Consider the following 49,960-nt stretch of genomic DNA (forward strand, 5'->3'; position numbering starts at 1 on the left):
CACCCGGGACGACGACCGGTCGCCTGGGACCCCCGACGGAGCGGACCCGAACGTCGCCTCCGAACGGCGGTCGCCGCGTCGCCGGTCCGTGGTGCTCGCGGTGGGGGCGGTCCTGGTCGTCGGGGCGGCGGTGCTCGTCCCGATGCTCACCTCGGACTCCGACCCGGACCCGACGCCGACGACGGCGCTGCCGACCACCCAGCCGGTGCCGCAGCCGCCGCCGGAGGCCGGCCCCTCGCCGACGTCGACGTCGACGTCGGATCCGACCGCCGCACCGTCGCCCCGCCCCACCGACACCGCCGAACCCGACGCCACCGAGGCGCCGCCGACCGCGTCCCCGCCACCGTCGCCGCCGTCGGCCACCCGCCAGCCCACCTCGTCGCCGCCGGGCCGGTCCCCCGCGCCCCAGCCGGTCGACCCGGCCGCCCGGGTCGACCAGCTCATCGACGAGGGCGTGGCAGCCGGACAGATTCGCGGTGACGTCGGCACCGACCTGCGCAACCTGTTGCGGAACCTGAGCGCCGGCGACCAGGAGTCGCTGGCCGGGTCGGTAGCCGAGGCCCGGGGGAAGGTCGCCGAACGGCGACGGGAGGGCAGCATCACCTCGCGGTACGCCAACCAACTCGACGCCGCCTTCGCCGACCTGGCCACCGCACCCCGCTGACCGGCCCCGCCCCGGCCCGGGTCGGGGACGGGCCGGTGGTCAGGACGTCGGTGGTCGGGGACGGGCCGGTGGTCAGGACGTCGGTGGTCAGGGACGGGTCAGCGGAAGCGGTTCCCGGGCCGGGGCCGCCCCAGCCCCGATGAACTCCCGGTACACGGCCTCGTAGCCGAGCGCCATCCGTTCGGTGGAGAAGTTCTCCGCCACGTGCGCCACACAGGCCGCCGGATCCATCCGCGTCACCTCCTGCAACGCCGTGGGCAACTCGACAGGGTCGGCGCAGACCACCCCGGTCAGCCCGGGCCGGATCAGCTCCGCCACGGCACCCCGGTCGAGGGCCACCACCGGCGTACCGGTGGCCATCGCCTCCACCATGACCATGCCGAACGGCTCCGCCCACTGGATCGGCATGATCAGGCAACGCGCCTCGACCAGCAGCCCCAGCGCCGTCGCCCGGTCGGCGTTCAACACCACTGTCACGTCGGAGTCGAGCATCGGCTCGATCACCTGCTCGTAGTACCGCCGCTCGGCCGGCTCGTTGCACTTGCCGGCGAGGACCAGCGGCAGACCGGCCGCCCGCGCGGCCCGGATCGCCAGCTCCGGGCCCTTGTCCGGACTGAACCGGGCCAGCCACAGCACCGCCCCGGTACTCGGCCGGGACTTGTGCGGTATCTCCGCGATGTCGAGGGCGTTGTGCACCGTACCGACCCACGGGAGTGCGGGGTTGGAGCGGCGTTGGGCGTGTGAGATCGCGACGAGTCCGACTCCGTGGTCGGTGTCGCTGAGCACCGTGCCGTACTCGCCGACCGGGTTGCCGTGCACTGTCGCCACGGTGGGCACCGACCGTCGGCCGGCGACCAGCGGCCCGATCGTGGTGTGGTCGTGCACCACGTCGAAGTCGGCCGGGTCGACGAGCTGGTTGACCCGGGCCAGGTGGGCCAGCTCGGGCAGTGACTCACCGAGCCTGTCGAACTGGAGCTGCGCCTCGGTGGAGACGAACGCCGCCGGGGTGCCGTGCTCCACCCCGGCCCCGAAGAGGGTCACCGCGTGCCCGTGTCCGGTCAGGGCGCTCACCAGCGCGGCGACCACCTGCTCCAGGCCGCCGTACCCGGGCGGTGGCACCGACAACCACGGCGGCACCACCATCGCGATCCGCAGCGGTCGCCCCGGCGACGCACCGGACTGACGATGGTGTGCGGTCACGAGTCCTCCCCGTTGGTCCCCTGAACGCGTGACCGGCCGCTTTCCCGGGTTCGGCTGCGGTAAACGCCACCCGGTGCGGCGGCGGGACGACGAGGTGCCGACGAGAAGGCGGCGGGCGACGGGGGTGCCGGCAAGAAGGCGGCGGGTGACAGGCCGACCCCCTCGGCCTGTCACCCGCCGCCCGGTCAGGGGACGGTCCGCGTCGAACTACGACTCGGTGAGCGTCACGGTCACCGAGTTCTCGGCGCCGTCGCGCTGGTACCGCACCTCGACCCGGTCACCGACCTTGCGCGCCTGGACCGCGCCGACCAGGTCGCTGGAGTCGTTGACCGTCGTGTCCCCGAAACGGGTGATCACGTCACCCTGCCGCAGGCCGGCCTGCTCGGCGGCGCTGCCCGGCAGCACCGAGGAGACCAACGCGCCACCGTTCTGGGCCCCGGCCACGCTCACCCCGAGGCTGGGGTGGCTGATCTTCTCGCCGCGCTGGAGCTTCTCCGCGACGTCCTTGGCCTTGTTGCTGGGGATGGCGAAGCCGACGCCGATGTTGCCGCTGCTCTGTCCGGCGGTGGCGATCGCGGTGTTGATGCCGATCACCTCGCCCCTGGTGTTGACCAGGGCCCCACCGGAGTTGCCCGGGTTGATCGGCGCGTCGGTCTGGAGCAACCCGGCGATGGAGGACGCGCCCTGCTGCGGGTCCTGCTGGCTGCCGGCCCGGATGGTGCGGTCCCGGGCGCTGACGATGCCGGAGGTCACCGAACCCTGCAGACCCAGCGGGCTGCCCAGGGCGAGCACCTGGTCGCCGACCTGCATCGCGTCGCTGTCGCCGAAGGTCGCCGCCTTGAGATCGCTGACCCCGTCGGCCTTGACCACCGCCAGGTCCGTCTTCGGGTCGGTGCCGACCACGTTGGCCTGGGCCGTCTTGCCGTCGGCGAAGGTGACAGTCACGGTCCGGGCGGAGGCGACGACGTGGTTGTTGGTCAGGACGTATCCGTCGCCGGTCAGGATCACCCCGGATCCCTCCCCGCTGTCGGTGGCGATGGAGACCACACTGTCCTGGACCGCAGCGGCGATCTTGGGCAGGTCGGCACTGTTGATCACGGGAGCGGCGGAGAAGGTACGGCTGCCACCCGACCCGTCGCTGAGGCCGAGCGCGAGCGCGCCGCCGGTCACGCCGGAGCCGAACATCAGACCCATCACCACGACCCCGGCGACGACGTACCGGGCCGCCCGGTTGGGCCGCCGCTGCGCGGGCCCGTGGTTCTGTGCCCAGGGCGGGACGGGCTGACCCGTCGGGCCGTAGCCGGGGTGGCCCGGCTGCGGGTGCTGGCCGCCGGGCTGCCACGGACCCGGGTACGCCCCGGAGGTCGGGTACGGCGGAGTCGACGTCTGCTGACCCCCCGGCCGGTACGCGTCGTCGGCGGACGGCCTGCCCCCGCCGACCGGCCCCGACCCCGCGTACGGCCCGGACTGCCCCGGACCGAAGTGGCCCGACCCGGCGTACGGCCCCGACTGCCCAGCCCCGGGCTGACCCGAACCGGCGTACGGACCGGACTGGCCAGGGCCGGGCTGACCCGAACCGGCGTACGGACCGGACGGGCCAGGGCCGGGCTGACCCGACCCCGCGTACGGGCCGGACTGGCCCGAACCGGTGTACGGGCCGGGCCGACCGTCGCCGGGCTCGGTGCGGATGGGAGTGGTGTCCGCTCCGGCGTCACCGGAGGGACCGTAGGACGGAGACGGGGCACCGGCGGCCGGAGCGCCGGGGGCGGACCCGGCGGAGGCCGGGTCGGAGTGCCCGGGTGCGACCCGGGGCAGCTCGGCATCGTGGTGCGACGGCTCGGCGTCGGTTGCCGGCCGCCGCTGCGGGTCGGACTCGTACTCGGTCATGACTACACCTTTCCCCGCCGCACTGCGATCCGCCTGGAATCGACCTGGATGTTTCCTGAAAGTCAGTCCACCTCGTCGGCCCCGGTCGGGGCCAGCGGCAGCCGGACCCGGAACGTGGCACCGCCTCCAGGAGTCTCCCCCGCCTCGACGGTTCCCTGGTGTACGGCGACCAGAGCGGCCACGATGGCCAGCCCCAGACCGGTGCCGGTGACCCCGCCGGCTCGTCGGGTCCGGGCCGCGTCGGCCCGGTAGAAACGCTCGAAGACCCGGTCGGACTGCTCCGGGGAGAGTCCCGGGCCGGTGTCGACCACCTCGATGACCGCCTGGTCCCCCGGCTCGGCCCGCAGCCGCAGGGTGACCAGGGCCTCGGCCGGGGTGTGGGTGAGGGCGTTGGTCATCAGGTTGCCGATCACCTGGCGGAGCCGGGCGTCGTCACCGAGGACCACCAACGGCCCGGATCCGGGGGCGATCTCCAGGTCGATCCGTCGGTCCGGGGCGACCGCGCGGGCGGCCTGCACCGCGTCACCGGCCAGGACCGGCAGCTCCACCGGGGCCAGGGAGAGCGGGCGTTCCCGGTCCAGCCGGGCCAACAGCAGGAGGTCCTCCACGAGCAGCCCCATCCGGGCCGCCTCGTCCTCGATCCGGCGCAACAGGCCGGCGGTCTCCTCGGGGGTGCGGGCCGCGCCCTGCCGGTACAGCTCGGCGAAGCCCCGGATCGTGGTCAGCGGGGTACGCAGTTCGTGGGAGGCGTCAGCAACGAACTGCCGCATCCGCTCCTCGGACCGGCGGGCCCGGGCCTCGGAGGCCTGGGCGGCCAGGGCCGCATCCCGGGCACCGACCTCTGCCGACCGGGCGGCGATCTCCGAGGCGGCCCGGGCGGTGAAGGCGGCTTCGATCTGGGCGAGCATCACGTTCAGCGCCCGGGAGAGCCGTCCCAGCTCGCTGGTGGCGTACACCTGCCCCTCCTCCGGGTCGGGCACCCGGCGGCTGAGGTCACCCCCGGCGATGGCGGCGGCGGTCTGTTCGATCTCCATCAGGGGTTTGAGGCTGGTCCGGACGATCGCCGCCCCGATCGAGGCGAGCATGACCAGGACCGCCCCGCCGACCAGGAGGTCGATCCAGATCAGCCGGGTGACGGCCCGGTCGGCGTCGGTGAGGTGTTGGCCGATGGCCACCCACTGCCCGTTGGGCAGCTCGGTGTAGAGCATCCGCCAGGACACCTCGCTGCCCTGCGCCTTGACAGTGAACGGCTCTCCGGCCAGTCGCTCGAACCCGGCGGTGTCACCCGGCCAGGGCGGCAGGTCCGCCTCGGTGAACCGTTGCTCGTCGTAGCCCCAACTGTCGGTCAGGCCGGTGGCCGGGTCGGTGACCACCACGAGGTAGTCGGTGGGGAACTTGAACCGGCTGACCTGCTGGGCGGCGACCGCGATCTCGACGTTGCGGGCGGAGGAGTGCAGCTCGGCGTCGACCTGGTCGACGAGGTAGGTGCGGAGGAAGAACGTGGTCAGCGAACTGATCACCAACAGGGCGGCGGCCACCAGGAGGAGTACCGCCGCGATCAGCTTGACGCGGAGCGGGACCCCCCGCAGCCGCACCATGCTCTGCTGGTAGGGGTTCACGCTGCCGGCTTGCGCAGCACGTACCCGACCCCCCGGAGCGTGTGGATCAGGCGGGGCTGGGTGGTGTCCACCTTGCGCCGCAGATACGAGATGTACGACTCGACGATGTTGTCGTCGCCCCGGAAGTCGTAGTTCCACACGTGGTCGAGGATCTGCGCCTTGGAGAGCACCCGGTTGGCGTTGAGCATCAGGTACCGCAGCAGCTTGAACTCGGTCGGGGAGAGCTGCACCCGCTGACCGGCCCGGTGCACCTCGTGGGTCTCCTCGTCCAACTCCAGGTCGGCGAAGGTGAGCCGGGAGGGAGCGTGCTCGCCGGTGGTGGTCCGGCGCAGCACCGCCCGGATCCGGGCGGTCAACTCCTCCAGGCTGAACGGCTTGGTGACGTAGTCGTCGCCGCCGAGGGTGAGCCCCCGGATCTTGTCGTCGGTGGCGTCCCGGGCGGTCAGGAACACCACAGGGGTCCGGGTGCCGCCCTCGCGCATCATCCGGATGACCTCGAAGCCGTCCAGGTCCGGGAGCATGACGTCGAGGACCACCAGGTCGGGCCGATGGTCCTGCGCCGCCGTCAGCGCGGCGCTGCCGCTTGTCGCGGTGGCGACGTCGAAGCCGGCGAAGCGCAGGCTCGCGGAGAGCAGTTCGAGGATGTTCGGGTCGTCCTCCACGACGAGAAGTCGCGCCTCGGTCTGGGTTGCGGCCATGCGGTCATCATGCGGGACGCGCCTGCGGCGATGCTGAGGGGTTCCTGAAAACACCCTGAGACCCGGCCCGGTGGTTCCGGACGGGCACCGGGTGGGTCGACGGGGCCGACCGCCCGCCGTCTCGGCGATCCGGCGGACCCGCACCGGTCGTCGTCGACGAGAACCGGTACCAGCGACGACGTGGCAGGCTGCCAGGGCGGACCGGCGACCGGCCGGGCGACTGCGGAGGTGACGATGATCATAGAGCGGCGGTACGTCGGTCCCCCGGGTTCGGGCAACGGCGGATGGAGTGCCGGGGTCTTCGCCCGGGTGGCCGGGGACGGGCCGGTCGAGGTGACACTGCGCCGACCGCCACCGCTGGAGACCCCGTTGACCGCCGTGGCGGGGGCCGCCGGAGCGACGGAGATCCACGATCCGGAGGGGCTGGTCGTCGCCGAGGTCCGTCAGGTGGCCACGTTCGCTGCGGCGGTGGGTCCGGTCGACGGCGTACGGGCGCGGGCCGCCGCCTCGGCGTACCCGGGGCTGGTGGACCACCCCTTTCCGGGCTGTTACGTCTGCGGCCCGGCCCACCCGGGAGGGTTGCGGATCTTCCCGGGGCGGCTGCCGGACGGGCGGACCGCCGCGCCGTGGCACGTGCCGACGGGGGTCACCGACGCCACGGTCTGGGCGGCGCTGGACTGTCCGGGCGGCTGGGCGGTGATCGGCCCCGGTCGGCCGTACGTGCTCGGCCGGATCGCCACGGTGCTGACCGGGCTCCCCGCAACCGGCGACGAGTGCGTGGTGACCGGCCTGGTCGAGGCGGTCTCCGGGCGTAAGGCGCAGGTCAGCTCGGCCCTGTACGCCCCGGACGGCACCCTTCTCGGTCACGCCCGGGCCACCTGGATCGCCCTGCCCGCCGGGTGATCTTCCTCTCGTGCTCCTCCTTCCTGGGGAGGACCGTCCCCGGTGCCGTCCTGCCGAAGGTGGAGTCGGATCTCCCGACCGCGTCTGATTGATTTCCCTCCCGACCAGGGCAGGCTTGGTACGACGTTGAGACCTGCGGTCACACTGACCTGAAAGATTCCTGTGTTCCACCCCGGGCGGAACCGGCACCGAGCCGTTGCGTCCCGCAGGAGAGGAGAGAGATGCCTGACGGGCAGCGAAGCCCCACCACCGGTAGCGGTCAGATCGTGGTGTCCGGCCTGACGAAGCAGTACAAGAACGTCAGGGCGGTCAACGACCTGTCGTTCACCGTGGAACCGGGGCGGGTGACCGGCTTCCTCGGCCCCAACGGTGCCGGCAAGACCACGACCCTGCGGATGCTGTTGAACCTGGTCACCCCGACCTCCGGTTCGGCGACCATCGGCGGTCAGCGGTACGCGGACCTGACCCACCCGTTGAGCCACGTCGGCGCGGTGCTGGAGGCGTCGAGCGCGCACAAGGGGCGGACCGGCGTCAACCACCTTCGGGTGATCGCCGCCGCCGGCGGCCTGCCGAAGCACCGGGCCGACGAGGTGTTGGAGCTGGTGGGTCTGACCCCGGCGGCGAAGCGCAAGTTCAAGGGCTACTCCCTGGGCATGAAGCAGCGGCTGGGCATCGCCGCGGCGATGCTCGGTGACCCTCGGGTCCTGGTGCTCGACGAGCCGGCCAACGGCCTCGACCCGGAGGGCATCCGGTGGATGCGCGGGTTCCTGAAGACCCTCGCCACCGAGGGGCGGACCGTCCTGGTCTCCAGCCACCTGCTCTCCGAGATGCAGCTGCTCGCCGACGACGTGGTGATCATCGCCGCCGGCCAGCTGGTCCGGCAGGGACCGGTCCAGCAGGTCCTCGGCGCGATGACCCAGGGTGCCCGGATCCGGGTGCGTACCCCGCAGGCCGAGCAGTTGGCCAAGACCCTGCGCGAGCAGGGGGCCACGGTCGACGTCGACGAGCAGGGTGTCCTCCTGGTCTCCGGTCTGGAGCCTCCGGTCGTCGGCCAGGCTGCCCTCGCCGTGCAGGCGGAACTACACGAACTGACCCCGGAACGCCCCGACCTGGAGCGGGTCTTCCTGGAGCTGACGGCCGGAAAGGCGGGCATCCGATGAACCTCGTCCGATCCGAGCTGCTCAAGATCCGTACGACCGCCGCCTGGTTGTGGCTGGCGCTGGGTGCCCTGGTGGCGACCGCGCTGGCCCTGGTGGTCAACTCCTGGCTGGCGCACCTCACCCTCACCGGTGACGGCACCGAACTGGCGGCGTTGCCGCCGGAGGAGGCGGCGGCCCAGCAGGACGTCGTCGGTCAGGCCGCCAACATCTACACCTCGGGTCAGTACTTCGGTCTGCTCTTCGTGATGCTGATCGGTGTGCTGATGGTCACCAACGAGTTCTTCCACCAGACCGCCACCACCACGTTCCTGTCCACGCCCAAGCGGACCAGTGTGATCTTCAGCAAGCTGGCCGCCGCGAGCCTGATCGGGTTCGGGTTCTGGCTGGTGACCACGATCATCGTCCTGGTCGCCGGGGCCGCCTTCCTGAGCTTCAACGACTTCGGCACCCAGCTCGGGGAGTGGGAGGTACAGCGGGCGATCCTGTTCAACCTGCTCGCGTACGCCATCTGGACGGTCCTGGGCATCGGGGTCGGGACGCTGATCACCAACCAGATCGGCGCGGTGGTCACCTCGGCGGTGGTCTACCTGATCGGCACCCAGGTCGCGGGGCTGTTCTTCTTCCTGCTCTCCACCTGGCTGGAGAGCGACGCGGTGATGAAGTGGCAGGTCGTCATGCCGTCCGTCGCCTCCAGTGTGATGGTCAACAGCATCGAGTCACCGATGCTGCCTGCCTGGTGGGTGGGTGCGTTGGTGCTTGTCGGCTACGCCCTGGTCACCGGCGCGGCCGGCATCCTGATCACCCGTAAGCGGGACATCTCCTAACGGGTCCACGCAGGACGCCGACGTCGGCCGGGCCCGTGGGGCCCGGCCGACGTCGCTTATCAGCAAACGACCGAACACGCAGGGTTTGGTGAACTTCTGGCATCTTCTGTGAAACCGGCCACGGCTCGGAGGCGGAAATGCCAGGCGGTCTTGTACGGCGTAGCCTGGGACACGTCCCGTGCCTGTCGAATCGGGTGCAACGGACACCGCGTGACACACAAACCCGCGTGAAAGAGGCGATTACCGGCCGTGTCGACCCAGCAAACGTCGCAGGAGAACCCACTGGCGGGTTTCGGCCCGAACGAGTGGATCGTCGAGGAGATGTACCAGCGCTACCTCACCGATCCCAACAGCGTCGACCCGGCCTGGCACGACTTCTTCGCCGACTACCGGCCGGGTGCCGACGGCCAGAAGAAGTCGGCCGGAGCGCCGAAGTCGGAGGGCCAACCGCAGTCCGAGAGCCGGCAGCAGCCCCCTGCCCCGGCGAAGAAGGCCGAGCCGACCGCTGCCGCGTCGGAGACGACCCCGGCCTCCGGCACCGCCGAGAAGGCCGCCCCGGCGAAGAGCGCACCGGCCAAGACCGCCCCCGCGAAGAGCGCGCCGGTGAAGGCCGCTCCGAAGGCTGACGCCGCCAAGTCCCAGAACGGCAGGGCCACCCCGGCGAAGCCGACGAGCGGCGAACCGCAGACCGTCCCGTTGCGCGGGGTGGCCGCCAAGATCGTCCAGAACATGGACGCCTCGCTGAGCGTGCCGACCGCGACGAGCGTCCGGGCCGTCCCGGCCAAGCTCCTCGTCGACAACCGGATCGTGATCAACAACCACCTCGCCCGGGGGCGGGGCGGCAAGGTCAGCTTCACCCACCTGATCGGGTACGCGATGATCCGGGCGCTCGTCGAGCACCCGGAGATGAACAACTCCTTCGCGCAGACCGACGGCAAGCCGACGATGGTCCGCCCGGCCCACGTCAACCTGGGCATCGCCATCGACCTGGCCCGTCCGGACGGCAGCCGCACCCTCGTGGTGCCGTCCATCAAGGGCTGCGAACAGATGGACTTCCGCCAGTTCTGGCAGGCGTACGAGGACGTGGTCCGGCGGGCTCGCAAGAACGAGCTGACCATGGACGACTACTCGGGCACCACGATCTCGCTGACCAACCCGGGCGGCATCGGCACCGTCCACTCGATCCCCCGCCTGATGCAGGGGCAGAGCGCCATCATCGGCGTCGGCGCGATGGAGTACCCGGCGCCGTACCAGGGCATGAGCGAGGAGACCCTGGCGGAGCTGGCGGTCAGCAAGATCATCACGCTGACCAGCACGTACGACCACCGGATCGTCCAGGGTGCGCAGTCCGGCGAGTTCCTCAAGGTGATGCACGAACTGATCCTGGGCGAGCACGGGTTCTACGACCAGATCTTCACCTCGCTGCGCATCCCGTACGAGCCGGTGCGCTGGATGCGGGACGTGGCCGTCAACTCCGAGGGTCAGATCAACAAGACCGCCCGGGTGCACGAGCTGATCCACGCGTACCGGGTGCGCGGCCACCTGATGGCCGACACCGACCCGCTGGAGTTCACGATCCGCAAGCACCCGGATCTGGACGTCCTCCAGCACGGGCTGACCCTGTGGGACCTGGACCGCAGCTTCCCGGTCAACGGTTTCGCCGGCAAGAAGCGGATGAAGCTCCGGTCGATCCTCGGGGTCCTGCGCGACTCGTACTGCCGCCGGGTCGGCGTGGAGTACATGCACATCCAGGACCCGGAGGAGCGCCGCTGGATCCAGGAGCGGATCGAGCACGGGTACGAGAAGCCCCCGGCCGACGAGCAGAAGCACGTGCTCAACCGGCTCAACGCCGCCGAGGCCTTCGAGACCTTCCTCCAGACCAAGTACGTCGGCCAGAAGCGGTTCTCGCTGGAGGGCGGCGAGTCCCTGATCCCGCTGCTCGGTGAGGTCCTGGAGGCGTCCGCCGAGGGCGGGCTGGACGAGGTCGTCATCGGCATGGCCCACCGGGGTCGGCTCAACGTGCTGGCCAACATCGTCGGCAAGCCGTACGAGAAGATCTTCTCCGAGTTCGAGGGGCACCTGGACCCGCGTTCCACGCAGGGCTCCGGTGACGTGAAGTACCACCTCGGGCAGAACGGCAAGTTCACCACTCCGGACGGCGACAGCTCGGTCAAGGTCTCCGTGGTGGCGAACCCGTCGCACCTGGAGGCCGTGGACCCGGTGCTCGAGGGCATCGTCCGGGCCAAGCAGGACCGGATCGACCTGAAGCTGGAGGGCTACACCGTGCTGCCGCTGGCGGTGCACGGTGACGCCGCCTTCGCCGGGCAGGGAGTGGTCGCCGAGACCCTCAACCTGTCCCAGCTGCGCGGCTACCGCACCGGCGGCACCGTCCACGTGGTGGTCAACAACCAGGTCGGCTTCACCACCGCCCCGGAGTACAGCCGGTCCAGCCTCTACAGCACCGACGTGGCCCGGATGATCCAGGCGCCGATCTTCCACGTCAACGGCGACGACCCCGAGGCAGTGGTCCGGGTCGCCCGGCTCGCCTTCCAGTACCGCCAGGCGTTCAACAAGGACGTCGTGATCGACCTGGTCTGCTACCGGCGGCGCGGGCACAACGAGGGTGACGACCCCTCGATGTCGAACCCGCAGATGTACAAGATCATCGACTCGAAGCGGTCCGTCCGCAAGCTCTACACCGAGGAGCTGATCGGCCGGGGCGACATCACCGTGGAGGACGCCGAGGAGCTGCTGCGGGACTACCAGTCCCAGCTGGAGCGGGTCTTCAAGGCCACCCGGGACGCTGCCTCGGTGCCCAAGCAGCCGGCCCGCCAGCGCCCCGAGGTACAGCCGGAGCCGGAGGTGGAGACCGCCACCAGCAGCGAGGTGGTCAAGGCCATCGGCGAGGCGCACGTCAACCTGCCGGAGGGCTTCACCCCGCACAAGCGGATCCAGCAGCTGCTCGACCGGCGGGCCAAGATGTCCCTCGACGGCAACATCGACTGGGGCTTCGGCGAGATCATCGCCTTCGGCGCGCTGCTCAACGACGGGGTCACCGTCCGGCTCGCCGGGCAGGACTCCCGCCGGGGCACCTTCGTCCAGCGGCACGCGTCGGTGGTGGACGCCGAGACCGGCGACGACTACCTGCCGTTGAAGTCGCTGACCGCCGACGGGGAACGGTCCCGGTTCTTCGTGCACGACTCGCTGCTCAGCGAGTACGCGGCGATGGGCTTCGAGTACGGCTACTCGGTGGAGAACATCAACGCCCTGGTCTGCTGGGAGGCGCAGTTCGGCGACTTCGTCAACGGCGCCCAGTCGGTCATCGACGAGTTCATCTCCTCCGGGGAGGTGAAGTGGGGCCAGCGCTCCGCCGTCACCCTCCTGCTGCCGCACGGCCACGAGGGCCAGGGGCCGGACCACACCTCCGGTCGGCCGGAGCGGTTCCTCCAGATGTGCGCCGAGGACAACATGCGGGTGGCCGTTCCGAGCACCCCGGCGAACTACTTCCACCTGCTGCGTCGCCAGGCCCTGTCGCCCAAGCGCAAGCCGCTGGTGGTGTTCACGCCGAAGTCGTTGCTGCGGCACCGGCTCTGCGTCTCGTCGGTGCAGGACTTCACCACCGGCACCTTCGCCCCGGTGCTGGCCGACACCGCCGCTCCCCCGGCCGAGCAGGTCAAGCGGGTCCTGCTCTGCTCGGGCAAGGTCTACTACGACCTGTTCCAGGCCCGTCAGGAGCGGGGCGTCACCGACACCGCGATCATCCGGATCGAGCAGCTCTACCCGCTGCCGGTCGAGGAGATCCGGGCCGCCCTGGGCGCGTACCCGAACGCCGAGGACTTCGCCTGGGTCCAGGAGGAGCCGGCCAACCAGGGTGCCTGGTCGTTCGTGGCGCTCAACCTCCTGGAGCACCTCAGCGAGGTACGACTGCGCCGCATCTCCCGCCCTGCCGCCGCCGCCCCGGCGGTCGGTTCGGCGAAGATGCACGAGGTCGAGCAGGCCACCCTGCTCGACGCCGCCCTTCCCCGGCCCTGACGGCCGTTTACCGACGCTGGGGCGGGTCGCCGGAGACGGTGACCCGCCCCAGCGGCCTGTTCGAGGAGAGATCCCATGTACTTCACCGACCGTGGCATCGAGGAGCTGGTCCAGCGCCGGGGCGGCGAGGAGGTCACCCTGGAGTGGATCGGCGAGCGGCTGCGTGACTTCGTCGACCTCAACCCCGAGTTCGAGACCCCGATCGAACGCTTCGCCACCTGGCTCGCCCGCTCCGACGAGGACGACGACGAGTAGGGATCAGGGGAGTTCGGCCGGCCAGGGGCCGGCGGTGGCCATGGTGATGGTGGCGGTGAGCCCGCCGGGGTGACTGGCGAAGGTGGCGGAGTCGGCGAGGTGGTCGGCGAGCCACAGTCCCCGACCGCCGACCGCCGTCGGCCTGGGCACGTGGTCGGGTGGGGTGAGGTGGGCGGTGCCACCCTGGTCGGTGACCCGGCAGATCAGGTTCACACCGACGCGGTCGAGGTGCAGGTGGCCGCGTCCGCCGCCGTGCGCGACGGCGTTGATGACGAGTTCGTTGACGGCGATGACGAAGTCGTCGAGCCGGTCGTCGTGGAGTCCGGCGGCCAACGCCAGCCGGGTGACCTCGTGTCGCAGCGTGGTGACGGTGCTGGTGTCGAAGGCCAACGAGAGCAGGGCCGTCTGGTCGGAGAGCGTGTCTTCGCCGTCGGTCATGGCAGTCCCTCGGTGTCGGTGTCACCGGGGCAGCGGGATCGCCTGGTCGGTGTGGTGCCGTTCGTGGTCACTCCGGCACCCGGAGGGCCAGCAGGGCGATGTCGTCCTCGTGGTCTGGGGCGGGGACCGTGGCCAGCACGGTGTCGACCAGTTCGTCGACGGTGGCGGTGGCGTGGGCGGACAGCACGGCGTGCAGCTGGGCGTTCACCACATCGTGGTCCAGGTCGCGACGTTCGAGGAGTCCGTCGGTGTGCAGCAGGAGCGTCGCGCCGGGGCGCAGGGTGGTCTGCCGGGTGGTCCGGTGGGCGCGGAGCGTGGCACCGAGCAGGACGTCCCGGCCGTGGAGGGTCGCGACGGTCCCGTCGGGCTGGATGACGAGCGGGGGCGGGTGCCCGGCGTTGGACCAGCTCAGTTCGACGACGTCGTCGTGGGTCCGGGTGACGTGCGCGACGACGGCGGTGGCGATGCTGCGTACGTCCAGCGCCATGTTTGCCGCGTCGAGGCGGCGCAGCAGCGCCGAGGGGGGCTCGTGCCGGTCTACCAGGTAGCCGCGCAGCATCGACCGCAGCTGTCCCATCTGAGCGGCAGCGTGCAGGTCGTGGCCGGTGACGTCCCCGATGACCAGGCTCAGCGACCGGTCTCCGGTGGCCACCGCGTCGTACCAGTCACCACCGACCTGGTCCAGGCTGTGTGCGGGTTGGTACCGGGCGGTGACGTGCAGGTGTTCGACGGTGGCCAACGGCGTGAGCATCGCCTGTTGCAGGGTCGCGGCGGCCTGGACCCGATCGGTGAGGTGCCTGGCGCGTTGTACCGCCTGCGCCACGTAGCCGGCGACCCCCACGATGACCGTCTGTTCCTCGACGGGGACCGGATAGGGCTGGGCCCACCCGATGTTCAACGTCCCGAGCGTCTTGCCCGGTCCGCGCAGCGGAACGAACCCCACCGCCTGCCACCCGGTCGCCTCCACCACCGCGTCGAGGTACGGGTACGCCGCCACCTGTTCCGCCGGGTTCTCAAGGAACAACGGCCGGCCGGTGCGGAGCACGTCGGCGGAGGGGGTCTTGTCGTCGACGTGGAACCTGTCGAGCACCGGGCCGGAGAGGTCGTCGACGCCGTACACCTGGATCCGGCCCCCCGGCTCCAGCAGGGCGAGGCTCACGTGGACGGCCTGGAACTCCCCGCACATCAGCCGGTGGGCCGCCGCGATGACGTCGGCCATCGTCACCGTGCCGGTGAACTCGTGGCTCGCCGCGAGGAGCAGTTGGCTGCGTCGCAACGCCAGGTCGAGTCGACCCGCCAACTCCTGGGCGGCGGCCTGCGCCTCGTGCTGGCCCAGCAGCGCCTTCTGGGCGACGGTCGCGGCGATCCGCAGTTGCAGACTGGCCGAGCAGACCATGGCCAGGTCCGCCAGCATCGACAGCTCGTCGGCGGTCCACTCCCGAGGACTGTCGTCGATGACACAGAGCGAGCCCAGGATCTGCCCGGCCTCGTCGGTCAACGGCATCCCCGCGTACGCCACCACCCGCAGGTCCTCGATCGCCGGGTTGTCGCACACCCGCTCGTCGGCGCGGGCGTCCGTCACGACCAGCGGCTCGCCGGAGGTGACCACCCGTTGGCAGAACGAGTGCGACAGCGGCGTCTGACGATGCTCCTGCCACGGCTCGGCGAGCCCCACCGCACCGGGGAAGAACTGCCTGTCCACGCCGACCAGGGACACCAACGCCACAGGTGCCGACAGGACCCGCGCCACCAGACCCGCGAAACGGTCGAAGGACGAGTCGGGCGACGAGTCCAACCGCGTCGCGCCGAGCGCCGCCAACCGCCCGGCCTCACCCACATCGCCGCCCGCGACCACGCCACCTCCCCGCCGAACCACATCTCGTCGCCACTGCGAAGCCCGCCGTCACCCGCAACCCCCGCCGTCACCCGCGACGACGGTGGGGGCCACGACGACAGTGGCCTGCCGGCACCGGTCGGGCCCGGACTCCACGGAGTCTACGGCCCACGGTAAGGAACGACCGTCGGCAGCGTCGTGCCGCTCGGCGGCGGCGCCCGGACCCCTCGGACGGCGGCCACCAGGGCGGATTCCTCCGGCAGGAGGCGTTCACCCGGGCAGGTTCAGCGGGTAGCGTGTCGCCGTGCCTCTGCCCCGCCGCTCCTCCCGCGCCACCCCGCCCGCCAGGAACGCTCTGTTGGCCGGGGCCGCACTGACCGTACTCCTCGCCGGATGCGGTGCCGACGCGGCCGGGCAGACCACTGGGAACACCCCCGTCACCGCCCGCTCGACTGTCTCCCTGCCCCCGATCTACTACGTCGACCCGCGTGGCGCGGCGGCCTGGCAGGTCACCGAGTGGGAGCGGGAGGGGCGCGGCGACGACGCGGCCGCGTTGCGGCTGATCAGCACCCGGCCGACCGCCCGGTGGCTGGTCGGGGACTCCGACGCGGTCACCGACGAGGTGTCGCGTTTCCTGGCCGGGGCGAGTCGCGCCGGGCAGACGCCGGTGCTGGTCACCCACAACCTGCCGCAGCGAGACTGTGGTCGGCAGGGCTACGGGGGTGCGGAGTCGGCCGGGGCGTACCAGGACTGGATCCGCAGGCTCGCCAGTGGGGTGAAGGGGCGGCCGGTCACTGTGATCCTGGAGCCGGGGGCGATCCCGGACGCTGTCGACAGGTGCGTCGACGATGTCGACGGTCGGCTGGCCCTGCTGCGCGACGCCGTCGAGGTGCTCAAGAGCACCGGCAGCGCCCGCGTCTACCTGGACGCCGGGCACCCGGGCTGGGTCAGGGACGGCGCCCAGTTGGCCTCGGCCCTGCGCGGTGCCGGCATCGCCGAGGCCGACGGGTTCGCCCTCAACGTCGCCAACTTCGTCGGTACGCCGGAGAACGTGACCTACGGCCACCGGATCTCCGACGCGTTGGGCGGATCCGTCCCGTTCGTGATCGACACCAGCCGCAACGGCAACGGCCCGCACCCGCGCGAGACCGTCCGGGACGCACCGAGTTGGTGCAATCCGCCGGGGCGGGCGCTCGGTGCGCAGCCCACCACCGACACCGGACTGGACCGGGTCGACGCCCTGCTCTGGATCAAGTACCCGGGTGAGTCCGACGGCGCGTGCCGACCGGGTGAGCCGGAGATCGGCGCGTGGTGGCCGGAGTACGCGCTCGGGCTCGCCGAGCGCGCCTCCGACTAGTCGGCGGCCGGGGCGGGTCAGCGCGGGGTCCGGCCGACCGGGAAACCACCGGCCGGGATGGCCGAGCGGGGTGCCTGGGGTTGCGGGCCGGGGGTGCCGCCGGTCATCCCGCTCCCCTGCAGGCCGGTGCGTTTGAGCTTCTGCCAGCCCAGCCGCCCGCCGGTGAGGGCGGTGACCACCGACTGGAGCAGCACCAGGTACATCAACTGACGGTAGACGAACTGCTGCAACGGCAGGACCCACAGGACGCCGAGCTTCTCCTTGTCGAGGCGGAACGCCACGATCGCGGTGAGGAACTGCAACCCGAGCATGGCCAGCCAGGCCAACGCCGTCGCCTTCCGGTCCAGGAAGACCAGGCCGTAGATGGCGAGCAGGTCGATGACCGGGGCGGCCAGCGGGAGCACGACCCCGAACACTGTCAGGAAGGTCAGGCAGCGGCGGCTGAACCGGCCGGAGGAGCCCTTGTCGAGCACCGAACGCCGGTGCTTCCACATGGCCTGCATGGTGCCGTAGCTCCACCGGTAACGCTGCTTCCACAACTGTCCGAGGCTGGTCGGGGCCTCGGTCCAGGCGCGGGCGCCCTCCTCGTACACGACCTTCCAGCCGGCCCGGCCGAGGGCCATCGTGACGTCGGTGTCCTCGGCCAGCGTCTCGTCAGTCATCCCCCCGGCGTACTCCAGGGCCTCCCGGCGGAAGGCCCCGATCGCTCCCGGGATGGTGGGCATGCAGCGCAGCGTCTCGTAGAGGCGTCGGTCGAGGTTGAACCCGATGACGTACTCGATGTGCTGCCACTTGGCGATCATGCTGCGCCGGTTGCCGACCTTGACGTTGCCGGCGACCGCACCCACCTGGGGGTCGCCGAAGGGCTGGACCAGGCGGCGGACCGCGTCGGGTTCGAAGACGGTGTCCCCGTCGACCATGACGATCAGGTCGTGCCGGGCCAGTGCCACGCCGGTGTTGAGCGCGCTCGGTTTGCCGCCGTTGGGTTTGCGAACCACCCGGACGTTGGGCAGGCCGAGTCCGGCGGCGATGTCGGCGGTGCCGTCGGTCGACCCGTCGTCGACCACCACCACCTCAATGCCGCCCGGATGGTCGCCGAGGGCCAGGGAGCGGACCGCCGCCGCGATCCCCTCCTTCTCGTTGTAGGCGGGCACGATCACCGAGACCGGTTCGACGACCGGAGGCCCCCAGGCGAAGTCCTTGCGCCGTCGTTTGCGGGCGTGCCGCAGGGCCAGGATGAACAGCAGCGCCGTGCGGCCGATGGTGAGCACCCCGACCAGGACGAAGAGCACCCCGAAGAGGACGAAGGTGACGTCGGCGGCGCGGACCGCCATGATCAGCATCTGGCCGCGCCAGCGCTCCCCGGCGGTCGCCTCGACCGGGCCGGCGGTGGGGCCGTTCACCCCGGCCTCGACCAGGGCCCGGTTCAGCCCCTCGCTGACAGTGGTGAAGGTGTACCCGCGCTCCTTCATCAGCGGGATGTACCGGTCCAGGGCCTCGACGGTCTGGGACCTGTCACCCCCGGAGTCGTGCCAGAGGGTGACCGCCCCGGAGTAGCCCGGGGGGATGGTCCGCTCGATCATGCCCTCGGGGCCCTGCCGCTCCCAGTCCCGGCTGTCCAGGTCGTTGACGACGGTCAGGTATCCGAGTTCCCCGGCCTGTTGCAGCAGCGGCCAGTCCTGGTTGACCACGGCGTCGGGCCGGGATGAGTAGGGGAAGCGCAGCAGGTTGGTCCGGACCCCGGTGGCCCCGGCGATGGCGAGCTGGGTCTGGGTGTACTCCATCCGCCGTTGCCACTCGGGGATCTGGGTGAGGTGGGGGTGGGTGAAGGTGTGCACCCCGAGTTCGTGCCCGTTCTCGGCCAGGTCCCGGACCATGTCGGGGTTGCGGACCACCTGGTTGCCGAGGACGAAGAAGGTCCCGGGCACCTGGTGCTTGTCCAGCACCCGCATCACCTCGGGGGTCCACCGCTCGTCGGGGCCGTCGTCGAAGGTGAGCACGACCGTCCGGGCCGGCAGGCTGTAGGACTGGGGGCGGTCGGCGGTGGTGTTGATGATCGGCCCCCCGTCCAGGATCACGTCGGGGACCTCGTCCTGGCCGCTGCCGAAGGTGTTCTCCGCCCGGTAGTCGGGGATGAACGATCCGTTGGCGTACGCCTGGACGAAGAGGATGCCGCCGAGGAGGACGAAGACCATCGCGTAGACCGTCCAGCTCGGACGGGGGACGTACCGCCGGGCGCGAGCCGCCGCGCTGGGCCGGACGTGCTGGCGTACGCGGTCGGTCGGGACGGGCGGCTGCTGCCCGGGGGGACCGGGCGGGTGGGGATGGTTCATCAGGGGGCGGGTGCCTCACTCGGTGTGGTCGGCGACGGCGAGGGCGACGGCGAGGCCGTCGGGGAGGCCGGCGACGGGGTGGCCGACGGGGACCCGGTACGGGGAGGGGTACGCGACGGCGTGCCGCTCGGTCGCCCGCTGGTCGGCGGCACCGTGCGGGAGGGGGTCGGGGAGGGGGCGGCCGACGTGGCGCTGGTGGAGGGGGCAGCCGGCGGGGTGGTGGAGGAGGAGGGGGCGACCGGTTGCAGGGGTGGCGTGACGCGGGTGGGTGACGGGGAGGGCGAGGGGGTGGGGCTGGCCGACGGGGTGGGCGGCGGCTTCCACTCCTCCTCGACGGGCTCGACGAACGGAATGATCGTCTCGGGGCGGACGGGTCCACCGGCGAAGCTGACGCCGACCATCGCGGTGTAGGCCACCCCCGCCAGGCCCAGGAAGTAGGCGGTCCGGCGCAGCCACCGACGTCGACGTCCACTGGGATCGACGAAGACGGGGGGCGGCTCCGGTGCGACAGGAATGATCTGTGTTGGTCCCTCCACCTGGGCGAGTGTAAACGTGAGCAACTTTCATGTTGCCTCGCTGTGTCCCGTCTGACATGGGAAAACGGGCGCAACCCGCCCAGAGTTGGTTGTCGGGCAGCAACCAAGTGGACCTAGTAGCTTTGGCCGGGTGGCCCGCAGCGTCTACCTCACCAGCGTCGGTTCCGGCGGAGGAAAGTCGACGATCGCCCTCGGTCTCGCCGAACTGCTCTCCCGCCAGGTCGAGCGGATCGGCGTGTTCAGACCGCTGGTCTCCGACACCCGCCCGGACCCCATCCTGACCCTGCTCAGCGAGCGTTACCGGGTGGACGTTACCGCCACCGACCCGACCGGGACCACCTATGCCGAGGCCACAGCGCTGGTTGCAGACGGACGGCGGGAAGAACTGATCTCCCGGATCGTCGCGCGCTACCGATCGGTCGAGCGGCAGTCGCCGGCCGTCGTGGTGGTGGGTAGCGACTTCGCCGACGCCGGTGACGGCAGCGCTCCCCGCGAACTGGCCTTCAACGCCCGCCTCGCCACCGAGTTCGGCAGCGTGGTGGTCCCCGTCGTCGACGGGTACGGCCAGTCACCGGAGGCGATCGCGGCGGCGGCCCGAGGGGCGTACCACGATCTGGTGGACCTCGGTGCGACCGTCCTGGCGGTCGTGGCGAACCGGGTGCCCGAGCCGATGACCATGCCCGACCTGCCGGTGCCCGCGTACGCGATCCCCGAGGTGCCGGCCGTGTCCGCGCCGACGGTGGCCGAGGTCGCCGCCGCGCTCGACGCCACACTGCTCGCCGGGGACGACGCCGCCCTCGGCCGGGACGTCCTCGACTACGTCGTCGGGGCCGCCCACGTGCCGACCCTGCTGCAACACCTCACCGACGGCTGCCTGGTCATCACCCCCGGCGACCGGGACGACCTGCTGGTGGCGGCGAGCGCCGCCCACGTGGCGGGTCAGGTCTCGGTGGCCGGACTGGTGCTCACCCTCGGCGAGCAGCCCGACCCCCGGGCGATGCGCCTGTTCCAGGGGCTGAACACCGGTCTCGCGGTGCTCGGGGTGACCAGCGACAGCTACGACACCGTGGCCGCGTCCAGCCGGATCGAGGGGCGCCCCACCACCGCCAACCCCCGCAAGGTGGAGGCGGCGCTCGGGGCGTTCGAGGCCAACGTCGACACCGACGAACTGGCCCGGCGACTCGCCGTCACCCGATCCGCCCGGGTCACCCCGCTGATGTTCGAGTACGACCTGATCGACCGGGCCCGCGCCCGCCGTCGCCACCTGGTCCTGCCGGAGGGGACCGACGAGCGGATCCTGCGGGCGGCCGAGATCCTGCTCCGCCGGGGCGTTGCCGACCTGACCCTGCTCGGCCGACCCGACGACGTGGCCCGGCGTACCAGGGAACTGGGCGTCGACATCGGGGCGGCGGCCGTCGTCGACCCGGTGACCGACCCACGACGGGACGAGTTCGCCGAGGCGTACGCGCAGCTGCGGGCCCACCGGGGGGTCACAGTCGACCTGGCCCTCGACGTCGTCGCCCAGCCGAACTACTTCGGCACGATGATGGTGCAGTCCGGGTACGCCGACGGAATGGTCTCCGGGGCCACCCACACCACAGCCGCCACCATCCGCCCGGCGTTCGAGATCATTCGTACGGTGCCGGGGTTGTCCGTCGCCTCCAGCGTCTTCTTCATGCTCCTCGCCGACCGGGTCCTGGTCTACGGCGACTGCGCGGTCAACCCCGACCCGGACGCCGCCCAGCTCGCCGACATCGCCATCTCCTCCGCCGACACCGCCGCCCGGTTCGGCATCGAACCCCGGGTGGCGATGCTGTCGTACTCCACCGGAAGCTCCGGAGCCGGAGCCGACGTGGAGAAGGTCGCGGCGGCCACCGCCCTGGTCCGCGAACGCCGCCCGGAGCTGCTGGTCGAGGGGCCGATCCAGTACGACGCCGCGATCGACCCGCAGGTGGCGAGGACGAAACTGCCCGACAGCACCGTCGCCGGCCGGGCCACTGTCTTCGTCTTCCCGGACCTGAACACCGGCAACAACACCTACAAGGCGGTGCAGCGCTCCGCTCGGGCGGTCGCCGTCGGCCCCGTCATGCAGGGTCTCAACCGCCCGGTCAACGACCTGTCCCGAGGCGCGACGGTGCCCGACATCGTCAACACCGTGGCGATCACCGCCATCCAGGCCGCCAACGGGGAGGCGTCGTGAGCCGGGTGCTCGTGCTCAACTGCGGGTCGTCGTCGGTCAAGTACCGGCTGTACGACGGGGTCACAGTCGTCGACCGGGGCACCGTCGAACGAGTCGGCGAGACCGGTGGCGGGCCCGCCGACCACGCCACAGCCGTCCGGGAGATCCTCGCCGGACTGGACCTGGCCGGGCTGGAAGCCGTGGGACACCGGGTGGTGCACGGCGGGCGGCGGTTCAGCGAGCCGGTCCTCGTCGACGACGAGGTGCTGGCCGGGATCGCTGAACTGGTGCCGCTCGCCCCGCTGCACAACCCGGCCAACCTGGCCGGGATCGCCGAGGCCCGCCGGGTCCTGCCCGACGTCGCACAGGTGGCGGTCTTCGACACCGCGTTCCACCACACACTGCCCGACTCGGCCGCGACGTACGCCATCGACCGGGAGGTCGCCGAGCGGTACGGCATCCGCCGGTACGGCTTCCACGGCACCTCGCACGCGTACGTCTCCCGGCGCACCGCCGAACTGCTCGACCGCCCGTACGCGGAGCTGAACACGATCACCCTGCACCTGGGCAACGGGGCGAGCGCCTGCGCCGTCGCCGGGGGACGCAGCGTCGCCACCTCGATGGGGATGTCCCCGCTGGAGGGGCTGGTGATGGGGACCCGCAGCGGTGACCTCGATCCGGCGATCGTGTTCCACCTGCGCCGCGAGGCCGGGATGGGGGTCGACGAGATCGACGACCTGCTCAACCACCGCAGCGGGCTGTCGGGGCTGGCCGGGGCGAACGACATGCGGGAGATCCTGGCCCGCCGCGCCGGGGGCGACCCGGCCGCCACCGGCGCCTTCGACGTGTACTGCCGGCGGATCACCGGGTACGTGGGGGCGTACTACGCCCTGCTGGGGAGGGTCGACGCGGTCACCTTCACCGCCGGGGTGGGTGAGCACGCCGCGCCGGTCCGCGCCGCCGCCCTCGCCGGGCTGGACCGCCTCGGCATCGTGGTCGACCCGGAGCGCAACACCGGGACCGGGGACCGGCTGATCAGCCCGCCCGGTGCCGAGGTGGCGGTCTGCGTCGTCGGCACCGACGAGGAGTTGGAGATCGCCCTCCAGGCTCGGGCTGTCGTCGCCGACGGGTGAGGTCGGACGGTTTCCGTACCGGTGGGTGATTCCGGCCGGGCGGATGATCGGAGCCGGACCGGAAGGTGGGAACGCGCGGAGTCCTGCGGCCCTACCGTGAAGGCCATGGGGGCCAAGCGGCTGATCGCCGTGGTACTGCTGTCGGCACTGGTGAGCGGCTGTGGCGCGGCCACCGTCACACCGGGTGACAGCCCGACGCCGATCCGGGCACCCGAGAGGGCGTACGCCGTCGGCGTGCGGACGCTCACCCTCGATCCCGGGTCGGCCCGCCCCCTGCCGGTGACCGTCTGGTTCCCCGCCGAGGGGACCGAGGTGGCCGACGGGCGGTTCCCGGTGGTCCTCTACAGCCACGGGCTGCGGAGTCTGCCGGAGTTGCACGCCGCGCTGACCACCAGGTGGGCCGCCGCCGGTTTCGTCGTCGCCGCACCCACCTACCCGCACACCAACCGGCACGCCGCGCGGTTCTCCCGGGAGGACGTCCGTCACCAGCCGGCCGACGGGTGGCGGGTGATCCGCCACCTGGTCCGGTTGGACGCCCGCCGGGACGACCCCCTCGCCGGGCACCTGGACGTCCGCCGGGTCGCCGCCGCCGGGCACTCGGCCGGCGGGTTCACCACAGCCGGCATGTTCAGCGCCGGACACCACCCCCGGCTGCGCTCCGGCATCGTCATCGCCGGAGGGGCCCGGGTCGGCGGGTTCACCGGCCCGGACCGGCCGACGCTCTTCGTCCACGGCTCCGCCGACCCGATCGTCACGGCCTCCGTCGGTCGCGCCGCCTACCAGCGGGTACGCGGCCCGTCGGCCTTCCTCAGCCTGCTCGGGCAGGGGCACGGCGAGTACCTCACCCCGGGGCGTCCCGGGTTCTCCCAGGTGCTGGCGACCACCACCGACTTCCTCCGGTGGACGCTGTACGGGGACGCGGCGGCGGGCCGACGGATCCCCGGGGACGCCCGGCTCCCCGGCGTCACAGCCTTCGACGACCGCCTCGACCTTCCCGTCGCGCCCCCTGCGCCCCCGGGCCGGACCCCGTCCTGACCTCGGGCCGGACCCCGTCCTGACCTCGGGCACCCGAGGACCACTCAGGGGTCGGGGCGCGGCGGCGACCCACAGCGGATCCGACGGTGACCCGGTGTCGAAGCCAGGCCGGAGACCCGGTCGGCGTCGGGCACAATCGAACTCATGTTCCGTCGCCGTGCCCTCGCCCTGGTCACCACCGCCGTCCTGACCGCCACGGCGGCGGGCTGCTCGACGGAGGACCCACCCGCCGCGCCCACCGAGACGGCCCCTCCGCCGACCTCGGCTGCCGCCCCGACCCCGCAGGTCTCCCCCACCACCGCCCCGACCCGCACCCACGCGGTGGGGGTACGCCGACTCGACCTGAGCCGGGGCGAGGACCGCCCCCTGCCGACCACCGTCTGGTACCCGGCCCGGGGGGAGCGCGGCGGCGAGCCGGAACGGGGTGCACCGGTCGCGAAGGGGAAGTTCCCGGTGGTGGTGTTCAGCCACGGGCTGGGCGGTCGGTCCGACGACTACTCCGGGCTGCTCAGCCGCTGGGCCGAGGCCGGTTTCGTGGTCGCCGCCCCCACCTTCCCCCGCACCTCCGGAGACGGCGACGGCAACGTCCTCGACGTGCTCAACCAGCCCGCCGACGTGTCGTACGTCCTCGACGAGGTGCTGGCGCTCGACGACACCGACGGCGACCCGCTGCGCGGACGGCTGGACACCGGCCGGGTGGCCGCGGCCGGGCACTCCGCCGGTGGGGTGACCACCATCGGGCTCTTCACCACCCGCCGGGACGACCGGCTGGACGCCGGGGTGGTCTTCGCCGGGACCGCCATCGGGTTCGGTACCGCCTTCGCCGGGTCCGCTGCCCCGCAGCTGTTCGTCCACGGCGAGCTCGACGACGTCGTCAAGTACACGGCGGGCAAGGCCGTCTACGACAAGGTGCCGTGGCCGAAGGCGATGCTGAGCCTGCCCGAGGGGGACCACGGACGGCGGCTGCTCTCCAACGACGCGACCCTGGGCGTGGTCTCCGGCACCACAGTGGAGTTCCTCCGCTGGTCGCTGTACGGCGACCCGGCCGCCCGCGAGCGGATGACCGACGGCGCCACCCGGGACGGCCTCGCCACCCTCGACGACCAGCTGTAGGGGCTCGACGACCAGTTGGAGGGGAAGGCGGGGCGGACGGTCAGGCGGTGTGGTCGAGGACGATCTTGCCGAAGACGTTCCCGGTGTGCATCCGGGCGAACGCCTCCTCGATCCGGTCGAACGGCAGCACGCTGTCCACCACCGGCCGCACCCCCCGGTCGGCACAGAACGCCAGCAGGTCACGCAGGTCGTCGGGGGTCCCCATGGAGGTGCCCAGGATCTCCAGCTGCATGGCGAAGACCCGACGCAGGTCGATCGTCGGGAGGTGACCGCTGGTGGCCCCGGAGACCACGATCCGGGCCATCGGGGCCGCCGCCTTCAGGGAGTGGTCGAAGGTGGCCGCCCCCACCGTCTCGATCACCACGTCGACCCGCTCCGGTAGCCGGGCACCGGGCTGCACCGCTGTCGCGCCCAGCTCGGCGATCCGGTCCCGTTTGACGGCGTCCCGGCTGGTCGCGTACACCCGCTTGCCCATGGCGGCGCAGAGCGCGACGGCGGCGGTGGCCACCCCGCCGCCCGCCCCCTGGACCAGGACCGCGTCGGCCTCGGCCACCCGGCCCTTGGTGGTGAGCATCCGCCAGGCGGTCAGCCAGGCCGTGGGCAGGCACGCCGCGTCGGTCGCCGCCAGCCCGGCCGGCAGTGCCAGCAGGTTCGACCGGGGTACGGCGACCCGCTCGGCGAAGGTGCCGGGGAAGTGTTCGGACAGGATCGACACGCCCCGAGGGTCAGCCGGGTCCACGATCAGCGGGTAGACCACCACGGCGTTGCCGTCCGGGTCGGTGCCGACGGCGTCGCACCCGAGGATCATCGGGAGCCGGTCGGCGGGCAGCCCGACCCCCCGCAACGACCAGATGTCGTGGTGGTTCAGCGAGCTGGCGGTGACCTGGACGGTGACCCAGTCGTCGTCCGGGTGGACCGGCTCGGGCCGCTCCCCGACGGTCAGGGCGGCGAGTGGGTCGTCGGCGTCGGTCCGGGCGGCGAAGGCGGCACGCATGGTCCGGACCGTAACAAGGATGACAGCCGATCAGAAGGCCCCTTCCCGTCGTCGACGGGAAGGGGCCTGCCGCCACCTCAGGCGCGGGCGACGCCGTCGCGACGGGCCGCCTCGGCCACCGCGTCGGCCACCGCCGGTGCCACCCGGGGGTCCAGCGGGGACGGGACGATCGCGTCGGCGCTCAGCTCGCCGTCGACCACCGCGGCGATGGCGTCGGCGGCGGCGACCTTCATGTTGTCGGTGATCCGGGTGGCCCGGGCGGTCAACGCGCCCCGGAAGACGCCCGGGAAGGCGAGCACGTTGTTGATCTGGTTGGGGTGGTCGCTGCGGCCGGTGGCCACGACCGAGACGTACCGGGCGGCCACCGCCGGGTCGACCTCGGGGGTCGGGTTGGCCAGGGCGAAGACGATCCCGCCCGGGGCCATCCCGGCCACCGCAGCCTCCGGGATGCTTCCGCCGGAGACTCCGACCAGGACGTCGGCCTCCCGCAGGGCCTCGGTGATCCCACCGGTACGACAGTCGGCGTTGGTGGTCTCGGCCAGGTCGGCCTTGGCGCCGGTGAGCCCGTCGCGGTGCCGGCCGATGATGCCCCGCGAGTCGCAGACCACCACCCGCTTCGGGTCGACTCCCCCGGCCACCAGCATCCGGGTGACCGCCACACCGGCCGCACCAGCCCCGCTGACCGCCACCCGCAGGTCGCCGAGTTTGCGGTCGAGGAGGGTGGCGGCGTTGCGCAGGGCGGCCAGGACGACGATCGCGGTGCCGTGCTGGTCGTCGTGGAAGACCGGAATGGACAGTGCCTCGTCGAGGCGGCGTTCGATCTCGAAGCAGCGGGGGGCGCTGATGTCCTCCAGGTTGATCCCCCCGAACGAGGGGGCCAGCGCGGTGACGGTGGCGATGATCTCTTCGGTGTCCTGGGTGTCCAGGCAGATCGGAACCGCGTCCACTCCACCGAACTGTTTGAACAGCACCGCCTTGCCCTCCATCACCGGCAGGGCGGCGCGGGGGCCGATGTTGCCCAGGCCGAGCACGGCGGATCCGTCGGTCACCACGGCGACGGCGTTCGACACCCAGGTGTAGTCGTCGACGAGGGCGGGGTCGGCGGCGATCGCCTCGCAGACCCGGGCGACCCCGGGGGTGTACGCGAGGGACAGGTCGTCCCGGCTGGCCAGTGGGACCGTCGAGGCGACGGCGAGCTTGCCGCCGACGTGCCGGCGGAAGACGGGATCAGCGGGGTCCACGGTGGACGTAGGCATGGTGACTCCAGGATCTGTCGAGCAGATTTGAGGCGGCCGGCGCGGGCACGAGGTGAGGCGACGAGCGGCGGCGCGCGGTGCGGGGGTCACCCGGACACCTGCCGAGCATAGTGTGAGCGGCGCGTACGGGTTGTGAGTAGGGTCATACCGGCGGTGCGGGGATCCGCCCCGGACGCGGCCAGTACCGCAACAGCACCCGCCCCTGGACGTCGGCGACCCCGTAGGTGCGCGAGTCGTCGGTGGCGAACTCGTTGTCACCGCGTATCCACCACCCACCGTCCTGGGCCCGCACCGCGCGTTTGACGACGAGCAGTCCCGGTCGGGCGCGGAAGACCGCCACCACGACGTCACCGGGGCGGACCGGTCGGCCGCCCCGACGCACCAGGACGGCGTCTCCGTGCCGCAGCGTCGGAGACATCGACGGCCCGGTGACCAGTACGGGCACCAACGGGCCGGTCAGGTGGCCGGTGGGGTCCCCGTCGACCTGCATGCGGGTTTCACCTCCAGCCCGCTGGGGAGCATCTCCAGGAGTAATGTCGGCTTGGATCATCGCAAACGCCCCATGGAGGAACCCGATGCGACTTCCGCGCGTCCTTGCGCCCCGCGTGACCGCCAGCGCCCACTGCGACCTGCCGTGCGGCGTGTACGACCCGGCGCAGGCCCGGATCGAGGCCGAGTCGGTCAAGGCGATCTGTGAGAAGTACCAGTCCAACACCGACCCCGAGTTCCGTACCCGCGCCATCCTGATCAAGGAGCAGCGGGCGGACCTGGTCAAGCACCACCTGTGGGTGCTGTGGACCGACTACTTCAAGCCGGCCCACTTCGAGAAGTACCCGCACCTGCACCAACTGTTCAACGAGGCCACCAAGCTGGCCGGTGCGGCCGGCGCGAAGGGCGGGACCGACCCGTCCAAGGCCGACGAGCTCCTGACGAAGATCGACGAGATCTCGAAGATCTTCTGGGAGACCAAGCAGGCCTGACTCCGGTCAGTCCCGGCTTGCACGATCCGGCCGGCGCCGTCGAACCCGACGGCGCCGGCCGTCACTTTTCGACGGCATCGACAAAGGTCACTTCCATTCACCGCGACCCGATCGACGGTTGCAACTTCCACAGACGACTGCCGATCGCCTTTCGTCATGACGAATTGATTACCTACCACTACTCTCCGTCAAGAAATTGCGGCATGGACCGGTCACGGTCCGTCATCACGAGGCGCGAGGCGGTCATGACTCTCAGTGAGGAGGCGAATCCGGTGTCTCCGGTGGCCGGATCGTGTGACGCCCGACGGCGGTGACGGCTCCACATCTTTACGAACGGGTGGTGACCGCCGCCACGCGAGGTGGTCGCCGACCGGGTAGAGTCCCCGACCGGGGGGATGAGGGTGACTCAACTGACCGGGCAGGCGACGACCGACGACATCGTGCACCTCACAGTGCCGGCGGACGTCGGCTATCTCGGGGTGCTGCGGACCGCGACGGCCGGACTGGCCGCACGGTTGCAGTTCGCCCTCGACGAGATCGAGGACCTACGTATCGCAGTGGACGAGGCGTGCGCCATGCTGCTGGCGATCGCCACCCGCGACGCCGAGCTGGAGTGCCGGTTCACGGTCACCGACGACGCACTGACAGTGCAGGTCACAGTGCCGACGGTGCACGGTGCCACGCTGCCGTCGGAGTCCTCGTTCGCGTGGAAGGTGCTCACCGCCCTCACCACCGGGGCCGCCGCCGAGGCGGTCGGCGACCAGGCCACCATCTCCCTGCTCACCCGGCGCGGAGCCGGGTACTGAACACCGGGGTCGACCTGACCTAGTCGCGCTCGAAGCCGAGTGCGCGGTTGGTGGGAGTGCTCACCAGCAGCCCGCAGACCCCCAGGCCGAGGGCGATCAGCGGCACACCCAGCCAGCCCATCCCGCCCTGGATCATGTACCACCCGACCGGCAGCAGCATCAGCTCCAGCACGATCGCCGGGGCGCGGGCCGCCGCCCGCCGGTCGGCCAGCGCCCGACCCAGCGCCCAGAGGGCGATCGCCCCGCCGATCGCGAAGGCCGTCACCAGCAGCGCCGTGGCCAGGTCGGTGGTGGGTGCGGTGAGGTCGGCCCAGACCAACCAGGCGGCGACCAGACCGAGGGCGGCGGCCTCCCCGTACAGCAGCCGCGACGCCCAGCGCAGGGTGGCGGGCACCTGGTGCGAGTCGATGGTCACTCGGGCCACATTACCCAAAGGTCATCCCGGTAAAGTGCCGCCCATGCGGGCCGTCCTGGTGGTCAATCCGAAGGCCACCACCACCACCGAACGCAGCCGGGACGTGCTGGTCCGGGCGCTGCGCAGCGAGGTCGACCTGTCGGTGCGGTACACCCGTCGGCGTGGACACGCGGCGGAGATCGCCCGGGAGGCCGCCGACGAGAGGGTCGCCGTCGTCGTCACCCTGGGCGGGGACGGCACCGTCAACGAGGTGGTGAACGGCCTGATGGCCGCGAAGGCCGCCGCCGCTCCGGACGGGACCCCGCCCGGAGCCGGGGCGGCCGACACACCCGGCGGGTCGCCCGCCGACCGGCTCCCCGCACTGGCCACCGTTCCGGGCGGCTCGACGAACGTCTTCGCCCGCGCCCTCGGCCTGCCCCGGGACTGGCCGGAGAGCACGAGCATGATCCTGGAGGGGCTCCGGATCGGACGGAGCCGGACGATCGGCCTGGGCCGCGCCGACGACCGCTACTTCACCTTCTGCGCCGGGTTCGGGTTCGACGCCGCCGTGATCCACCGGGTCGAGCAGGCCCGCCGCAAGGGACGGGTCTCCACTCCGGGCCTCTACCTGCGGTCGATGCTCCAGCAGTACGTGATGGGTACGGAGCGTCGCGCCCCGGCCATCAGCGTGGAACGGCCTGGCGAGGAGGCCGAGGCGGACCTCGCCACCGTCATCGTGCAGAACACCGCCCCGTGGACCTACGTCGGGGACCGGGAGGTCAACGCGAACCCGGAGGCGTCCTTCGACAGGGGGCTGGACCTGTTGGCCCTCCGCCGCCTCCGGGTGGCCGGTACGACACGAACGGTGACGCAGTTCCTCGCTCAGAACCCCGACCCACACGGTCGACAGGTGCTGCGGCTGCACGATCAGGAGGAGTTCACCCTGCTCTCGGCGCGTCCGCAGGCGTTCCAGCTCGATGGGGACTACCTTGGCGAGCGGGAGAAAGTTAGATTCACATCCGTTCCCTCCGCACTGAGAGTAATCTGTTGAGTCTCGGGGTACTGCCCTAGATCGACGCGGTCACTCACCGCAGCGACGCGGTGGCCGCCACCCGAGAAGGCAGGTGCCGGAAATGTCAACCAAGTCACGAAGTTCGTACTATATTGACCAGAGGCTGTTACACGCCGGGTAACGAGGCCCCCCGCAAACCCGGACAAATGGGTCGTGAGCTTGCTCACCGCTCGGAGTTTTTCCGAGCGTCACCCTTGACATCGCGTGAGTTCGTGAAAGTATTCACAAGCGAACTTGAGTAACCGGGAGCGCGGCCGGACAGACTCGGATCTTCGAGTCCGTCTCGCAGCTCACGGCGACCGACAGGCTTGCTCACGCAATGCCGAATTGAAAGACGCGAACCGTCACTTTCGGCACTGCGGATGCATAAGAAAAAGCAAAAGCGTCATCTGCCACCCATCCAGAACGAGGAGTGTTGCCGCCATGGACTGGCGTCACCATGCTGTCTGCCGCGACGAGGACCCGGAGCTGTTCTTCCCGATCGGGACGTCTGGGCCGGCCCTCTTGCAGGTCGAGCAGGCCAAGGCCGTCTGCAGGCGCTGCTCCGTGACCGACCAGTGCCTGCAGTGGGCGCTGGAGTCCGGTCAGGACGCTGGCGTCTGGGGCGGAATGAGCGAGGAGGAGCGCCGCGCGGTCAAGCGTCGCGGTGGCCTCCGGGTGTTGCGCGCTCACTCCGCCTGATCCCCACCCAGAACTACCGCACCCCGGTCGGGTTCCCCGACCGGGGTGTTCTGCGTCCACCACCGTCCCACTCCCTCCGACCCGCTGTCCCGGCGCGGGAGTCCTTACCCCGTCCGACCGGGAAGTGATCATGAGATGGGTCACTCGGGGGTCGAGTCGATCCGCCGCAGCACCAGGTCGACCAGTTCCGGTACATCGGTCAGCGGGGCCGCCACGGTCACCACACCGGCGGCATCGGCCGCAGCGGTGACCGCGTCGTGGAAGAAGCCCGGGGCGAGGAAGTACGCCGACACCGCCACCCGACGCGCCCCCGCCGCCCGCATCCGGGCCACCGCCCGCCCCACGTCCGGCGAACCCGCCGAGGCGTACGCGATCCGGCACGGTACGGCGTACCTGTCGGCCAGCGCCGCCGCCACCCGACCCACCGAGGCGCGGGCCGGGGCGTCCCGGGTCCCCGCCGCCGCCAACACCAACGCGTCGAAGTCGGCGGCCGGGGCGAGTCGTCGGCCCAGGGCGTCCAGCAGACCCGCGTCCACGGCACCGCGGGCCGGCCCGAGCACCTCGGTCACCCGTACCGTCAACGGGTCGGGGCCGTCACCGGCAGCTGCGACCGCCGCCGGGATGTCCACCCGACGGTGGTAGGCGGCGGTGAGCAGCAGCGGAACCAGCACCGCCCGACGGTGCCCGGCCCCGGCGAGGTCCCGGAGCACCTCGGTCGGCCCCGGATCGGTGTGGTCCAGCCAACTCGGCCGGACCGGGACGCCGGGACGCACCGCCGCGACCGCCCGGGCCAGCGCCCGCGTCGCCTCGGCCGCCCGGGGATCACGGCTGCCGTGCGCCACCAGGACGACCGGGTCCCGCCCGGTCGCGGTCAGACGTGCAGTCCGCACTCGGTCTTCTCGAACATCGCCCAACGACCGGCGCGCGGGTCCTCCCCCGCCTTCGTCCGACGGGTGCACGGCCAGCAGCCGATCGAGCCGTACCCACGACGGAACAGCTCGTTGACCGGGATGTCGTACCGGGCGATGTAGGAATCCACGTCGGCCTGGTTCCAGGCCGCGATCGGGTTCACCTTCACCCGACCCCGCCGGGGGTCGAAGGTGACCACCGGCGTGTTCGCCCGCGACGGGGACTCGTCCCGGCGCAGCCCGGCGGCCCAGGCGTCGTACCCGGTCAGGGCCCGCTCCAGGGGTTCCACCTTGCGCAACTGGCAGCACTCGTCGGGGGACCTGTTGAACAGTCGGGGGCCGTACTCCCCGTCCTGCTGGCCGACTGTGAGCCGAGGTCGGATCGACCTGACGTTCACCGGCAGTCGGCGGGCCACCTCGTCGCGTACCCGCAGCGTCTCCGGGAAGTGCAGGCCGGTGTCGAGGAACACCACGTCCACCCCCGGCGCGACCCGGGAGACCAGATGGGCCAGGACCGCGTCGGCCATCGAACTGGTCACACAGAACCTGTCACCGAAGGTCTCCGCCGCCCACCTGGCGATCTCCAGGGCGGGCGCATCCTCCAACTCCCTGCCGGCCGTCGTGGCCAGCTCACGCAACTCCTCGGGGCTGCGCCGGCCCGGCTCGGACCGGACCGGACCGCCGACGCCGACCAGGCCGAGCCCGGCCACGCTCGCAAGCTCACTCACCGGGAGTCCACCCCCCGGGAGAGCAGGCCGACGAACTTCACCGAGAAGACCCGGACACAGGCGTGGCACTCCCACGCGCCGTGCCCCTCCTCACTCGGTCGCAGGTCCTCCTCCCCGCAGTACGGGCAGTACAGAGGTGCGGAACGGGCGTCGCTCATCTCAGCTCCTCCTCGTCGACCCTGACAACCCAGTTGGCGAACCTCTCCCCGGCCGTCCGGCCGGCGAGGTACCGGCGGGCCAGTCGCTCCACGTACTCGGGAAGCTCGTCGGCGGTGGTCTTCAGGCCGCGCAGCTTGCGGCCGAAACCGGCGGTCTGTCCCTCGGCCATACCCAGGCCGCCCCCCAGGTGCACCTGGAAGCCCTCCACCTGCTGCCCGTCCGGGCCGACCACCAGCTGCCCCTTGAGGCCGATGTCGGCGACCTGGGTCCGGGCACACGCGTTCGGGCAGCCGTTGATGTGGATGGAGATGTCCGCGTCGAACTCGCGCAGCCGCTCCTCCAGCCGGGCCACCAACTCCTCGCCCCGGGCCTTCGTCTCGACGATGGCGAGCTTGCAGTACTCGATGCCGGTGCAGGCCATGGTGCCGCGCCGCCAGGCCGACGGCCGGGCGTCCAGACCGATCCGACGCAGCGCCCCGACCAGCGACTCGGTCCGCTCCGGCGCGACGTCCAACACCAGCAGTTTCTGGTACGGGGTGAGGCTGATCCGGTCGCTGCCGTGCTCGGCCACCACGTCGGCCAGCTCGGCGAGCTGGGTCCCGGAGACCCGCCCGACCACCGGGGCCGCCCCGACGTAGTTGCGCCCGTCCCGCTGCGGATGCACCCCGATGTGGTCGATCGGCTTCGACGGCAGCTGCGGGGCCGGGCCGTCGAGCAGGGTCCGGCCGAGGTACTCCTTCTCCAGCACCTCGCGGAACTTCTCCACGCCCCAGTCGGCGACCAGGAACTTCAACCGGGCCCGGTGGCGCAGCCGGCGGTATCCGTAGTCCCGGAAGATCCCGACCACCCCGGCCCAGACGTCCGGAACCTCGTCCAACGGCACCCAGACCCCGAGCCGCTTGGCGAGCATCGGGTTGGTGGAGAGCCCACCACCGACCCAGACGTCGAAACCGGGGCCGTGCTCGGGGTGCTCGACGCCGAGGAAGGAGATGTCGTTTGCCTCGTACGGGGTGTCGACCAGCCACGAGATCGAGGACTTGAACTTGCGGGGGAGGTTGGAGTAGCGCTTGTCACCGACGTACCGGCGGACGATCTCGTCGATCGCCGGGGTCGGGTCGACCAGTTCCTCCCGCGCCACCCCGGCGACCGGGCTGCCCAGCACGATCCGGGGGCAGTCGCCGCACGCCTCGGTGGTCTGCAGGCCGACGGCCTCCAACCGCCGCCAGATCTCCGGCATGTCCTCGACCCGGATCCAGTGGTACTGGATGTTCTGCCGGTCGGTGATGTCGGCGGTGTCCCGGGCGAACTCGGTGGAGATCTCGGCCAGCACCCGCAGCTGGGCCACGCTGAGCTGCCCGCCGTCGACGCGGACCCGGAGCATGAAGAACTCGTCCTCCAGCTCGTGCGGCTCCAGGACGGCCGTACGGCCACCGTCGATGCCCGCCTTGCGCTGGGTGTAGAGACCCCACCAGCGGAACCGCCCCCGCAGGTCGACCGGGTCGATGGAGGCGAACCCGCCGTGGGCGTAGATGTTCTCGATCCGGGCCCGGACGTTGAGCGGGTCGTCGTCCTTCTTGGTCCGCTCGTTGGGGTTGAGCGGCTCGCGGTGGCCGAGCGCCCACTGGCCCTCGCCTCGGGGCCGGCGGGGGGCTCGGGCGCGGGGGGTGGCCGGCTCCTGGGACGAGGTAGGGGTGCTGCTGACCGCCATCGCGGCGTCCTCCGATGTCTGCTGTGCCTCAGGGTGCGAGTGCGGTAGCGACGGCCGGCCCGACGAGGGGCGGGGGACGGCGGTGTCTTCGACGGCCGACGCGGGGGCTTGCCCGAGACAGAATGGGTCGGGCGTCCTCAGATGGCCGGACAGAGCGCGCTGCAGACGTGCCCGTAGTCGACGTGGCGACGGGCCACGAAGAAGCGGACGACAGCGGCGGTCATGCCGACCATGCTGCCACAACCGCCCGGAGGCGGCCAACGGCTGCGTGCCACATCCCACATCACGGACGGGCGTGTGACCCGTACTCACCGCTGTCGTCGGGGCCTCTCCGGGCGGGCCGCGTACTCCGGCGGCCGATGGGCCCCGACCGGGGCGATCTCCGCCTGCCGGGCCCACCGGTGTGCCAGGCTCGACCCGTGGGCGACGTGCCGCAGTCGAGCCGACGGCCCGATCGGCCGCCCACGACCGGGATCCGGTTCGGGTGGCTCTGGCCCACCCTGCTGACCCTCGTGGTCACCCTGTCCGGGATCGGTCGGGCCCAGTTGTGGCGGGACGAACTCGCCAGTTGGAGCGCTGCCACCCGGGGTCTCGACGACCTGGTCCGGATGGTCGGCACCATCGACGCTGTCACCGGCGCCTGGTACCTGCTCCTGCACTGGTGGGTGGCGGTGTTCGGCGACTCCGTCACCGCGCTGCGGCTCCCCTCGGCCCTGGCCCTGTCGGTGGCGGCCGGGCTGACCACGGTGCTCGGGGAACGGCTGGTGGGGGCCCGTGCCGGGCTGCTCGCCGGACTGCTCTTCGCGGTCCTGCCCGGCACCTCCCGGTACGGGCAGGAGGCCCGACCGTACGCGCTGGTCACCCTGCTGGCAGTCCTCGCCACGGTGCTCCTGGTCGACGCGGTACGCCGGGGCGGGTGGGTCCGGTGGGTCGGGTACGCCGCGACCGTCGCCGCCCTGGGGCTCACCCACCTGGTGGCGCTGATCCTGGTGGGGGCGCACGCTGTCGTCGTCCTCACCGAGGGGCCCTCCGGCGGTCGGGCCCGCCGGTTCGGTGCCTGGTCGGCGGCGCTGGTCCCGGCGGCCCTGCTGCTGACCCCGCTGCTGCTGGTGGCCCGGGAGCAGCGGTCCCGGCAGCTCGACTGGGTCGACCCGGCCCGCCTGACCGACCTGACAGGGCTTCCCGGTGGGCTCGCCCAGAGCGCCACTGTCGGCGGCCTGGTGCTCGGCCTCGCCGCCCTCGGTGCGCTCCGGTACGGGCGGCCCGCCCTGGTGCCCGGGGTCTGCCTGGCGCTGCCGGTCCTGCTGCTCTTCGCTGTCGGATGGGTGGTGCCGCTCTGGGTCCCCCGCTATCTCTTCTTCACGGTGCCGTTCGGCTGCCTGCTGGCCGGGGCCGCCCTGACCCTGACCCGGGCCGCGCGGACCGACGCCGCCCCACCGCCGGTGACCACCGACTCCCACACCCCGGAGACCAGACCGGACCGGGGTACGCCACCGTCGGGTCGGCTCCGCCGGGTCTGGGTGCCGGTACGCGGGGCGGGGCTGCCGGCCGGTCTGGCGGTGGTGGCCCTGGTCGGACTGATGGGCCTGCCCGACCAGGTCGCACTGCGCCGGACCCACGAGTGGCCACGCAGCGCCGCGATCGATTACCGGGGCGCCGCCGAGGTGGTCGTCGCCGGTCGGCGTCCCGGCGACGCCGTCGTCTACGCGCCCCGCGACGGCTGGCTCTTCCTCGACCTCGCAATGGCGTACCACCTGGGCCGGAGTCGACCCCCGGCCGGGCGGGTCGAGCCCGGTGACGCACCCACCGGGCCGTCGACCCCGACCGGGCGCCCCCGCGCCGGGGCAGACCAGCCGCGCGACGCGCTGCTGGTCCGTGACCAGGCCGACCGGGGGGACCTGTGGGCCACCGAGTGCGCCCGGCCCGCCGAGTGCCTCGCCGGGGTCACCCGGGTCTGGCTGGTGGTGGCGGGACGCCGCGACGACCCCCTGGCCGCCGTGCCGGGGGCGAAGGGGGACGCGCTGCGAGCTGACTACACGGTGACCGGGGTCTGGCCGCGCCCCGGCCTGACGGTGGCGCTGCTGACCCGCTGACAGTCGCCCGGGACGGGCCGAACCGTCACCCCCGGGCCAGGGGGACGACCAGGACTGCCTCGGTGCCCGCCTCGGCCCCGGCCCGCAACTCGATGGTGCCCCGCAGCTCACCGGTGACCAGCGCCCGCACGATCTGGAGACCGAGCCGACCGGCCCGCTCCGGGTCGAAGTCGGTGGGCAGGCCGCGCCCGTTGTCGGCGACGGTGACGTGCAGCTTCTTGCGGGACCGCTGGACCGAGACGACCACCTCGGCGGGGGGCGCGTCCGGCTCCGACGGCGGGGTCGGAAAGCCGTGCTCGACGGCGTTGAGCAGCAACTCGTTGAGGACCATCACCAGGGAGGTGGCGATCTCCGCCGGGAGGACCCCGAAGCTGCCGGCGCGCCGCATCCGGACCGCGACCTCGGTCGCTGCCACCTCGGTCGCGGCGCTGGCCACCCGGTCGACGATCCCGTCGAACTCCACAGCCTCGTCGTTGGACATGGAGAGGGTCTCGTGGACCAGGGCGATCGAGGCGACCCGGCGGACCGACTCCTCCAGCGCCACCCGGGCCTCCGGCATGGCCACCCGACGCGCCTGCAACCGCAGCAGTGCGGCCACCGTCTGCAGGTTGTTCTTCACCCGGTGGTGGATCTCCCGGATCGTGGCGTCCTTGGTGATCAGTGCTCGGTCGCGGCGGCGTACCTCGGTGATGTCGCGGACCAGGACCAGGGCGCCGATCGGCACTCCGGCGGGCATCAGCGGCAGCGCCCGGGTGAGCATCGTCGCGCCCCGGGCCTCGATCTCCCGGCGGGGCGGTCCCTCGCCGCGCAGCGCGGCGAGGACCGCGTTGCCGGCGTCGGTGCCGTCCAGGGGGTCCCCGGCGAGTCGGCGGTGCAGCACCGCCAGGTCCTCCCCCACCAGCAGGGAGGCGTGACCCAACCGCCGGTACGCCGACTGGGCGTTCGGGCTGGCATAGGTGACCTTGCCCCCGGCGTCCAGCCGGACCAGCCCGTCGCCCACCCGTGGGGCGGAGGTGGTCTCCCCCGGGTGCCGGGGCGGCGGGAAGGTCCCGTCGGAGATCATCTGGGCCAGGTCGTCGGCGGTGGTCAGGTAGTTCAGTTCGAGTTGGCTGGGGGTGCGGGCGGTCGACAGGTTGGTGTCCCGGCCGACCACCCCGATCACCTCACCGGCCTCCCCGTCGGCGGTACGCAGCCGGACCGGGATGGCCTCGTGCCGGGCCGGTACGTCGCCGTACCAGACCGGGTCGCCCTCCCGCCAGATCCGGCCCTGCCGGTGGGCGATCTCCAGGTGGGCCACCTCGGGCCCGCCGATGGTCCGGCCCACCTGGTCGTCCTGGTACGCCGTCGGGGCGGTGGTCGGCCGGACCTGGGCCACGCAGCAGAAGGTGCCGTCCTCGTCGGTCGGGACCCAGAGCAGGAGATCGGCGAAGGAGAGGTCGGACAGGAGCTGCCACTCACCGGCGAGCCGGTGAAGGTGGTCGATGTCGGTGGGGCGGAGCCGGGTGTGCTCCTCGGCGAGATCGCGCAGCGTGGACACCGCACCAGCCTGCCACGCCCGCTGTCACATCGTCGCGGTGACCTTCTTCAACCCGCGGGGGGCGTCCGGGTCCTCGCCCCGGGCCAGGGCCAGGGCCAGGGCCAGGCGCTGGAGCGGAAGGATGTCCAGCAGGGGGGCGTAGCGTTCGTCGACCTCGGGGACCGCCATCCGGGCGGAGGCCTCGACGTCGGCCGACCCGACAGCCACCACGTCGGCGCCGCGCTCGCCGAGGCGGGGCAGCACCTCCCGCATGGACCCGCCGCCGGGGCCGGAGCCGATCACTGCCAGCACCGGCACGTCCGGGTCGGTCATGGCCAGCGGTCCGTGCAGCAGGTCGGCCCCGGAGAAGGCCAACGCCGGCAGGTAGGAGGTCTCCATCAGCTTGAGGGCGGCCTCCCGGGCGGTCGGGTACGCGTACCCCCGGCCGGTGGTGACGAGTCGGGCGGCGAACCGGTAGCGGGGGGCGAGCTGGGTCGGGGTGGGGTCGTCGAGGGTGCGGGCGGCCAGCTCCGGGAGCCCGTGGAGGGCGGCGCGCTCCTCGTCGGGCAGCACCCCGTCACCGGCGCGTACCCCCTCGACGAGCATCAACAGGGCGAGCAGCTCGGCGGTGTAGGTCTTGGTGGCGGCGACGGCCCGCTCGTGCCCGGCGGCGATGTCGACGGAGAGTTCGGCGGCGGCGGCCAGCGGGGAGTCCGGCGCGTTGGTGACCGCGAGGGTGAGCGCCCCGGAGTTCCGGGCCACCCGCAGGACCTCGGTCAGGTCCGGTGACCCGCCGCTCTGGCTCACCCCGACGACCAGGGCGTCGGAGTAGTCCGGGCGGGCACCGAAGACCGTCAGGGCGCTCGGCGAGGCCAGGCCGGCGGGCAGGCCGAGCCGGATCTCGGTCAGGTACGCCGCGTAGAGGGCGGCGTGGTCGGAGGTGCCCCGGGCGGTGAAGACCACGTGGCGGGGGCGGCGTCGGGCGATCACTGCCGCGACCCGGGCGATCGGGTCGGCGTACTCGGGGGTGAGGAGCCTGGCGTATCCGGCCGGCTGCTCGGCGATGTCGGTGGCCATGCCGTTTCCTGCGCGCGTCACGGTGACTCCTCCCCGACGCGGTTGCGCCGCCTCCTGTGCCGTCTCGACGGGGTTTCCCGTCACCTCGACGGTCATGCGCGATTCCCGCGCATTTGCTGCTCAGTCTTGCACGAATGAGTCCGAGTCAGCAATGTATTGAACAGTAACGCGCAGGATGTCACAGGTCCGGCCGGACATCCCCTAGGCTTGCCGAACGCTGAGACCCATCACGACCGAGAGGGTTACGTGTCCGAGCCGGACGATGCCGCGCTGACGGCGGCGGAGGAACTTGCCCTGGCCCGGTTGGCGCTGGACTCCGGCGAGCTGGAACACGCGGCCGGGCACGTCGCGGGCGCGCTGGCCCAGGCGCCGACCCTGCCGGAGGTGCACGAGACCCTGGCCCGGCTCGCCGCCGTCGGCGACGGGGGCGTCGAACTCTTCCCCCTCAACCAGCACGCCTTCGTCGGCTCGGTGGTGGCCCGCGCACACCTGCTCGCCGCCGCCGGACGACCGGCGGAGGGACTGGACCTCCTGGCCGCCGCCACCGGCCACTCGCCCGGCGTCGACTGGGCGGGAGTGCCCTGGGTGACCGCCCCCGAGCTGGCCGAACGACTCGACCCGGACCGGACCGCCCGGATCCTGATGCAGATCTGCGCCGCCGTGCCGGATCCGGTGCCGCCCTCCGGCCGGGCGGCTCTCGGGCCGTACCTCGCACTCGCCCGCAACGCGGTGACGGTCCGCCCCGACCACGGGCTCCTGCTCGGCGCGGCCTCCGCACTGGCCCGCCGGATCGGCGAGACCGAGCTGGCGGTCCGCTGGGCCACCCGGGGCGTACGCGCCCAGCCGTCCAAACTCGGCGAGGTGTGGCTCGGGTACGCCCACCGCAGCGCCGGCCGCACCCGGGAGGCGCTGGCCGCCCTCACCCGCGCCGTCGAACACGACCCCGACGACCTCGCCGTCTACGCCGACATCGCCGGCACCCTCGCCGACAACGGGCGGCTCGACGAGGCACTGCGCTGGATCGACCACGCCCTGGAGCGTGACCCCGCCTTCGACTGTGCGGTGCACACGGCGCACCGGCTGCGCTTCGCCAGCGACGGCGACGTGGCCCACCTGGTGGCCCTGACCGACTTCGTCAGGGACCACCCCGACGACACCCACGAGCACACCGACCTCGCCGAGTCCTGCCGCAGCCGCCCCTGGCTGGGGCAGCTCACCCCGGCCGGCGGCACGCTGGTGCAGGTGATCCGCCAGGCGGTGCACGACAGGTCGGCAGCCCGGGGGGAACGGCTGCGGCTGGCCGCACCGGAGCCGCCCAGCGCCCTGCGGACCCTCGCCGCCGCCGTTCCGGAGCTGACTGTCGAGTCGGCCACCGACGTACCCGGCCCGGACCCGCGCCAGCCCCGCCGTTCGGGCACCCGACAGCTGTGGGCGTACCAGGCGGACACCGTCGCGCCCGCGATCCCCCCACCGTCCGCGGAGGCGGTACGACGGATCCGGCAGGTGGCCGCCCCCGCCTGGCCGCACCCCCCGGCGGCGTACGACGCGGCGGTCAGCCTGGCCACCCTCGACCTGCCCGACCTCCTGGGTCTGCTGGTGCACCCGCCCGACCCGCCGGCCACGGCGCTGGGGCGGGTGCTGAACAGCCAGGACCCCTCGCTGTGGGTGCGCTGCGTGCAGGTGTGGGCCTGTCTGGGGCTGCTGCACCACCGCACCGACGAACCCTGGGACACCTCGGTACGCCGGGCCGTCCTGGTTGACCTGCTCTGGGGTGTGGAGGACTGGACCACCGAGGCGGCGCTGTTCGCCCTGGTCACCGCCGCCTGGGTGGACCCGCAGGTACGCCCGGACGTGGCCCGGACGACCGCCGAACGGCTCGCCGACGTGGCCGAGGTGGGGCGGGAACGTCCGGTACCGATCGCCACCTCGCTGGCGTACCTGGCCCTGGCCACGCCGGAGCTGGACCGTCAGGTGGTCGAGACGGCGTACCAGTTGATCGGCAGCCGACCCCGGCGACCCGGCCGGCTCCGCCGGTTCTGGTACCGGCTGACAGGTCGTCCGCTCTCCTGACCCGCCGACGGCGCGACGGCCGTCGGAGCCGGTCGGTGCGGCCCGTCCGGGCCGGTCAGCCGATCACCGCGATCAGGTCGCCGTCCTGCACCACGTCACCCTCGTTGACTGCCAACTGCTGGAGCACACCGTCGACCTCGGCGACCACCGGGATCTCCATCTTCATCGACTCCAGGATCACCAGGGTGTCCCCTTCCGAGACGGTGTCCCCGGCGGTGGCCACGACCTTCCAGACGTTGGCCACCATCTCCGCGCGGATCTCCTCGGCCATGTTCGGGCCCTCCTCATTCCACGGTGTGTCTGGGTATCCAACCACGGTCGGAGCCCCTCGGCGCCCCCGTGCGGTCGCCACGCGGGAACGCACCGGAGCCGAGCCCGACGGATCGAGGACGGGGCCGCACGATCCGGGCCACCGCGACAGGCCGTAACATCAGCGGATCGGACCCCGGCGGTGCCGGGGGGATCCGGTCACGACCACCGGTGCGCGGGTCACGCGTCCGGACCGTCACCAACACGAGGAGGCCACATGGCGAAGAAGGCACGCCGGAAGAGGGCTCGCAAGAAGAACGCCGCCAACCACGGCAAGCGCCCCAACTCCTGAGCTGGGGACACGACGACGCCCCACCCCCGGCACCTGGTACAGGTGCCGTGCGGGGTGGGGCGTCGATCCTTCTCGGGGTTTCGTCCGGGCGTCAGTCGGCCAGTTCCCGGGAGTCGGCGGTCTCGAAGACCACCAGCTCGGTGAGGCGGCCCCGGAGCCGGGCCCGGAGCTTCTCCGGGGCGACCTCCTGACCGCAGCAGCGGGCCACCAGCGCCTTCACCTCCTGCTCGATGCCGTACTCGCGCAGGCATTGGCCGCACTCGTCGAGGTGACGCCGGATCCGTTCCCGTCGCTCGTCGGCGCACTCCAGGTCGAGGTAGAGGTAGACCTCGGCGAGCACCTCACGGCAGTCCGTCTCGTGTGGCTTCCCACAGCTCACGTCACACCTCCTGGCCGGCGGCAGTGGTCGACCCACCCGAGGAGCGGGCGGCGGAGAAGCCCCGCTCGGCCGCGTACCGTTCGAGCAGCTTGCGCAGGTTGCGTCGGCCCCGGTGCAGCCGCGACATCACGGTACCGATCGGCGTACCCATGATGTCGGCGACCTCCTTGTAGGAGAAGCCCTCGACGTCGGTGAGGTAGACGGCCAACCGGAACTCCTCCGGCAGCTGCTGGAGGGCCTCCTTGACGTCGCTGTCGGGGAGCCGGTCCAGCGCCTCGGTCTCGGCGGAGCGCAGCCCGCTGGAGGTGTGCGACTCGGCCTCGGCGAGCTGCCAGTCGGTGATCTCCTCGGTGGGCGCCTGGATCGGCTGGCGCTGCCGCTTGCGGTACGAGTTGATGTAGGTGTTGGTCAGGATCCGGTACAACCAGGCCTTCAGGTTGGTGCCCTGCTCGAACTGGTGGAACGCGGCATACGCCTTCAGATACGTCTCCTGGACCAGGTCCTCGGCGTCCGCCGGGTTGCGGGTCATCCGCAGTCCGGCCGCGTAGAGCTGGTCGACGAAGGGCATCGCGTCCCGCTCGAAACGGGCCCTACGCTCGTCCGTCTTCTCGGTTGTCAACCGCACATCCCCTCGCGTCGGATGCTCCTGCGACGAGGATACGCGTTGCACGGGGGCGGCAGATCCACTTCCGGCCGTTGTGCCGCCGCTCACCGGCGGCCTGACCGACTCCCCCTTCACGGCCGTCGCCGGCCATTCGGGTCCATCCGACAGTCGCCTCACCTGTCGGGTATGCCGCTCGTCCCGTTCTCGGCACCGTGTCTCGGTCGGCACCCGCTCACCCCCTCGGCTCTGTGTCGTCCGAGGGTGTCAACGCAACCGGACGGCCGGTGCATTCCGGGCCCCACCCGCTCCCGTTCCTGGTCCCTGTCCGGTGGGGCCGGGCGCAGGGACCAGGAAGGGCCTGGGAGGGCGGTTCCGGGCCACCCGTACCGGGCGGTCCGACACCACTCGATGCAACGAGACGCCACCGGCGGCGGAAACGGCTACCGGGCCCACCCGTGGGAGCGCAACCAGTCCACCACCACGACGGCCGTACCGGAGGGGTCCCGGCGCAGGTCGTGGCGTTCGCCGGGACGGACGACGATCCGGACCGGGGCCGCCGTGGACTCCGGGACGCCGAAGGGGTCCCGGTCGCCGTTGACCACCAGGGTCGGCAGCCCGGTCGCCAGCTCGCCCACCCGGGATCGCTCGGGGCGGCCGGGCGGGTGGGTCGGAAAGGCCAGCGCGACGATGCCCGCCGCACCGACGGTCCCCGCCGTCCGACAGGCCACCCGAGCACCGCTGGACCGACCGCCCACCAGGACCGGCAGCTCGGCCGACGCCCGGCTGCGCAGCCGGGTGAGGACCGCCACCCACGCCCGGTCGAGATGACCGGCCGGGGCAGGGGCACGCCGACCGGCCACCCGGTACGGCTGGGTCACCCGGACCACCAGGAGTCCGGCGGCCACCCCGGCGTCGCGCAGGGCGATCAGATCCGGCGCGTCCACCCCGCCGCCCGCACCGTGCCCGAGCACCAGCATCGCGGTCTCCGGTCCGTCCGGCCGATCCACGTCGATCCGGGCCACTCCCACAGCTGTTTCGACATTGTCCGTTTCCCGCACCCGCCTATTCTGCGCCGTGATCCGGTCTCCGGTTCACGCCAGACCGGATTACGGCCGGAATCAACGGTTGGACGGCACCAGAGTGAGCAACCGGTCGCGGACCGGCGGCCCGGCCTCGTCGGCGGCATCCGGATCCGGCTCCACCTCGGTACGCCAGGCGACCAGCATGGCCCGCCTCTCCCGTGGTGTGGTGCCACCCCAGACACCGTGACAGTCCCCGACGTCCAGCGCCCAGGCCAGGCAGGACCCCTGCACGTCGCAGCTTCGGCAGAGCGAGACGGCGGCGTCGGCCGGCTCGTTCGGCGCTGGAAAGAACGTCTCCGGATCGACGCTCTGACAGGTCCCTCTGGTCCGCCACGCCTCGTCGGAACGTCGCTCGGACAGCGCCCGCAACAGTCGCGGATCACGACGCGCAGCGGCCACTTCGTGCGGACGGGGCATACGTGCCCGTGTCATCCACCCACCTCCCCCGTGGGACCGGCATGATCGACGAGCGTCGATCGCACTGTGCGAATCGACTCCCATACCGGCGCTGTGTTCTATCGCATTTGTGGACACCGGTTCAAGTCTTTGGCGGGAAAAGTGCGAAGGTCTGCCCGACGATTCGTCCGCAACACTGGCAAATCAGCGCCCGACAATGCGCGGACCCGGGTCAGAAGAGAGTCGGCTCCACCGGTTGCGCACCGGGGGAGAGCGCGACCCGTTCGGTCAGCTCCGGCCCGTTGTTGCGGACGTTGCCCACCGCCGGACCGACCGGGCGGAGCTCCAGCCCGGCCAGCCACCGCGACGGTGGCGGGTCCAGGAGGGCTGTGGGGTCGTCGACCGGCTCCAGCCAGGGCGTCCACCGGTCCGACGGCAGCAGCAGCGGCATCCGCTCGTGCACCTCGGTCAACCACCCGACGGCGGCAGTGGTGAGCACACTGACTGTGTCCAGCGGTCCGTCCGGCCCCTCCCAGGTCGACCAGATCCCGGCCAGGGCCAGCACCGAGCCGTCCGCCGGGGTGAGGAAGTACGCCTGTTTGCCGGTCTCCGTCGGGGTCCACTCGTACCACCCGTCGGCCGGCACCAGACAGCGTCGACGGGCGAAGGGACGGGCGTACGCCCGACTGGTGGCGACCGTCTCCGCCCGAGCGTTGATCATGCGGGCTCCGGCGGCCGGTGACTTCGCCCACGGCGGGAGCAGACCCCAGCGGGCGGTCGCCAGCGCCCGCCTGCCCTCGGCGTCGACCCGGACCACAGGCACCGTGGCCGTCGGAGCCACGTTGTGGTCCGCCCGGACCCGGCCGCCGGTGTCGTCGTACGCCTCGAACAGGGCGCTGAGGTCACCCGCGCTACGGGTGTTCGCGTACCTGCCGCACATGGGGCCACGCTAACCCGCCGGACCCGCCCCCCGCTGTCCCGCCAACCGGGAGGACCGTCGACGCCGACGTCGGCACCACCGGCACAACCCGGCAGAATGGGTCCCGTGGGAGACCTGACCGCGTCCCGGACGCCGCAGCCCTGGACCGCCCCGACCGCCACCGACCCGGTCGGGACCGCTCTGCGGCTGCCCGGCTCCAAGTCGCTGACCGCCCGGGCCCTGGTGCTCAGCGCGCTGGCCAGCGGCCCGTCGACCCTGGCCCGGCCGCTGCGGGCCCGGGACACCGAGTTGATGGCCGGTGCACTCCGGGGCATGGGCGCGCACGTGTCGATCAGCGACGACGCCCGGTGGCTGGTCCGGCCGCACCGGCTGACCGGCCCCGCCCACGTCGACGTCGGCCTCGCCGGCACCGTCATGCGGTTCGTCCCGCCCATCGCCGGCCTGGCCGAGGGGCGGATCACCTTCGACGGCGACCCCCAGGCCCGGACCCGTCCGCTCGGCCCGCTGATCGGCGCCCTCCGTACCCTCGGGGTCCGCATCGACACCCCGACCGGGGGCAGCCTCCCGCTGACCGTCTCCGGCACCGGGCAGGTCACCGGCGGGGAGGTGGAGATCGACGCCTCCGCCTCCAGCCAGCTCGTCTCCGGCCTGCTGCTGGCCGCGCCCCGGTTCGACAGGGGTGTCGTGGTCCGCCACGTCGGCCCGCCCGTCCCGTCCGCCCCGCACCTGCGGATGACCGTCCGGCTGCTGCGGGCCGCCGGGGCTGCGGTCGACGACACCACCCCCGACGTCTGGGTCGTCGAGCCCGGGCCGTTGACCGGACGGGGATGGGAGATCGAACCGGACCTCTCCGGTGCCGTCCCGTTCTTCGCCGCCGCGCTGGTCACCGGGGGCGAGGTGACGTTGCAGGGTTGGCCCCCGCGCAGCACCCAACCCGTCGAACAACTCCGCGAACTGCTGCACCGGATGGGTGGTGAGGTCGCCCTGACCACCGACGGGCTGACCGTACGCGGCACCGGCAGGGTGCACGGGATCGACGCCGACCTCTCCGACGTCAGCGAACTGACCCCGGTGTTCACCGCCCTGGCTGCGGTCGCCGACTCGCCGTCACGGCTCACCGGGGTGGCCCACATCCGAGGGCACGAGACCGACCGGCTGACCGCCCTGGCCACCGAGTTCACCGCCCTCGGCGCGGACGTCACCGAGCTCGCCGACGGGTTGGAGATCCGGCCCCGACCGCTGCGCGGGGCGCCCTTCCGCACCTACCACGACCACCGGATGGCGCACGCCGCAGCGGTCGCCGGGCTGGTCGTCGCAGGGGTCGAGGTGGATGACATCGGCTGTACCTCCAAGACCATGCCCGAGTTCCCGGCACTATGGTCAGCGATGGTGACCGGCGAGAACTGACGCGACAGGGGGCAGGTCCTGGCGACCAAGAAGAAGCGCGAGTACGACGAGGACGACGTCCGGGTCCGGCCGGGGAGGTCGTCGCGACCCCGTACCCGTAACCGCCCCCGGCACGACGACGCGGTGGACGGTTTCGTGATCGGCGTGGACCGGGGCCGCTACACCTGCGTACGGCAGGACGCCGGCCCGGACGCCCCGCTGGTCACCGCCATGCGCGCCCGGGAACTGGGGCGCAAGTCGGTGGTGGTCGGCGACCGGGTGGGGCTGGTCGGGGACGTCTCCGGGGCGGACGGGGCGCTGGCCCGGATCGTCCGGATCGCCGAACGCCGGTCGGTGCTGCGGCGTACCGCCGACGACGACGAGACCACCGCCGAGGGGCGACTGGAACGGGTGGTGGTGGCCAACGCCGACCAACTCGTCATCGTCAGCGCGTTGGCCGACCCACCGCCCCGGACCGGATTCGTCGACAGGTGCCTGGTGGCCGCGTACGACGCCGACATCGAGCCGCTGCTCTGCCTGACCAAGGCCGACCTCGCCGGTCCGGAACAGATCCTCGACTACTACACCGAGCTTGAACTGCCGTACGTGCTGATCCGCCCCGACTCGGACCTGGCCGCGCTCCGCGCGCTGCTCGCCGGCCGGGTGTCGGTCCTGGTGGGACACTCCGGGGTGGGCAAGTCGACGCTGGTCAACAGGCTGGTGCCGGACGCGGACCGGGCGGTCGGCGTGGTCAGCGCGATCGGCCGGGGCCGGCACACCTCGACCAGCGCTGTGGTGCTGCGGCTGCCTGTCGCGTCGGGGGCCGACGGTGACCCCGGATGGATCGTGGACACCCCGGGGATCCGCAGCTTCGGGCTGGCCCACGTCAGCGCCGACAGTCTGCTGCACGGCTTCCCCGACCTGGTCGAGGGGACAGTGGAGTGCCCGCCGAACTGTCCACACACCGCCGACGAGACCGACTGCGCACTTGACGCCTGGGTGGCCGCCGGTCGGGCCGACGACCGACGGCTGGGGTCGTACCGACGGTTGCTGGCCTCCCGTGCCGGGGAGGCCGACCCACGGTCGGGCGAGCCGCCGGAGGCCGGTGACCCACCCTCGGGCGGCTGACGACTGCCCGCTACCGTCTGTGGCATGAGCCGGTACGCCGACGATCTCGCCCTAGCCCACCTGCTCGCCGACCGGGCGGACGCCGTGTCGAGCGCCCGGTTCCGCGCCCTCGACCTCCGGGTCGAGGCCAAGCCGGACCTCACCCCGGTCAGCGACGCGGACACCGCCGTGGAGCGGGAGATCCGTGCCCTGCTGGCCGAGCACCGGCCGGACGACGGGCTGCTCGGCGAGGAGTACGGCGAGCAGCCGGCCGCCGGGCCGGACGGGCGTCGGTGGGTGGTGGACCCGATCGACGGCACCAAGAACTTCATCAGGGGCGTGCCGATCTGGGCCACCCTCGTCGCTCTCCTGGAGGGGGACACCCCGGTGCTGGGGCTGGTCTCCGCCCCGGCCCTGGGACGGCGCTGGTGGGCGGCGACCGGGGCGGGTGCGTACGCCGGCCCCGACGTCGCCGGTGGCGTGCCCATCCGGGTCTCCGGCGTCCGCGACCTCGCCGACGCCAGCTTCTGCTACGCCTCCCTGGACGCGTGGATCGCCAGTGGACGTCTCGACGGGATGCTCGGGCTGATGCGCGACACCTGGCGGAGCCGGGCCTACGGGGACTTCTACGGTTACATGCTGCTCGCCGAGGGTGCACTCGACGCCATGGTGGAGCCGGAGCTGTCCCTGTGGGACATCGCCGCCCTGGTCCCCATCGTCACCGAGGCCGGGGGGCTGCTCACCGACCTGACCGGCGCGAACGCCCCCGGCGACGGCAGCGCGGTGGGGAGCAACGGGCTGCTGCACGCCGAAGTGCTGGCCCGACTGGGCCAGCCGGCCGACGACTGATCTCCGGCAACCCTCTATCCTCGCCAGGTGTCCACATCCGGTTGGTGCTTCCTGGCAGCGATGATCGTCGCTTACGGCTTCGCCAACCTCCTCCAGTCGATCGCCGCGACCCGGACCACCGTCAACCACACCTTCGATCCGGGTCTCCTGCTGCGACTGGCCGGGCACCGGACCTACCTGGTGGGGTTGGGCTTCCAGGTCGCCGCGTTCGTCCTGGCCTTCCTGGCCCGACGGGACCTGCCGCTGTTCCTGGTGCAGGCGAGTGTGGCCGCCGGGCTGGGGGTCACCGCCGTGCTCGGGGTGGTGGTGCTGAAGTGGCGGTTGCCCCTGGCCGAGGTGGCCCTGTTGGCGCTCCTGCTGGTCGGGATCACCGCGCTGGTGCTCTCCGCCGAGCCGGCCCAGTCGAGCCCGCTCGGCACCGCCGGCATGATCGCCCTCCTCGTCGCGTTGGGCGTGATCGCGGTGTTGGGTGTCTTCGCTGTCCGCCTGCACGGTTCGCCCGGTTCGGTGGCGCTCGGGTCGCTGGCCGGGTTGGCGTTCTCCGCGGCGGCGGTGGCGGCCCGTCCGCTGGCCTCGGTGGCCTCGACGGAGGCGTTCTTCCGCAACCCGCTGCTCTACCTGCTCATCGCCCACTCCCTCGTCGGGCAGCTGCTGCTCGGCCTGGCCATGCAGCGGGGGTCGACCACAGCTGCGGTGGCCGCGATGGACGCCGCCGGGGCGGTTCCCGCCGCCATCGTCGGTCTGCTGCTGCTCAACGACCAGATCTGGCCGGGCCGGGAGTGGCTGGCCGCCGCCGGTTTCCTGGCCACCCTCGCCGCCGTCATCGGCCTCACCCGGTACGCCAAACCGCAACACGGGCACCCCGTCGCCCGTCTCGCCGCCGAGGGCGCCGGAGGCGGCGTCGGCACCGGGGCCGGGACCGGGGTCGGGGCCGGCACCGGGACCGGGGTCGGGACCGACACCGGGGCCGGGAC

The 49,960-nt window shown here is 72.2% G+C and carries 45 protein-coding genes and 1 pseudogene; 23 read left to right on the forward strand and 23 right to left on the reverse strand.

Annotation, left to right across the window (positions count from 1 at the left end):
* Positions 1-664: pseudogene (locus ABT336_RS11000) on the forward strand (hypothetical protein); the annotation flags it as partial.
* Positions 665-751: 87 nt separating this feature from the next.
* Here ABT336_RS11000 and ABT336_RS11005 read toward each other — a convergent pair.
* The 4 genes from ABT336_RS11005 to ABT336_RS11020 all read right to left on the reverse strand — a co-directional run bounded on the left by ABT336_RS11005 (position 752) and on the right by ABT336_RS11020 (position 6,068).
* Positions 752-1,807, reverse strand: a complete 1,056-nt coding sequence (locus tag ABT336_RS11005; protein ID WP_350896398.1) for a glycosyltransferase — start codon at positions 1,805-1,807, stop codon at positions 752-754.
* A gap of 264 nt (positions 1,808-2,071) precedes the next feature.
* Positions 2,072-3,751 (reverse strand): S1C family serine protease, encoded by a 1,680-nt coding sequence (locus ABT336_RS11010; protein ID WP_350896362.1) that lies wholly within the window; start codon positions 3,749-3,751, stop codon positions 2,072-2,074.
* A gap of 62 nt (positions 3,752-3,813) precedes the next feature.
* A complete protein-coding gene (locus tag ABT336_RS11015; protein ID WP_350896399.1) occupies positions 3,814-5,349 on the reverse strand; it encodes a sensor histidine kinase in 1,536 nt (511 codons plus the stop codon).
* 17 nt (positions 5,350-5,366) lie between these two features.
* Positions 5,367-6,068 carry a response regulator transcription factor gene (locus ABT336_RS11020; RefSeq protein ID WP_350896363.1) on the reverse strand — a complete coding sequence of 234 codons (702 nt, stop codon included), beginning with the start codon at positions 6,066-6,068 and terminating at the stop codon, positions 5,367-5,369.
* Positions 6,069-6,302: 234 nt separating this feature from the next.
* Here ABT336_RS11020 and ABT336_RS11025 point away from each other — a divergent pair, with 234 nt between their 5' ends.
* From ABT336_RS11025 to ABT336_RS11045, 5 genes are all read left to right on the forward strand, one after another.
* Positions 6,303-6,971 carry a hotdog fold domain-containing protein gene (locus ABT336_RS11025; RefSeq protein ID WP_350896400.1) on the forward strand — a complete coding sequence of 223 codons (669 nt, stop codon included), beginning with the start codon at positions 6,303-6,305 and terminating at the stop codon, positions 6,969-6,971.
* A 221-nt stretch (positions 6,972-7,192) separates the two neighbouring features.
* Positions 7,193-8,131 carry an ABC transporter ATP-binding protein gene (locus ABT336_RS11030; protein WP_350896364.1) on the forward strand — a complete coding sequence of 313 codons (939 nt, stop codon included), beginning with the start codon at positions 7,193-7,195 and terminating at the stop codon, positions 8,129-8,131.
* Positions 8,128-8,955: an ABC transporter permease gene (locus tag ABT336_RS11035; protein ID WP_350896365.1), complete on the forward strand. Its 828-nt coding sequence runs from the start codon at positions 8,128-8,130 to the stop codon at positions 8,953-8,955. Before ABT336_RS11030 ends, ABT336_RS11035 begins: the two co-directional genes overlap by 4 nt.
* A 249-nt stretch (positions 8,956-9,204) precedes the next feature.
* Entirely contained in the window at positions 9,205-12,987 is a 3,783-nt protein-coding gene (locus ABT336_RS11040) for a multifunctional oxoglutarate decarboxylase/oxoglutarate dehydrogenase thiamine pyrophosphate-binding subunit/dihydrolipoyllysine-residue succinyltransferase subunit (RefSeq protein WP_350896366.1), read from the forward strand.
* Between the two features lie 75 nt (positions 12,988-13,062).
* Positions 13,063-13,242: a DUF6104 family protein gene (locus ABT336_RS11045; protein WP_350896367.1), complete on the forward strand. Its 180-nt coding sequence runs from the start codon at positions 13,063-13,065 to the stop codon at positions 13,240-13,242.
* Between the two features lie 3 nt (positions 13,243-13,245).
* Here ABT336_RS11045 and ABT336_RS11050 read toward each other — a convergent pair whose 3' ends face one another.
* Both ABT336_RS11050 and ABT336_RS11055 read right to left on the reverse strand, forming a co-directional pair.
* Positions 13,246-13,680, reverse strand: coding sequence for an ATP-binding protein (locus ABT336_RS11050; RefSeq protein ID WP_350896368.1), 435 nt, complete (start codon positions 13,678-13,680; stop codon positions 13,246-13,248).
* A 67-nt stretch (positions 13,681-13,747) separates the two neighbouring features.
* The gene (locus ABT336_RS11055) at positions 13,748-15,535 is read right to left on the reverse strand and encodes a SpoIIE family protein phosphatase (RefSeq protein WP_350896369.1); all 1,788 of its coding nucleotides are present in this window, start codon (positions 15,533-15,535) and stop codon (positions 13,748-13,750) included.
* Positions 15,536-15,818: 283 nt separating this feature from the next.
* On the opposite strand from ABT336_RS11055, the gene ABT336_RS11060 reads away from it, so the two are divergent.
* Positions 15,819-16,871 carry a glycoside hydrolase family 6 protein gene (locus tag ABT336_RS11060; protein ID WP_350896370.1) on the forward strand — a complete coding sequence of 351 codons (1,053 nt, stop codon included), beginning with the start codon at positions 15,819-15,821 and terminating at the stop codon, positions 16,869-16,871.
* 17 nt (positions 16,872-16,888) lie between these two features.
* On the opposite strand, the gene ABT336_RS11065 is transcribed toward ABT336_RS11060, so the two are convergent.
* Positions 16,889-19,204: a bifunctional polysaccharide deacetylase/glycosyltransferase family 2 protein gene (locus tag ABT336_RS11065; protein WP_502891154.1), complete on the reverse strand. Its 2,316-nt coding sequence runs from the start codon at positions 19,202-19,204 to the stop codon at positions 16,889-16,891.
* On the opposite strand from ABT336_RS11065, the gene ABT336_RS11070 reads away from it, so the two are divergent.
* From ABT336_RS11070 to ABT336_RS11090, 5 genes are all read left to right on the forward strand, one after another.
* Positions 19,190-19,615 (forward strand): GTPase, encoded by a 426-nt coding sequence (locus ABT336_RS11070; RefSeq protein WP_350896371.1) that lies wholly within the window; start codon positions 19,190-19,192, stop codon positions 19,613-19,615. The two genes, ABT336_RS11065 and ABT336_RS11070, sit on opposite strands and share 15 nt — an antisense overlap.
* A 255-nt stretch (positions 19,616-19,870) precedes the next feature.
* A complete protein-coding gene (gene pta / locus ABT336_RS11075; RefSeq protein ID WP_350896372.1) occupies positions 19,871-21,940 on the forward strand; it encodes a phosphate acetyltransferase in 2,070 nt (689 codons plus the stop codon).
* Positions 21,937-23,052, forward strand: coding sequence for an acetate/propionate family kinase (locus ABT336_RS11080; RefSeq protein ID WP_350896373.1), 1,116 nt, complete (start codon positions 21,937-21,939; stop codon positions 23,050-23,052). The genes pta and ABT336_RS11080 overlap by 4 nt, the downstream gene beginning before the upstream one ends.
* A gap of 105 nt (positions 23,053-23,157) precedes the next feature.
* The gene (locus ABT336_RS11085) at positions 23,158-24,087 is read left to right on the forward strand and encodes an alpha/beta hydrolase family protein (protein WP_350896374.1); all 930 of its coding nucleotides are present in this window, start codon (positions 23,158-23,160) and stop codon (positions 24,085-24,087) included.
* A 144-nt stretch (positions 24,088-24,231) separates the two neighbouring features.
* Positions 24,232-25,200 (forward strand): alpha/beta hydrolase family protein, encoded by a 969-nt coding sequence (locus ABT336_RS11090; RefSeq protein WP_350896375.1) that lies wholly within the window; start codon positions 24,232-24,234, stop codon positions 25,198-25,200.
* Positions 25,201-25,240: 40 nt separating this feature from the next.
* Here the strand turns inward: ABT336_RS11090 and ABT336_RS11095 are convergent, their stop codons facing one another.
* The 3 genes from ABT336_RS11095 to ABT336_RS11105 all read right to left on the reverse strand — a co-directional run bounded on the left by ABT336_RS11095 (position 25,241) and on the right by ABT336_RS11105 (position 27,940).
* A complete protein-coding gene (locus ABT336_RS11095; protein ID WP_350896376.1) occupies positions 25,241-26,194 on the reverse strand; it encodes a zinc-binding dehydrogenase in 954 nt (317 codons plus the stop codon).
* 77 nt (positions 26,195-26,271) lie between these two features.
* Positions 26,272-27,450, reverse strand: a complete 1,179-nt coding sequence (locus tag ABT336_RS11100) for an NAD(P)-dependent malic enzyme (RefSeq protein WP_350896377.1) — start codon at positions 27,448-27,450, stop codon at positions 26,272-26,274.
* A 142-nt stretch (positions 27,451-27,592) separates the two neighbouring features.
* On the reverse strand, positions 27,593-27,940 hold the full coding sequence (locus ABT336_RS11105) for a S24 family peptidase (protein WP_350896378.1): 348 nt from the start codon (positions 27,938-27,940) through the stop codon (positions 27,593-27,595).
* A gap of 85 nt (positions 27,941-28,025) precedes the next feature.
* Between ABT336_RS11105 and sodN the strand changes: the two genes are divergently transcribed.
* Entirely contained in the window at positions 28,026-28,430 is a 405-nt protein-coding gene (sodN, locus tag ABT336_RS11110; RefSeq protein ID WP_350896379.1) for a superoxide dismutase, Ni, read from the forward strand.
* A 401-nt stretch (positions 28,431-28,831) separates the two neighbouring features.
* The gene (locus ABT336_RS11115) at positions 28,832-29,236 is read left to right on the forward strand and encodes an ATP-binding protein (RefSeq protein ID WP_350896380.1); all 405 of its coding nucleotides are present in this window, start codon (positions 28,832-28,834) and stop codon (positions 29,234-29,236) included.
* A gap of 19 nt (positions 29,237-29,255) precedes the next feature.
* Here the strand turns inward: ABT336_RS11115 and ABT336_RS11120 are convergent, their stop codons facing one another.
* Positions 29,256-29,651, reverse strand: coding sequence for a hypothetical protein (locus ABT336_RS11120; RefSeq protein WP_350896381.1), 396 nt, complete (start codon positions 29,649-29,651; stop codon positions 29,256-29,258).
* 43 nt (positions 29,652-29,694) lie between these two features.
* On the opposite strand from ABT336_RS11120, the gene ABT336_RS11125 reads away from it, so the two are divergent.
* Together ABT336_RS11125 and ABT336_RS11130 are read left to right on the forward strand one after the other, a co-directional pair.
* On the forward strand, positions 29,695-30,681 hold the full coding sequence (locus ABT336_RS11125) for a diacylglycerol/lipid kinase family protein (protein ID WP_350896382.1): 987 nt from the start codon (positions 29,695-29,697) through the stop codon (positions 30,679-30,681).
* Between the two features lie 444 nt (positions 30,682-31,125).
* The gene (locus tag ABT336_RS11130; RefSeq protein WP_007072794.1) at positions 31,126-31,383 is read left to right on the forward strand and encodes a WhiB family transcriptional regulator; all 258 of its coding nucleotides are present in this window, start codon (positions 31,126-31,128) and stop codon (positions 31,381-31,383) included.
* Between the two features lie 140 nt (positions 31,384-31,523).
* Here ABT336_RS11130 and ABT336_RS11135 read toward each other — a convergent pair whose 3' ends face one another.
* Genes ABT336_RS11135 through ABT336_RS11150 form a run of 4 tightly spaced genes read right to left on the reverse strand, consistent with a single transcriptional unit; the run spans position 31,524 to position 34,886 of the window.
* On the reverse strand, positions 31,524-32,273 hold the full coding sequence (locus ABT336_RS11135) for a sirohydrochlorin chelatase (RefSeq protein WP_350896383.1): 750 nt from the start codon (positions 32,271-32,273) through the stop codon (positions 31,524-31,526).
* Positions 32,255-33,019, reverse strand: a complete 765-nt coding sequence (locus ABT336_RS11140; protein ID WP_350896384.1) for a phosphoadenylyl-sulfate reductase — start codon at positions 33,017-33,019, stop codon at positions 32,255-32,257. The genes ABT336_RS11135 and ABT336_RS11140 overlap by 19 nt, the downstream gene beginning before the upstream one ends.
* Positions 33,016-33,177: a hypothetical protein gene (locus ABT336_RS11145; protein WP_350896385.1), complete on the reverse strand. Its 162-nt coding sequence runs from the start codon at positions 33,175-33,177 to the stop codon at positions 33,016-33,018. Before ABT336_RS11145 ends, ABT336_RS11140 begins: the two co-directional genes overlap by 4 nt.
* Entirely contained in the window at positions 33,174-34,886 is a 1,713-nt protein-coding gene (locus tag ABT336_RS11150) for a nitrite/sulfite reductase (protein ID WP_350896386.1), read from the reverse strand. The genes ABT336_RS11145 and ABT336_RS11150 overlap by 4 nt, the downstream gene beginning before the upstream one ends.
* A gap of 428 nt (positions 34,887-35,314) precedes the next feature.
* Between ABT336_RS11150 and ABT336_RS11155 the strand changes: the two genes are divergently transcribed.
* Positions 35,315-36,979, forward strand: a complete 1,665-nt coding sequence (locus tag ABT336_RS11155; RefSeq protein WP_350896402.1) for a glycosyltransferase family 39 protein — start codon at positions 35,315-35,317, stop codon at positions 36,977-36,979.
* A gap of 25 nt (positions 36,980-37,004) precedes the next feature.
* Here ABT336_RS11155 and ABT336_RS11160 read toward each other — a convergent pair whose 3' ends face one another.
* Both ABT336_RS11160 and ABT336_RS11165 read right to left on the reverse strand, forming a co-directional pair.
* Entirely contained in the window at positions 37,005-38,516 is a 1,512-nt protein-coding gene (locus ABT336_RS11160) for a sensor histidine kinase (RefSeq protein ID WP_350896387.1), read from the reverse strand.
* A gap of 24 nt (positions 38,517-38,540) precedes the next feature.
* Positions 38,541-39,572, reverse strand: a complete 1,032-nt coding sequence (locus tag ABT336_RS11165; RefSeq protein ID WP_350896403.1) for an SIS domain-containing protein — start codon at positions 39,570-39,572, stop codon at positions 38,541-38,543.
* A 246-nt stretch (positions 39,573-39,818) separates the two neighbouring features.
* On the opposite strand from ABT336_RS11165, the gene ABT336_RS11170 reads away from it, so the two are divergent.
* Positions 39,819-41,642: a tetratricopeptide repeat protein gene (locus tag ABT336_RS11170; protein ID WP_350896388.1), complete on the forward strand. Its 1,824-nt coding sequence runs from the start codon at positions 39,819-39,821 to the stop codon at positions 41,640-41,642.
* Between the two features lie 55 nt (positions 41,643-41,697).
* Here the strand turns inward: ABT336_RS11170 and ABT336_RS11175 are convergent, their stop codons facing one another.
* On the reverse strand, positions 41,698-41,913 hold the full coding sequence (locus ABT336_RS11175; RefSeq protein ID WP_350896389.1) for a biotin/lipoyl-binding carrier protein: 216 nt from the start codon (positions 41,911-41,913) through the stop codon (positions 41,698-41,700).
* A gap of 255 nt (positions 41,914-42,168) precedes the next feature.
* Between ABT336_RS11175 and ABT336_RS27505 the strand changes: the two genes are divergently transcribed.
* A complete protein-coding gene (locus ABT336_RS27505; RefSeq protein WP_502891155.1) occupies positions 42,169-42,243 on the forward strand; it encodes a 50S ribosomal protein bL37 in 75 nt (24 codons plus the stop codon).
* Positions 42,244-42,334: 91 nt separating this feature from the next.
* On the opposite strand, the gene rsrA is transcribed toward ABT336_RS27505, so the two are convergent.
* The 5 genes from rsrA to ABT336_RS11200 all read right to left on the reverse strand — a co-directional run bounded on the left by rsrA (position 42,335) and on the right by ABT336_RS11200 (position 45,644).
* Positions 42,335-42,622, reverse strand: coding sequence for a mycothiol system anti-sigma-R factor (gene rsrA, locus ABT336_RS11180; RefSeq protein ID WP_350896390.1), 288 nt, complete (start codon positions 42,620-42,622; stop codon positions 42,335-42,337).
* Between the two features lies 1 nt (position 42,623).
* Positions 42,624-43,454, reverse strand: a complete 831-nt coding sequence (locus tag ABT336_RS11185) for a sigma-70 family RNA polymerase sigma factor (RefSeq protein ID WP_350896391.1) — start codon at positions 43,452-43,454, stop codon at positions 42,624-42,626.
* Between the two features lie 212 nt (positions 43,455-43,666).
* Entirely contained in the window at positions 43,667-44,284 is a 618-nt protein-coding gene (locus tag ABT336_RS11190) for an alpha/beta hydrolase family protein (protein ID WP_350896392.1), read from the reverse strand.
* Positions 44,285-44,344: 60 nt separating this feature from the next.
* Positions 44,345-44,740, reverse strand: a complete 396-nt coding sequence (locus ABT336_RS11195) for a WhiB family transcriptional regulator (protein WP_350896393.1) — start codon at positions 44,738-44,740, stop codon at positions 44,345-44,347.
* A gap of 196 nt (positions 44,741-44,936) precedes the next feature.
* Positions 44,937-45,644, reverse strand: coding sequence for an SOS response-associated peptidase (locus tag ABT336_RS11200; protein WP_350896394.1), 708 nt, complete (start codon positions 45,642-45,644; stop codon positions 44,937-44,939).
* A 105-nt stretch (positions 45,645-45,749) separates the two neighbouring features.
* Between ABT336_RS11200 and aroA the strand changes: the two genes are divergently transcribed.
* The 4 genes from aroA to ABT336_RS11220 form a co-directional block, all read left to right on the forward strand.
* The gene (gene aroA, locus ABT336_RS11205) at positions 45,750-47,051 is read left to right on the forward strand and encodes a 3-phosphoshikimate 1-carboxyvinyltransferase (RefSeq protein ID WP_350896395.1); all 1,302 of its coding nucleotides are present in this window, start codon (positions 45,750-45,752) and stop codon (positions 47,049-47,051) included.
* A 123-nt stretch (positions 47,052-47,174) separates the two neighbouring features.
* Positions 47,175-48,158, forward strand: a complete 984-nt coding sequence (gene rsgA / locus ABT336_RS11210) for a ribosome small subunit-dependent GTPase A (protein ID WP_350896396.1) — start codon at positions 47,175-47,177, stop codon at positions 48,156-48,158.
* Between the two features lie 24 nt (positions 48,159-48,182).
* Entirely contained in the window at positions 48,183-48,986 is an 804-nt protein-coding gene (hisN, locus tag ABT336_RS11215; RefSeq protein WP_350896397.1) for a histidinol-phosphatase, read from the forward strand.
* A gap of 60 nt (positions 48,987-49,046) precedes the next feature.
* A partial coding sequence (locus ABT336_RS11220; protein WP_350896404.1) for a hypothetical protein occupies positions 49,047-49,960 on the forward strand: 914 nt, incomplete at its 3' end.

The organism is Micromonospora sp. NPDC000207 (assembly GCF_040300925.1).
Lineage (GTDB): Bacteria > Actinomycetota > Actinomycetes > Mycobacteriales > Micromonosporaceae > Micromonospora.

Bases quoted from the DNA above. Each gene is read 5' to 3' on its own strand.
- ABT336_RS11005 (WP_350896398.1), bottom strand. From the start codon at position 1,807: ATGGTGGTGCCGCCGTGGTTGTCGGTGCCACCGCCCGGGTACGGCGGC.
- ABT336_RS11010 (WP_350896362.1), bottom strand. From the start codon at position 3,751: ATGACCGAGTACGAGTCCGACCCGCAGCGGCGGCCGGCAACCGACGCC.
- ABT336_RS11015 (WP_350896399.1), bottom strand. From the start codon at position 5,349: ATGGTGCGGCTGCGGGGGGTCCCGCTCCGCGTCAAGCTGATCGCGGCG.
- ABT336_RS11020 (WP_350896363.1), bottom strand. From the start codon at position 6,068: ATGGCCGCAACCCAGACCGAGGCGCGACTTCTCGTCGTGGAGGACGAC.
- ABT336_RS11025 (WP_350896400.1), top strand. From the start codon at position 6,303: ATGATCATAGAGCGGCGGTACGTCGGTCCCCCGGGTTCGGGCAACGGC.
- ABT336_RS11030 (WP_350896364.1), top strand. From the start codon at position 7,193: ATGCCTGACGGGCAGCGAAGCCCCACCACCGGTAGCGGTCAGATCGTG.
- ABT336_RS11035 (WP_350896365.1), top strand. From the start codon at position 8,128: ATGAACCTCGTCCGATCCGAGCTGCTCAAGATCCGTACGACCGCCGCC.
- ABT336_RS11045 (WP_350896367.1), top strand. From the start codon at position 13,063: ATGTACTTCACCGACCGTGGCATCGAGGAGCTGGTCCAGCGCCGGGGC.
- ABT336_RS11050 (WP_350896368.1), bottom strand. From the start codon at position 13,680: ATGACCGACGGCGAAGACACGCTCTCCGACCAGACGGCCCTGCTCTCG.
- ABT336_RS11065 (WP_502891154.1), bottom strand. From the start codon at position 19,204: ATGAACCATCCCCACCCGCCCGGTCCCCCCGGGCAGCAGCCGCCCGTC.
- ABT336_RS11085 (WP_350896374.1), top strand. From the start codon at position 23,158: ATGGGGGCCAAGCGGCTGATCGCCGTGGTACTGCTGTCGGCACTGGTG.
- ABT336_RS11090 (WP_350896375.1), top strand. From the start codon at position 24,232: ATGTTCCGTCGCCGTGCCCTCGCCCTGGTCACCACCGCCGTCCTGACC.
- ABT336_RS11095 (WP_350896376.1), bottom strand. From the start codon at position 26,194: ATGCGTGCCGCCTTCGCCGCCCGGACCGACGCCGACGACCCACTCGCC.
- ABT336_RS11100 (WP_350896377.1), bottom strand. From the start codon at position 27,450: ATGCCTACGTCCACCGTGGACCCCGCTGATCCCGTCTTCCGCCGGCAC.
- ABT336_RS11105 (WP_350896378.1), bottom strand. From the start codon at position 27,940: ATGCAGGTCGACGGGGACCCCACCGGCCACCTGACCGGCCCGTTGGTG.
- sodN (WP_350896379.1), top strand. From the start codon at position 28,026: ATGCGACTTCCGCGCGTCCTTGCGCCCCGCGTGACCGCCAGCGCCCAC.
- ABT336_RS11125 (WP_350896382.1), top strand. From the start codon at position 29,695: ATGCGGGCCGTCCTGGTGGTCAATCCGAAGGCCACCACCACCACCGAA.
- ABT336_RS11130 (WP_007072794.1), top strand. From the start codon at position 31,126: ATGGACTGGCGTCACCATGCTGTCTGCCGCGACGAGGACCCGGAGCTG.
- ABT336_RS11145 (WP_350896385.1), bottom strand. From the start codon at position 33,177: ATGAGCGACGCCCGTTCCGCACCTCTGTACTGCCCGTACTGCGGGGAG.
- ABT336_RS11150 (WP_350896386.1), bottom strand. From the start codon at position 34,886: ATGGCGGTCAGCAGCACCCCTACCTCGTCCCAGGAGCCGGCCACCCCC.
- ABT336_RS11165 (WP_350896403.1), bottom strand. From the start codon at position 39,572: ATGGCCACCGACATCGCCGAGCAGCCGGCCGGATACGCCAGGCTCCTC.
- ABT336_RS11175 (WP_350896389.1), bottom strand. From the start codon at position 41,913: ATGGCCGAGGAGATCCGCGCGGAGATGGTGGCCAACGTCTGGAAGGTC.
- ABT336_RS11195 (WP_350896393.1), bottom strand. From the start codon at position 44,740: ATGACACGGGCACGTATGCCCCGTCCGCACGAAGTGGCCGCTGCGCGT.
- ABT336_RS11200 (WP_350896394.1), bottom strand. From the start codon at position 45,644: ATGTGCGGCAGGTACGCGAACACCCGTAGCGCGGGTGACCTCAGCGCC.
- hisN (WP_350896397.1), top strand. From the start codon at position 48,183: ATGAGCCGGTACGCCGACGATCTCGCCCTAGCCCACCTGCTCGCCGAC.